This window comes from Streptomyces sp. NPDC057136 (assembly GCF_042670885.1).
In the GTDB taxonomy this organism is placed as follows: Bacteria; Actinomycetota; Actinomycetes; order Streptomycetales; family Streptomycetaceae; genus Streptomyces.
The window spans coordinates 1-57,671 of the sequence record NZ_JBHUUV010000037.1; the positions used below are offsets into that span (position 1 = coordinate 1).

Annotated in this window: 45 protein-coding genes and 2 tRNA genes; 13 read left to right on the forward strand and 34 right to left on the reverse strand. The window is 70.8% G+C overall.

Annotated elements, in window-relative coordinates:
- Positions 1 to 113: 113 nt before the first annotated feature.
- The 4 genes from ACFT7S_RS31635 to ACFT7S_RS31650 form a co-directional block, all read right to left on the reverse strand.
- Positions 114 to 187 (reverse strand) — tRNA-Met (locus ACFT7S_RS31635).
- Between the two features lie 90 nt (positions 188 to 277).
- The gene (locus ACFT7S_RS31640; protein ID WP_382737634.1) at positions 278 to 2,350 is read right to left on the reverse strand and encodes a tetratricopeptide repeat protein; all 2,073 of its coding nucleotides are present in this window, start codon (positions 2,348 to 2,350) and stop codon (positions 278 to 280) included.
- Between the two features lie 211 nt (positions 2,351 to 2,561).
- Positions 2,562 to 2,635: transfer RNA gene (locus ACFT7S_RS31645), tRNA-Met, on the reverse strand.
- A 42-nt stretch (positions 2,636 to 2,677) separates the two neighbouring features.
- The gene (locus ACFT7S_RS31650) at positions 2,678 to 5,617 is read right to left on the reverse strand and encodes a UPF0182 family protein (protein ID WP_382737732.1); all 2,940 of its coding nucleotides are present in this window, start codon (positions 5,615 to 5,617) and stop codon (positions 2,678 to 2,680) included.
- Positions 5,618 to 5,753: 136 nt separating this feature from the next.
- Here ACFT7S_RS31650 and ACFT7S_RS31655 point away from each other — a divergent pair, with 136 nt between their 5' ends.
- Complete coding sequence (locus tag ACFT7S_RS31655; protein WP_382737636.1) at positions 5,754 to 6,314, forward strand: PPA1309 family protein; 561 nt, start codon at positions 5,754 to 5,756, stop codon at positions 6,312 to 6,314.
- A gap of 55 nt (positions 6,315 to 6,369) precedes the next feature.
- On the opposite strand, the gene ACFT7S_RS31660 is transcribed toward ACFT7S_RS31655, so the two are convergent.
- The 3 genes from ACFT7S_RS31660 to ACFT7S_RS31670 form a co-directional block, all read right to left on the reverse strand.
- Positions 6,370 to 7,458 (reverse strand): PDZ domain-containing protein, encoded by a 1,089-nt coding sequence (locus ACFT7S_RS31660; RefSeq protein WP_382737638.1) that lies wholly within the window; start codon positions 7,456 to 7,458, stop codon positions 6,370 to 6,372.
- Positions 7,459 to 8,045: 587 nt separating this feature from the next.
- Positions 8,046 to 8,507 (reverse strand): molybdenum cofactor biosynthesis protein MoaE, encoded by a 462-nt coding sequence (locus tag ACFT7S_RS31665; protein WP_185298602.1) that lies wholly within the window; start codon positions 8,505 to 8,507, stop codon positions 8,046 to 8,048.
- 145 nt (positions 8,508 to 8,652) lie between these two features.
- A complete protein-coding gene (locus tag ACFT7S_RS31670; RefSeq protein WP_382737640.1) occupies positions 8,653 to 9,795 on the reverse strand; it encodes an SDR family oxidoreductase in 1,143 nt (380 codons plus the stop codon).
- A gap of 190 nt (positions 9,796 to 9,985) precedes the next feature.
- Between ACFT7S_RS31670 and ACFT7S_RS31675 the strand changes: the two genes are divergently transcribed.
- Both ACFT7S_RS31675 and ACFT7S_RS31680 read left to right on the forward strand, forming a co-directional pair.
- Positions 9,986 to 11,455 carry a zinc-dependent metalloprotease gene (locus tag ACFT7S_RS31675; RefSeq protein WP_382737642.1) on the forward strand — a complete coding sequence of 490 codons (1,470 nt, stop codon included), beginning with the start codon at positions 9,986 to 9,988 and terminating at the stop codon, positions 11,453 to 11,455.
- Entirely contained in the window at positions 11,452 to 12,000 is a 549-nt protein-coding gene (locus ACFT7S_RS31680) for an NUDIX hydrolase (protein ID WP_382737644.1), read from the forward strand. The genes ACFT7S_RS31675 and ACFT7S_RS31680 overlap by 4 nt, the downstream gene beginning before the upstream one ends.
- Before the next feature lie 77 nt (positions 12,001 to 12,077).
- Here the strand turns inward: ACFT7S_RS31680 and ACFT7S_RS31685 are convergent, their stop codons facing one another.
- The 4 genes from ACFT7S_RS31685 to ACFT7S_RS31700 form a co-directional block, all read right to left on the reverse strand.
- Positions 12,078 to 12,833, reverse strand: coding sequence for an AIM24 family protein (locus ACFT7S_RS31685; protein ID WP_382737646.1), 756 nt, complete (start codon positions 12,831 to 12,833; stop codon positions 12,078 to 12,080).
- Between the two features lie 18 nt (positions 12,834 to 12,851).
- The gene (locus tag ACFT7S_RS31690; protein WP_382737648.1) at positions 12,852 to 13,532 is read right to left on the reverse strand and encodes an AIM24 family protein; all 681 of its coding nucleotides are present in this window, start codon (positions 13,530 to 13,532) and stop codon (positions 12,852 to 12,854) included.
- Positions 13,533 to 13,543: 11 nt separating this feature from the next.
- Complete coding sequence (locus ACFT7S_RS31695; RefSeq protein WP_382737650.1) at positions 13,544 to 15,118, reverse strand: TerD family protein; 1,575 nt, start codon at positions 15,116 to 15,118, stop codon at positions 13,544 to 13,546.
- A gap of 107 nt (positions 15,119 to 15,225) precedes the next feature.
- A complete protein-coding gene (locus ACFT7S_RS31700) occupies positions 15,226 to 15,849 on the reverse strand; it encodes a M48 family metallopeptidase (RefSeq protein WP_382737652.1) in 624 nt (207 codons plus the stop codon).
- A 180-nt stretch (positions 15,850 to 16,029) separates the two neighbouring features.
- Here ACFT7S_RS31700 and ACFT7S_RS31705 point away from each other — a divergent pair, with 180 nt between their 5' ends.
- On the forward strand, positions 16,030 to 17,175 hold the full coding sequence (locus ACFT7S_RS31705; RefSeq protein ID WP_382737655.1) for a ThiF family adenylyltransferase: 1,146 nt from the start codon (positions 16,030 to 16,032) through the stop codon (positions 17,173 to 17,175).
- A 59-nt stretch (positions 17,176 to 17,234) separates the two neighbouring features.
- Positions 17,235 to 18,695, forward strand: coding sequence for an ABC1 kinase family protein (locus tag ACFT7S_RS31710; RefSeq protein ID WP_382737734.1), 1,461 nt, complete (start codon positions 17,235 to 17,237; stop codon positions 18,693 to 18,695).
- 28 nt (positions 18,696 to 18,723) lie between these two features.
- On the opposite strand, the gene ACFT7S_RS31715 is transcribed toward ACFT7S_RS31710, so the two are convergent.
- The 5 genes from ACFT7S_RS31715 to ACFT7S_RS31735 form a co-directional block, all read right to left on the reverse strand.
- The gene (locus ACFT7S_RS31715; RefSeq protein WP_382737656.1) at positions 18,724 to 18,924 is read right to left on the reverse strand and encodes a hypothetical protein; all 201 of its coding nucleotides are present in this window, start codon (positions 18,922 to 18,924) and stop codon (positions 18,724 to 18,726) included.
- A 165-nt stretch (positions 18,925 to 19,089) separates the two neighbouring features.
- The gene (locus ACFT7S_RS31720) at positions 19,090 to 19,413 is read right to left on the reverse strand and encodes a hypothetical protein (protein ID WP_382737657.1); all 324 of its coding nucleotides are present in this window, start codon (positions 19,411 to 19,413) and stop codon (positions 19,090 to 19,092) included.
- A 35-nt stretch (positions 19,414 to 19,448) separates the two neighbouring features.
- Positions 19,449 to 19,817: a WhiB family transcriptional regulator gene (locus tag ACFT7S_RS31725; protein WP_033298139.1), complete on the reverse strand. Its 369-nt coding sequence runs from the start codon at positions 19,815 to 19,817 to the stop codon at positions 19,449 to 19,451.
- Positions 19,818 to 19,990: 173 nt separating this feature from the next.
- Positions 19,991 to 20,320: a hypothetical protein gene (locus tag ACFT7S_RS31730; protein ID WP_382737659.1), complete on the reverse strand. Its 330-nt coding sequence runs from the start codon at positions 20,318 to 20,320 to the stop codon at positions 19,991 to 19,993.
- Between the two features lie 166 nt (positions 20,321 to 20,486).
- Positions 20,487 to 22,715 carry an ATP-dependent DNA helicase UvrD2 gene (locus tag ACFT7S_RS31735; protein WP_382737661.1) on the reverse strand — a complete coding sequence of 743 codons (2,229 nt, stop codon included), beginning with the start codon at positions 22,713 to 22,715 and terminating at the stop codon, positions 20,487 to 20,489.
- Positions 22,716 to 22,961: 246 nt separating this feature from the next.
- On the opposite strand from ACFT7S_RS31735, the gene ACFT7S_RS31740 reads away from it, so the two are divergent.
- Positions 22,962 to 23,204: a mycoredoxin gene (locus ACFT7S_RS31740; RefSeq protein WP_382737663.1), complete on the forward strand. Its 243-nt coding sequence runs from the start codon at positions 22,962 to 22,964 to the stop codon at positions 23,202 to 23,204.
- A 98-nt stretch (positions 23,205 to 23,302) separates the two neighbouring features.
- Here ACFT7S_RS31740 and nudC read toward each other — a convergent pair whose 3' ends face one another.
- The 5 genes from nudC to ACFT7S_RS31765 all read right to left on the reverse strand — a co-directional run bounded on the left by nudC (position 23,303) and on the right by ACFT7S_RS31765 (position 33,279).
- Positions 23,303 to 24,250 (reverse strand): NAD(+) diphosphatase, encoded by a 948-nt coding sequence (gene nudC, locus ACFT7S_RS31745; RefSeq protein WP_382737665.1) that lies wholly within the window; start codon positions 24,248 to 24,250, stop codon positions 23,303 to 23,305.
- 44 nt (positions 24,251 to 24,294) lie between these two features.
- Complete coding sequence (locus tag ACFT7S_RS31750) at positions 24,295 to 25,689, reverse strand: dipeptidase (RefSeq protein WP_382737667.1); 1,395 nt, start codon at positions 25,687 to 25,689, stop codon at positions 24,295 to 24,297.
- Between the two features lie 10 nt (positions 25,690 to 25,699).
- Positions 25,700 to 29,182, reverse strand: coding sequence for a UvrD-helicase domain-containing protein (locus tag ACFT7S_RS31755; RefSeq protein ID WP_382737669.1), 3,483 nt, complete (start codon positions 29,180 to 29,182; stop codon positions 25,700 to 25,702).
- A gap of 83 nt (positions 29,183 to 29,265) precedes the next feature.
- Entirely contained in the window at positions 29,266 to 32,631 is a 3,366-nt protein-coding gene (locus ACFT7S_RS31760) for an ATP-dependent helicase (protein ID WP_382737671.1), read from the reverse strand.
- Between the two features lie 237 nt (positions 32,632 to 32,868).
- Positions 32,869 to 33,279: an MGMT family protein gene (locus ACFT7S_RS31765; RefSeq protein ID WP_382737672.1), complete on the reverse strand. Its 411-nt coding sequence runs from the start codon at positions 33,277 to 33,279 to the stop codon at positions 32,869 to 32,871.
- A 220-nt stretch (positions 33,280 to 33,499) separates the two neighbouring features.
- Between ACFT7S_RS31765 and ACFT7S_RS31770 the strand changes: the two genes are divergently transcribed.
- The 3 genes from ACFT7S_RS31770 to ACFT7S_RS31780 all read left to right on the forward strand — a co-directional run bounded on the left by ACFT7S_RS31770 (position 33,500) and on the right by ACFT7S_RS31780 (position 39,637).
- Positions 33,500 to 36,286: a lysylphosphatidylglycerol synthase domain-containing protein gene (locus ACFT7S_RS31770; protein ID WP_382737674.1), complete on the forward strand. Its 2,787-nt coding sequence runs from the start codon at positions 33,500 to 33,502 to the stop codon at positions 36,284 to 36,286.
- Between the two features lie 79 nt (positions 36,287 to 36,365).
- Positions 36,366 to 37,964: an alpha/beta hydrolase gene (locus tag ACFT7S_RS31775; protein ID WP_382737676.1), complete on the forward strand. Its 1,599-nt coding sequence runs from the start codon at positions 36,366 to 36,368 to the stop codon at positions 37,962 to 37,964.
- 101 nt (positions 37,965 to 38,065) lie between these two features.
- Positions 38,066 to 39,637: an alpha/beta hydrolase gene (locus ACFT7S_RS31780; RefSeq protein WP_382737678.1), complete on the forward strand. Its 1,572-nt coding sequence runs from the start codon at positions 38,066 to 38,068 to the stop codon at positions 39,635 to 39,637.
- A gap of 66 nt (positions 39,638 to 39,703) precedes the next feature.
- Here ACFT7S_RS31780 and moeZ read toward each other — a convergent pair whose 3' ends face one another.
- The 12 genes from moeZ to ACFT7S_RS31840 all read right to left on the reverse strand — a co-directional run bounded on the left by moeZ (position 39,704) and on the right by ACFT7S_RS31840 (position 54,573).
- The gene (moeZ, locus tag ACFT7S_RS31785) at positions 39,704 to 40,882 is read right to left on the reverse strand and encodes an adenylyltransferase/sulfurtransferase MoeZ (RefSeq protein WP_382737680.1); all 1,179 of its coding nucleotides are present in this window, start codon (positions 40,880 to 40,882) and stop codon (positions 39,704 to 39,706) included.
- Positions 40,883 to 40,967: 85 nt separating this feature from the next.
- Complete coding sequence (locus ACFT7S_RS31790; protein ID WP_382737682.1) at positions 40,968 to 41,801, reverse strand: spherulation-specific family 4 protein; 834 nt, start codon at positions 41,799 to 41,801, stop codon at positions 40,968 to 40,970.
- Positions 41,789 to 42,754 (reverse strand): NAD-dependent epimerase/dehydratase family protein, encoded by a 966-nt coding sequence (locus tag ACFT7S_RS31795; RefSeq protein WP_382737684.1) that lies wholly within the window; start codon positions 42,752 to 42,754, stop codon positions 41,789 to 41,791. The genes ACFT7S_RS31790 and ACFT7S_RS31795 overlap by 13 nt, the downstream gene beginning before the upstream one ends.
- A gap of 147 nt (positions 42,755 to 42,901) precedes the next feature.
- Positions 42,902 to 44,341: a hypothetical protein gene (locus ACFT7S_RS31800; RefSeq protein WP_382737686.1), complete on the reverse strand. Its 1,440-nt coding sequence runs from the start codon at positions 44,339 to 44,341 to the stop codon at positions 42,902 to 42,904.
- A 34-nt stretch (positions 44,342 to 44,375) separates the two neighbouring features.
- The gene (locus ACFT7S_RS31805; protein ID WP_382737688.1) at positions 44,376 to 46,169 is read right to left on the reverse strand and encodes a DUF3492 domain-containing protein; all 1,794 of its coding nucleotides are present in this window, start codon (positions 46,167 to 46,169) and stop codon (positions 44,376 to 44,378) included.
- 190 nt (positions 46,170 to 46,359) lie between these two features.
- Entirely contained in the window at positions 46,360 to 48,000 is a 1,641-nt protein-coding gene (locus ACFT7S_RS31810; RefSeq protein WP_382737689.1) for an ABC transporter ATP-binding protein, read from the reverse strand.
- A complete protein-coding gene (locus ACFT7S_RS31815) occupies positions 47,997 to 48,986 on the reverse strand; it encodes an ABC transporter permease (RefSeq protein WP_382737691.1) in 990 nt (329 codons plus the stop codon). The genes ACFT7S_RS31810 and ACFT7S_RS31815 overlap by 4 nt, the downstream gene beginning before the upstream one ends.
- A complete protein-coding gene (locus tag ACFT7S_RS31820) occupies positions 48,983 to 49,972 on the reverse strand; it encodes an ABC transporter permease (RefSeq protein ID WP_382737693.1) in 990 nt (329 codons plus the stop codon). The genes ACFT7S_RS31815 and ACFT7S_RS31820 overlap by 4 nt, the downstream gene beginning before the upstream one ends.
- Positions 49,973 to 49,974: 2 nt before the next feature.
- Positions 49,975 to 51,702, reverse strand: coding sequence for an ABC transporter substrate-binding protein (locus ACFT7S_RS31825; RefSeq protein WP_382737695.1), 1,728 nt, complete (start codon positions 51,700 to 51,702; stop codon positions 49,975 to 49,977).
- Between the two features lie 214 nt (positions 51,703 to 51,916).
- Entirely contained in the window at positions 51,917 to 52,012 is a 96-nt protein-coding gene (locus ACFT7S_RS31830) for an Ms4533A family Cys-rich leader peptide (RefSeq protein ID WP_382737697.1), read from the reverse strand.
- A gap of 123 nt (positions 52,013 to 52,135) precedes the next feature.
- Entirely contained in the window at positions 52,136 to 53,623 is a 1,488-nt protein-coding gene (locus ACFT7S_RS31835; protein WP_382737699.1) for a DUF3152 domain-containing protein, read from the reverse strand.
- Positions 53,608 to 54,573, reverse strand: coding sequence for an alpha/beta fold hydrolase (locus ACFT7S_RS31840; RefSeq protein ID WP_382737701.1), 966 nt, complete (start codon positions 54,571 to 54,573; stop codon positions 53,608 to 53,610). The genes ACFT7S_RS31835 and ACFT7S_RS31840 overlap by 16 nt, the downstream gene beginning before the upstream one ends.
- A gap of 111 nt (positions 54,574 to 54,684) precedes the next feature.
- Between ACFT7S_RS31840 and ACFT7S_RS31845 the strand changes: the two genes are divergently transcribed.
- The 4 genes from ACFT7S_RS31845 to ACFT7S_RS31860 all read left to right on the forward strand — a co-directional run bounded on the left by ACFT7S_RS31845 (position 54,685) and on the right by ACFT7S_RS31860 (position 56,581).
- The gene (locus tag ACFT7S_RS31845) at positions 54,685 to 54,900 is read left to right on the forward strand and encodes a hypothetical protein (RefSeq protein ID WP_382737703.1); all 216 of its coding nucleotides are present in this window, start codon (positions 54,685 to 54,687) and stop codon (positions 54,898 to 54,900) included.
- Between the two features lie 168 nt (positions 54,901 to 55,068).
- Positions 55,069 to 55,710, forward strand: coding sequence for a TetR/AcrR family transcriptional regulator (locus ACFT7S_RS31850; RefSeq protein WP_329946214.1), 642 nt, complete (start codon positions 55,069 to 55,071; stop codon positions 55,708 to 55,710).
- 153 nt (positions 55,711 to 55,863) lie between these two features.
- Positions 55,864 to 56,091: a DUF3107 domain-containing protein gene (locus ACFT7S_RS31855; protein WP_173315718.1), complete on the forward strand. Its 228-nt coding sequence runs from the start codon at positions 55,864 to 55,866 to the stop codon at positions 56,089 to 56,091.
- 217 nt (positions 56,092 to 56,308) lie between these two features.
- Positions 56,309 to 56,581 carry a hypothetical protein gene (locus tag ACFT7S_RS31860; RefSeq protein WP_382737705.1) on the forward strand — a complete coding sequence of 91 codons (273 nt, stop codon included), beginning with the start codon at positions 56,309 to 56,311 and terminating at the stop codon, positions 56,579 to 56,581.
- 25 nt (positions 56,582 to 56,606) lie between these two features.
- Here ACFT7S_RS31860 and ACFT7S_RS31865 read toward each other — a convergent pair whose 3' ends face one another.
- Positions 56,607 to 57,341 carry a ferritin-like fold-containing protein gene (locus ACFT7S_RS31865; protein ID WP_328905702.1) on the reverse strand — a complete coding sequence of 245 codons (735 nt, stop codon included), beginning with the start codon at positions 57,339 to 57,341 and terminating at the stop codon, positions 56,607 to 56,609.
- Positions 57,342 to 57,671 lie beyond the last annotated feature (330 nt).

Below are 57,671 nucleotides of genomic sequence, written 5' to 3' on the forward strand. Positions count from 1 at the left end.
AGATGTGGTGTATAAGAGACAGGTGCGTGTCGCACCGCGGCCCCTCACTCGATCATGCTCATGCAAACGACCGAGGCCCGGATCCTTTTCAGGATCGGGGCCTCGGTCTTCAGTAGCGGGGACAGGATTTGAACCTGCGACCTCTGGGTTATGAGCCCAGCGAGCTACCGAGCTGCTCCACCCCGCGTCGATGAATGCAACACTACGTGGCCCCGCCGACCAGCGCAAATTCATTCGGACGGCGGCACAGGGCCGCCCGTCAGGCGGCCCCGCCCCGCTATGCGGTCAGTTCCTGGTGCAGCGCTTCCAGCAGCCGCGCGGCCCGCTCGGCCACCTCGACCGGCCCCAGCTCGACCGCCCGCGCGCACCAGCGCTGCCCCTCCGTGAGCTCACCGCGGCGGGCGGCGAGCAGGGCGAGGCGCAGGGCGGCCCGGCCGTGCCCCTCGTTCGCCGCGCGGCTCCACCAGAGGGCCGCCTCGCGCTCGCTGCCCTCGCGCGCGAGCAGCAGCCCCAGGTTGAACGCGCCGTTGCGGCTCCCCGACTCGGCGGCCTCCCGGTACCAGTGCGCGGCGCTCTCCATGTCACCACGCGCCGCCGCGAGCATCCCGACCCGCACCTGCGCACGGCGGTGCCCCTGCTGGGCGGCCCGCTCGTACCACTCCTCGCACTCCGTCTTCTCCGGCATCGGCTCCCCGAGCGCGGGCGGTCCGGGCAGCGGCTGCCGCGCGTCCAGCACACCGGCCAGCCGGAAAGCGGCCTCGGCACTGCCGCCGCCCGCTGCGCACCGCAGATGACGCTCGGCCTCCTGGCCCTTCCCGTCGCGCAGCAGCGCCATGCCGACCTGAAGGGACGCGTCGGTGTGCCCTGCCGCCGCGGCCCGCTCGTACCAGGCCAGCGCCGTACGGTCCTCGTCGCGCCCCGCGTGCAGGATGCCGAGGTTGAAGGCCGCGTCGACGCTGCCGGCCTCGGCCGCCTTGGAGAACCAGGGCTCCGCTCCGGTGTGGTCCCCGGCCTGGAGCAGGAGCACAGCCAGCGCATTGGCCGCCTCGCGGTGCCCCGCGTACGCCGCACGGCGGTACCACTGCTCGGCCTGCGGCGTACGGTCCTGGGCGGCGCAGAGCAGCCCGAGGTTGTACGCGCCGTTGACGTCACCCGCGTCCATGGCAGCGCGGTACCAGCGCTCGGCGGTCTGCTGCTCACCGCGGGCCGCGTGGAGGGCTCCCAGGGCGTTGGCGGCGTTGCCGTCGCCGTCCTGGGCGGCACGCAGCCACCACACGGCCGCGCTCTCCTCGTCGCCCGCGTCGCGCAGCAGGAAGCCGAGCGCGCAGGCGGCACGCGGCTCGCCCTCCTTGGCGGCGGTGAGGTACCACCGGCCCGCCTCCTTCAGCTCTCCGCGCTGCTCCAGGATGGCGCCGAGGTGCAGCGCCGCACGCCGGTGACCGCGCGCGGCAGCCTGGCGGTACCACTGCTCGGCCTCGCCCATGCGCCCGGCGGCCGGACCCGCCACGGGCCCGTCGCCACCCCGCTTGCGCTCGCCACCGGCCTTGCCGTCGCCGGCCCTTGGCTGCTTGACGATGCCCGTACGGGGACCGCTCGCGGCTCCCTCGGTCTCCGGTGCCTCGATGGTTTCGGGCGCGCCGAGCACACGGTCGGCGGCGTGGGAGCCCGTACCGCGCCCGAGGCCGAAGGCGTCGTGCGGATCGTCGAGAGCCTTGCGCTCCAGGGTGCGCGCCAGGCGGTACGCGGCCTCGCGGTGCCCCTGCTCGGCGGCAGCCCGCAGCCAGCGCTCGGCACCGACGTCGCTGCGGTGCTCCAGCAGATCGGCCAGGGCGTAGGCGCCCAGCGCGTGGCCCTGCTCGGCGGACTGGCGCAGCCAGTATTCGGCGCCCGGCTCGTCGCCGCGCTCCCGGAAGTGCCGGCCGAGGGCGTGGGCGGCGGCCGCGGAACCCGCGACGGCCGCGATCCGCCACCACCCGGCCGCCTCGTCCGCGTACCCGCGCTGGTGGAGCAGAACGCCCAGGTTGTTGGCCGCGGCCCGGTCGCCTTCCCCGGTGGCCGCGCGCAGATACCGCTCGGCGGCGTCCAGGTCGCCGCGGCGCAGCAGCAGTGCGCCGAGGACGCTCATCGAGGCGGTGTCACCGGCGTCTGCGGCACGGCGGTGCCGCGCTTCGCTCTCGACGCCGTCCGCGGTCTCGGCGGCGTAGGCGGTGTCGGCTGTGCAGGTGGCGTCAGTGGTCTCGGCGATGGCAGCGGCAAATGCCGCATCCGACATGCTTTCCGTCTTCTGGACGTGCCGCTGCACAAACCGCCCTGTCTCCAACAGAGTTGCCCTGTCCCCCATAAATACCATCGTCGCACCACCTGTAACCCGCGTACACCTGGTATGTCGCGGCCAGTGAGGTCACTTCAGCGTTTTGTCGACATGCCCACAGAGAGATAAGTCAAACACGCCGGGGTCCAACTCATGCCCCGCAAACCGCACTTCACGCGGATGGCGCCGGAAAGACCGACAACATGACAAAGGCCCGAATCCTGTTGGATTCGGGCCTTTGTCTTTTCAGTAGCGGGGACAGGATTTGAACCTGCGACCTCTGGGTTATGAGCCCAGCGAGCTACCGAGCTGCTCCACCCCGCGTCGTTGTGTTCAAACAGTACCACGACGCGGGGGTGGAATTTCTCAGCTTCCCTGGTCAGTGCCCTTGTCGTCGGCCTTGTCTGCCGCGTCGGCCTTGTCGGCCGCCTCCGCACCGTCCGCACCACTGCCCGGCTTGGGCTGAGCCGCGGCCGCCCTCTTCAGGGCGTCCTCCAGATCCGCCTGTGCCTTGCCGTAGGCGGTCCAGTCCTGTTTCTGCAGAGCCGTCTCGCCCTCCGTGTACGCCTTCTGGGCGTCAGCGATGGCCTTCTTCAGTGCGGCGTCCCCGGTTGCCGGGGGCTCCGTGGTGTCGCTCGGTGGCTCCGTGGGTTCCGCGGGACCGGTGTCCTCGACCCCGAAGACCGCGTTGAGCGCCTCACCGAGACTGTTCTCGAAGACGATCTTCGACCCGTACGAAGCGGCCACCTTGCGCAGCAGCGGGTAGTTCTGCGTGCCACCGCGCGTGTACACCGGCTCGATGTAGAGGAACCCGCCGTCGAGCGGCACGGTCAGCAGATTGCCGTACTCGATGTCGGAGTCGGTGCCCTTGAGGTTTCTCACGAACTCGGCGACGTCGTCGTTGCCGTTGAGCTCACTCTGTACCTGGCCCGGGCCCTTCACCGTGGTGGTGACTCTCAACAGCCGCATGGTGCCGTAGTCCTTGCTGGCCGCGTCCGCGTCCACCGCCATGAACGCCCCTAGGTCGGGCCGCCCCTTCGGTGTGAACGTCGTGGTCAGCGAGAACTTCTGCGCGTCCTGGCCCGGCATCTTCATGCTCAGGTAGTAAGGCGGAACGGCCCCCGGCTCCTTGTTGGTGGGGTCGTCCGGCACCTGCCAGGCGTCACTCCCGCTGTAGAACTGGGCGGGGTCCTGGACGTGATAGCGCGTGAGCAGTTCCCGCTGGACCTTGAACAGGTCCTGCGGGTACCGCAGATGGTCCATCAGCTCGGCGGGGATGTCGGCCCGGGACTTCACGGTCCCCGGGAACGCCTTGCGCCAGGTCTTGAGGACCGGGTCCTTGGTGTCCCACTCGTAGAGCTTGACCTTGCCGTCGTAGGCGTCGACGGTGGCCTTCACCGAGTTGCGGATGTAGTTGACCTGGTTCTGCTGGGCGACGACCGCACGCTGGTTGGTGGTCAGCGAGTCGGCCGTGGTGTCGCCCAGCGTCGTACGCGAGGCGTACGGGTAGCCGTTGGTCGTGGTGTAGGCGTCGACGACCCACTGGATACGGCCGTCGACGACCGCCGGGTAGGCGTCTCCGTCGATGGTCAGCCACGGGGCCACCGCTTCGACGCGCTCCTTGGGCGTGCGGTTGTACAGAATCCGCGAACCCTCGCCGATGGCTCCCGAGTACAGGATCTGCGGCTCACTGAAGGACACGGCGTAGGCGGCGCGGTTGAACGCATTGGCGAGACTGACGCCGCTGTCGCCCTTGTAGCTGGTGGTCTTCTCGCCGTCCTCCTCGTAGTCGAGCTCCTTCTGGGGCCCACCGACGATGGAGTACTGCGCGGTCTTCTCGCCGTAGTAGATCCGCTGCTCGTACTTGCCCAGCTGGCCGCTGGCCGGCAGCCCCGACTCGGTGAAGTCCGGGGAGCCCGCCGGGTTCGTGCCGGTCGTGGTCCCCCGGGCCGCGATCGCGCCGTAGCCGTGGGTGTACGTGAAGTGGTCGTTGATCCAGTTCCGCTTGGGCAGACCTTCGAGGTTGAGCTCCCGAAGACCGATGACGGTGTCCTGCTCCTTGCCGTCCGGGCCCTTGTAGCGGTCGACGTCCAGCGTCCTGGGGAACTGGTAGTAGTTCCTCTTCTGCTGGAGCTGCTGGAAGGCCGGGGACACGACGTTGGGGTCCATCACCCGGTAACTGGCGGCCGCGTCCGCGTCGGTGCGCAGCTTGGCGTCGTCGGTCTCCGTGCTCTTGCCCGTGTAGTCGTCGACCTGTGCGTCATCGATGTCGTACGCGTCGCGTGTGGCATCGATATTCTTCGCGATGAACGGCGCTTCCTTGGCCTGCTCGTTCGGCTGGACCTGGAACTTCTGCACGATCGCCGGGTAGAGCCCGCCGATCAGGATCGCCGAGAGCACCATCAGCCCGAAGCCGATCACCGGCAGCTGCCAGGTGCGGCGCCACAGTGTCGCGAAGAAGAGCACGGCACAGATCGCGGCGATGCAGAAGAGAATGGTCTTCGCCGGGAGGTAGGCGTTCGCGTCGACGTACCGCAGGCCCGTCCAGTTGTCCGTGGCCTTGAAGTCGCTCGACTTCACCGCCAGGCCGTACCGGTCGAGCCAGTACGCCACGGCCTTCAGCGAGACGAAGATACCGAGCAGCACCGAAAGATGGCCGGTGGCCGCGGCGGTCGCCCGCGCGCCCGGGCTGGTGATCCGCAGTCCGCCGTACAGATAGTGCGTCAGCGCGGCGGCGATCAGCGACAGCACGGCCGCCGCGAAACCGAAGCCGAGCAGGAAGCGGTACCACGGAAGGTCGAAGGCGTAGAAGGACACGTCCAGTTTGAACTGGGGGTCCTTCTGGCCGAAGGCCACGCTGTTGACGTACATCAGCCAGGTACGCCACTGGCCCGAGGCGGACGCTCCGGCGATCAGCCCGACGAGCGCGGTGATCGCGAGCAGCACCCACTTCTTGTACGGGGCGACGCTCATCCGGTAGCGGTCCAGGCTCTGCTGCTCAAGCGACATCGCGCTCAGCGGCGGCCGGAGCCGGTGCGCGAGCCAGATGTTCACACCGACGGCGATCGCCATCAGCAGTCCGAAGACGAGGAACAGTCCGATCTTGGTCCACAGAGTGGTGGTGAAGACGGACGAATACTCGACCGACCTGTACCAGAGCCAGTCCGTCCAGAACCCCGCGAACATGACGAAGGCCATGGCGAGAACCGCCAGGACACCCAAAGTCATGAGCAGGGTACGGACGCGCCGGGACGGGCGGCCGACTCTGATCCGTGGCCCGGTCGGGCCTCCGCCGCGGTCCGGCATCTGGAAAGCCAACGTGCGCACCTCGAAGTTCGCGGTCGTGTGGAGCAGGCCCAGCGATCGTAGAGCCCACCTATGCAACTTACTGAGGCTTTACCTAGTTCCCGTTACCGGGGCGGAAGGAGGCAGGATATTGACCATGCCCAACGTTTCCCCCTCCGGCCCTCCGATGGCCGCGAGCCCCCTGACTGTCGCCGTACTCGAAATCGACGCCTATGCCGGCAACCTCGGCTGGGACCAGCCGGCCCGGCTCTTCGCCCTGGTCGACACCGCCCGGCTGCGCGTCCAGGAGCCGGGCCTCGCCGCCCAGCTCGGTCTGGACGACACCGGTTCCACGACCGCGACCCTCACACCGATCGAGCAGGACGAACTCCCCGCCGGCACCGCACTGGACGAGTTCCTCGCCACCATCGCCTGGCCCGACGCGGTGGTCGGGTGTGCGATGACCGTGGAGCGGCTGATGCTGCCGCCGTCCGCCGAGGCTTCCGTGCCGGAGGGGCTGAGCGATGCTCAGCTGACCAAGTGGGTCGCCAAGCACCCGGACCGCCAGGAGGTCCGGATGACGGTGGCCGTCCTGCGCGACGGATCGCGGGACTCGGCCGTACGGCTGCGGGAGAAGGACTCCCCCACCGAGGTGCTGACCGGCGCGGGGCTCGTTCCCGGGCTGGCCGAGGCGCTCGCGGCGACCTTCGAGTCCTGACCTTCGCGTCCCGGTCCCTCCGGTCCCGGTACTGCCGGACCGGAGGGGCCGGCCGTCAGCTCGCCGAGCAGCTCGGCAGGCCGGCGGTGTCCCCCGCCCGGATCTTCTCCAGTGACTTCTTGGCGTCGTCGAGGGTCTTCACCCGCACCAGCGTGAGACCGCCGGGGATGTCGGACGCGGCGGCCGCGCAGTTGTCGTCGGGAGTGAAGAAGTACCGGGCTCCCGCGTCGCGCGCGCCGACCAGCTTCATGTTGATGCCGCCGATCGGGCCGACCTTGCCCTCGTCGTCGATCGTGCCGGTGCCCGCGATGAACTTGCCGCCCGTCAGATTCCCGGGCGTCAGCTTGTCGATGATGCCCAGGGAGAACATCAGGCCGGCACTGGGGCCGCCCACGTCGGCGAGCTTGATGTCGATCTCGAACGGGAACGTGTGGTCGGTCCCGGCCTGGATGCCGACGATCGCCCGGTTCTCCTTCGGTGCCTTCTTCGTCGTGATGACGATCTTCTCGGTGGAACGGGGCTGCTTGCCCGCCTTCTCGGCGGCAGCCGCCTCCTTGGCCGGGACGATCGTGAAGGTGACGTCCGCGCCCGGCTTGTGCTTGGTGACCAGCTTGGCGACGTCCTCGGGCTGCTCGACGGGCGCGCCGTCGACGGCCATGATCACGTCACCCGCGTGCAGCCGCCCCTGGGCGGGGCTGTCCTTGATGACTGTGGACACCACGACGCGGGACGAGACGGGGATGTCCAGCTCCTCCAGGGCCGCGACCTTGGCGCTCTCCTGGGACTGGCTGAACTCCTCGGCGTTCTCCTGCGTCGACTGCTCTTCCGTCTTGCCGTCCGGGTAGAGGGTGTCGTGCGGAACGACCACGCTGTCGTGAGCCAGCCAGCCGTAGACCGCTTCGACGATGTTCATCTCGTAGTCCGCACCGGTGACGCGGACCGTCGTCATGTTCAGGTTCCCCGTGGTGGGGTACGTCTTGCGGCCGCTGATCTGGAGGACGGGCTCCCCCCGTGCTTCGCCCAGCGTGTTCACGGTCGGCCCCGGGGACATCTCGGAATACCCCACGGGAATCAGCACGCCTGCGCAGAGCAGCGCGATGAGGATCAGGGTGGAGGCGAGCATCGTCGCGGTGCGGCGTGGCATGGAACGACAGTACGGGAATGGCCTGTCAGTGCACCGTCGGGGCCGGTCCGTACGAGGCCGGCGGTGGGGCGACGGGCTGCGTCATGCGGCGAGATGCGGGGTCATGCGGCGAGATCCGGCGTCATACGGCATCGGAACCGGAGTCCGTTTTCTCCATCGCGTCACGGAACCTGGCGTAACCGGCGAGTTCGGAGACATCGCCGGTCGTGCGGCTACGCGCGGCCCAGCTTCCCCATATCGCAGCACCAACAGCAGCGAAAAGTGGAATCAGCAACCAAGCAAGTGCCGCCATTACGACCTCCCTACCCCATGAGTGACCGCAAGTGACCGATCAGCAGATTAACGATCCGCAAGCCCAACGCTCACGGCAGGGGGGCGGATACGCAAATCGGGGCTGATACTCCCCGGTGCAGTCTGGGCCTGTCCGGCGGATCAGGGCCGGACAGGACGCGGCGTCCGGTGCGATGCATCGCAAGGCGCCGCAGCGTCCTCAGGTGGGATCTCCCCTGCTCGAACGAAGCCGAGAGCTCGGGGAAGTGCCAGGCGTCGCGGCCCCGGCCATGATCCGCCGGACGGGCCCTAACCGCTCAGCAGGCTCCCACCCACTCCTCCGTGCCGTCCGAGAAGCGCTGGTGCTTCCAGATCGGAACCTCGTGTTTGAGGTCGTCGATCAGCTTCCGGCAGGCGTCGAACGCCTCTCCCCGGTGTGCGCAGGAGACGGCGACGACGACCGCCAGATCGCCCACCGCCAGTTCACCCACACGGTGGACGGCGGCCAGTGCGCGGACCGGGAACTCGGCGACGACCTTCTCGGCCACCTTCCGCATCTCGTCCTGCGCCGAGGGATGACAGGAATAGCCGAGCGCTCCGACGTCCTGCCCGTCGTCGTGATTGCGCACCGTGCCGACGAAGAGGGCGATGCCGCCAGCCGCGTCGTCCCCCACGGCTCGGAAGATCTCGTCGACGGAGAGCGGAGTGTCGCGGATCTCCAGCAGCCGGATGGGGTCGTGAGCCGCCTGCTCGCCGGGGTGGTCGTGGGTGCGTGCCATGGGGTCCATCGTGCCGCACGGCACTGACATCGCGGAATAGCGTTTTCGACCGGCGGGCCACCGGCCGCCTTGGAGCCTCCTACAGGCACGCCTGAGCAGCCCTCGTGGCGGGCCCTGCCGCGGGCGGATACCGACGGATCCGGGGCTAGATACGCCGGCGCGCCTTGCGGGCGCGCCGGACCAGGGCGGCGGTGCCGAGCAGGGCGACGGTGGCACCGGCCGCACCGGCCGCAGTGGCGTCCTTGCGGCCGAGTCGGCGTCCGGCGACCGTGTGGCGGCCCTCCACCTCTTCCAGGAGCGCTCCGAGGACCTCCTCGTTGGTCCACTTGGGCCGCCATCCGACGTCGTGCAGCCGGCTCACGCTGACCACCCAGGGATGCATGGTGTACGCGAGGTCGCCCGCCGGGGAGGGGGTGAGACCGATCCGGTGGAGCCGCGCCGCCGCGCCGAGGGCGACGGCCGAGGGTAGCTCCATGCGACGTACGCCACTGAGCTCCTCGACCTCCGGCTGTTCCAGCCACCCGTCGCAGCCGACTGCGAACTCTCCGTCGATCTTTTCCAGTGCGGCGTACTCCAGGGCGGTCACCAGGTCGTCGACGTGGCAGAACTGCCAGGTGGGACGTGATCCCGCGACGACCAGGAGCCGCGGCGACTCGAAGTAGCGGGTCAGCGCCGTGTCCGTGCCGCCGACCAGGACCGTGGGCCGCACGACGGTGACGTTGAGCCCGGGGTGGGCGCGCGGGGCGCGCCGGCCCAGCCGTTCGATCTCCAGCAGGTCCCCGACACCTGTGGCCTCCGCCGTGGCGCGCAGCTCGGCGTCCTCGGAGAGCGGGATGTCGTTGTCCGGCAGGGCCCCGTAGACCATCGCCGAGGTGCACAGCACCACCCGGTGGACGCCTACCGCGGCAGCGGCCGTCAGCACGGTCTGGGTGCCGCGGACGTTGTACGCCGTACGGGCGGCGGGGTCGGTCTCCAGGTCGAGATCGAGCGCCAGGTGCACCACGACGTCCGCGCCGCGCAGCTTCTCCGCGATGGCGGGGTCGCGTACGTCCAGGATGTGCCAGGTCGCCTCCGAGACGTCTCCCCGGCGTTCGTCGATGGCGATGACCTGCTTGATCTCGTCGGATGCGACGAGATGTGCGGTGAGAAGTTCACCGACGCCGCTCGCGGCACCGGTGACCGCGACGACGGGGCCCCGGCTCCTGGAGCGCTTCTTTTCGGGCTTGCTCTCGGACGAGGGGTCGGCCAGGTTTCGCGCTGCGCGAACCTGCGGATCTGGGGAACTCACCGGGCGTCTCCAGCGGTTGTCTTCAGTACGTACCCGAATGACGCGTACGTACCAGGTGGCGTCCATCCTGCCGCAGGCCGGGAGCCGGCGGAGCACTGAGGCCCTAAGCGGGCTCGGTGTCTACGCTGGATGGTGATGTCGGGCAGTCGCCGTCGGTTCGAGCCGGCGGCCCTACGAGCCGAGGAAACCCGTGAGTGACACCCCATTCGGATTCGGCCTTCCGCCGGAGGAGCCGGAGAACGGCGACGAAGGCAAGAAGAAGGACCCCACCGGAGGTGGCCAGGGTCCGGGCGGTCCGGGCAACCCGTTCGGCTTCGGTCCCGGCGCGGGCGGTGACAATCCGTTCGCGGCCATGTTCGGTTCGATGAACCCGAACGACCTGGGTGCGGCCTTCCAGCAGCTCGGCCAGATGCTCAGCTACGAGGGCGGTCCCGTGAACTGGGACATGGCCAAGCAGATCGCCCGCCAGACGGTCTCGCAGGGCACCCCGGACGGCACCAAGGACGCGAGCGTGGGTCCCGCGGAGCGGACGGCGGTCGATGAGGCGCTGCGGCTGGCGGACCTGTGGCTGGACGGCGTGACCTCGCTTCCGTCCGGAACGGTCTCGACCGTCGCCTGGAGCCGCGCGGAGTGGGTCGAGGCGTCCCTCCCCGCCTGGCAGCAGCTCGTCGACCCGGTGGCCGAGCGTGTCGGCCTGGCCATGGGCGATGTCCTGCCCGAGGAGATGCAGGCCATGGCGGGCCCGCTGATCGGCATGATGCGGTCGATGGGCGGCGCCATGTTCGGCCAGCAGATCGGGCAGGCCGTGGGCGTGCTCGCCGGCGAAGTGGTCGGTTCCACGGACATCGGGCTGCCATTGGGCCCGGCCGGCAAGGCCGCGCTCCTTCCGCTGAACGTCGAGCAGTTCGGCAAGGACCTGGGCGTGGCCCAGGACGAGGTGCGGCTCTACCTCGCGCTGCGCGAGGCCGCCCACCAGCGGCTTTTCGCCCATGTGCCGTGGCTGCGCTCGCACCTCTTCGGTGCGGTCGAGGCGTACGCACGGGGCATCAAGGTCGACACCAGCAAGCTGGAGGACGTGGTCGGCCAGTTCGACCCGACCCAGCCCGAGCAGTTGCAGGACGCCCTCCAGCAGGGAATGTTCCAGCCGGAGGACACCCCGGAGCAGAAGGCGTCGCTGGCCCGCCTGGAGACGGCGCTCGCGCTGGTCGAGGGCTGGGTGGACGCGGTGGTCCATGAGGCCGCCAAGTCGCGGCTGACCTCGGCTGACGCGCTGCGTGAGACCCTGCGCAGGCGCCGGGCGTCCGGTGGTCCCGCGGAGCAGACCTTCGCCACACTGATCGGGCTCCAGCTGCGTCCGCGCCGGCTCAGGGACGCCTCGCGTCTGTGGGCCTCGCTCACGGACGCACGGGGTGTCGACGGCCGTGACGCTCTGTGGGAGCACCCGGACATGCTGCCGACGGCCCGTGACCTGGACGACCCGGACGGCTTCGTCCATCACGAGCAGCTGGACTTCTCCGAGCTGGACAAGATGCTCGGCGAGGCCGCCAAGGGACCGCGGAAGCCCGCATCCGACGCGGACGGCGCCGACGGGCCGGGCGCCGATGACAAGGGCGCCGACGACCAGGGCGGCAAGGACAGCAAGGACGACACCGACCAGTGAGCCTGCACGACGACGCCGTCCTCGTACTGAAGAGCTACGCCCCCGAGGACGACTCGGCGCAGGACGAACTGCGCCAGGTCTACCTCGACCACCTGGCACAGCACCCGGACGGCATGTGGAAGGCGTGTGGGGCCGGGCATCTGACCGCCAGTGCTCTGGTGATCGACGCCGACCGCGGCCGGGTCCTGCTGACCCTGCACAGGAAGCTGCGGATGTGGCTCCAGATGGGCGGACACTGCGAGCCGCAGGACTCCGCCCTGGCCGCCGCGGCCCTGCGCGAGGCGACGGAGGAATCCGGGATCGAGGGCCTGACGCTGCTCGCCGGCGGGCCGGTGCGGCTGGACCGGCACCCGATTCCGGCGCCCTGCCACTGGCACCTCGACGTGCAGTACGCGGCGCTCGCCCCGGCCGGGGCCACCGAGCAGATCAGCGACGAATCGCTGGACCTGCGGTGGTACGCGTACGACGAGGTCGCGGCCGTGGCCGACGCCTCGGTCGCACGGCTGCTGGAGGGGACGCTCGCGGCGCTGGAACAGCGCGCGTAGCCGTACACCGGACCGGTACGGCGTAAGGGGCGGTCTCCTGGGAGAACCGCCCCTTACGCGATGCCTCTGTGTACGGATCAGTTCCAGGCGTTGTTCTGGTTCTGAGCGTGCGAGCCCTGCTGACCGACGCCGAACTGGGCGCGGGCGCCCTGTCCGATCTCGGCGTGCTGCGGGGGCATGACCTCACTCGGCTGGACGAGGGCGAAGCCCTGTCCGAGGAAGCTGAGCTCCCAGCCCTCGCCGGTGTTGCCGCGCCGCCGCCTGACCCCGGAGGAGTGCGTCTGGGCCTGCATCTGCACGCGCAGCGAGCTGGACCAGGCCACGATCGCGTCGGCATCGACGTTCACGTACTTGTCCGGCGTCACCTGCATCATCAGCGGCTGGCCGGAGGTCATCAGCGCGACCTTGCCGGTGCCGGTGATGTTGAGCTGGTACTTCCCGGTGCCCGAGAGGCCGTACTGACTGTCCACCGCGATGACCTCGGTGTGCAGCGTGGAGTCGAGGGCGAGGACATAGGCACTGTCCACCGTCATGCCCTCGTGGTCGACGTCCACGACGTGGATGTACTGGGCGAGGTTTGCCAGGTAGACGGTGCCCTGCCCCGAGCAGCGCATCAGGTCGAGGCCCTCACCCGTGTTCGCACGGGCGCGACGCTGCCCCTGCGAGCGGTACTCGCCGTCGAACTCCATCAGCCCCTGGTACGCGACCATGGCCCCCTTACGGGCGAGGACGTCGTCGTGACCGGCCAGCGCGACCCGCAGGAGCTGCGGGTTCTGGATGGTGTACCGGTCCTGGGACTGCTGCTCGGTGTGAGCGAAAAGCGGACTCTGCATGGTGTGTTCTCCTCCCCCTCAGTTCCGGATCCGCAGGCGGTCGGTACTGTCCTCGCTCGGCTGGACGACGACGATGCCCTGTCCTGAGAACGCCATCTGATAGGCCTCTCCGCTGCCCCGCCCGATGAGCGAGGAAGCCTTGAAGCTGCGCTTGCCCTTCACCTTGAGGTTCGGGGACCACGCGACAAGGGCGTCCGGGTCGACGTACGTCTCGTCCTCGCCCCGGCCGCAGTCGACGACGATCGGAGTGCCGCGGGAGGTGATGGCCACCCACCCTGTGCCCTGGATGCCGACGTTCCACAGGCCCTGGCCGGTGAACTTGGCGAGACCCTTGACCCGCTCGACGCCCCAGGTGAGATGGGCGTCGAAGGCCAGGAGATTGGTGCCGTTGACCGACAGGGAGTCGTTGTTGAGGTTGATGACGACCACATCGGCGCCGTAGTCGGCGAGGTAGAGCAGCCCGTCGCCCGAGCACTTCATGACGGGTGCGCCCTCGCCGGTGACCCACTGGGAGGCGGCCTGCCGGACGGCGGGCGGATTGGGTTCGTACTGGATGAAGCCCTCGTACGCCACCATCGAGCCGGTGCGTGCGTACAGGTCCTGGCCCGAGGCCATGGCGACCTTGAGCATCGTGCGGCCGTGATTCTCCATCCGGGCCGTTACGGGGGTCGGGGCGAAGCCCGCGAGTTGCTGGTTCATGACGGGCTCCCTCACACCTCGTAGGGCTGGACGACGATGAAGTTCCCGGGCGCTCCCCGGAACTGGAGGTTCACGGTCTCTCCGCTGTGTCCCGGGTACGCGTTGCGGCGCAGCCTGACCTGGCTGGAGAGGATCACCTGGGACGCCGACGACCAGGCGACGACGGCGTTGCAGTCGGCGAACGTGGTCGGGGTGACCGGCAGGACGACGGGGACACCATGGGTCTTCACGACCACGGTGCCGGTTCCCTGGAACAGCATGGTGAACAGGGCGCCGCCGGGGATGCCGTGGCCCTCGATCCTGCGCACCTCGTACTGGAGCGACTCGTCGAAGGCGAGCACGCTCTCGGCGGAGACACAGATGCCGTCGCCCTGCAGCTCGATCGGATGCAGATGCGAACCTTCCTCGGCGAGGAAGACCTGGCCCCGGCCCGTACAGCGCATCAGCTGCATTTCCTGACCGGTGGCGTTACCGACCACTCGGCCGGCGAAACCCGCGCTCTTGTAGCCGAAGTCGACCTTGCCCTGGTACATCACCATGCTGCCCTGACGGGCCAGCACAGGGGTGCCGCCCATGGTCAGATCGACCCGCATGAGCTGCTGGTTCTGAGGGGTCCAGCGCTGGCCGGTCGGCGTCTCCTTGTAGAGCTGGAGAGCCGCCTGCAGACCGGCACCGCCCTGCGGGACGCCCTGGGGCACACCCTGCGGCATGCCGGGAGGCTGCTGCCCGAACGGGGCCGGAGGCTGCTGCCCGTAGGGGGCGGCGGGCGGTGCGCCCTGTCCCGGAACCTGCCCGAACTGCGGCTGCTGCGGCGGCTGTGGCTGCCCGTACGGGGATGGCGCCTGCGGTGCCATCGGGGCTGCCATGGTCGGCGCCGAATGCATCGGCTGCTGTGGCGGCGCGGGCGCCGCTGCGGCAGGGGCTCCGAATACCGGTGCGGGCTGAGGAGCCTGAGGGGCCTGCGGAGCCGGGGCTCCGAAGGCCGGAGGCGCGGTCGCCTGTGCGGGCGGGGCGAACGACGGGGCGGCCGCCTGCGGCTGCGGAGCGGCCGGGGCTTCCTCCGCGACCTCGCCGCCGAAGTTCTTCAGCAGCGCGTCCAGGCCGCCGTCGAAGCCCTGTCCGACTGCGGCGAAACGCCAGACGTCCTTGAGGTAGAAGTCGCCCAGCATCACGGCGCGCTCGGTGGTGAACTCCGAGCCGGTGAAGGCGTACTTCACCACCTCTTCGCCGCCTGCCACGATCCGGATGTATCCGGGTCCGACCTGCGACATCTGTCCCGCACCGTCGAGAGTCGCAGTGAACGACAGCTTGTGGATATTCGCCGGAATGCGGTCGAGCGTGACGCGGAACGACTCGGTGTCGCCGGACTGTGCGCCGAGCAGCTGAATGGACTCCTCGGGCGACTTCGGCTGGTTGAAGAAGATGAAATACCGGTCGTCCGAGAGCTGCTCATTGGCGTCGAGGCCGAAGCAGCTGATGTCGAAGGTCAGTCCGGGTCCGGCAATCTGCACACCTACGTACAGATCCGTCCCTGGCGTGAGGTCACTGATCTTGGCCTTGTGGCCGCGTTGGAATTCCCTGCCCATGCGTAACGACCGTCCCCCATCCCGAACGTGAATGCGTCGCGTCAGGCTAACCGCAAACGACGACATCCAGCTAAGTCGGTACACACCCGGTACAGAATCACCGAACGTCACTCCTCGCGTGCGGCGGGCAGGTGCGGAAGCCGGTCCGCCGCCACGACACCTTCGAGATAGCCCCGGGCCCGCTCAGTGCGCGGGTACGCCTCCAGCAGCCGCCAGAAGCGCGGACCGTGACCGGGGACGAGCAGGTGGGCCAGTTCGTGGACGAGTACGTAGTCGACGACGTACTCCGGCATGCCCTGCAGCCGGTGCGACAAGCGGATGGAGCCCTCGGCCGGGGTGCAGGAGCCCCATCGGGTGTTCTGGTTGGTCACCCACCGCACGGAAGCGGGCCTCGCCCGGCCCTCGAAGTACTGGGCGGACAACCGCTCGGCACGCTCGGCCAGCTGGCTGTCGCCGATGACGCGCTTGCTCTCCTGGGCGGCGAGCTTGTCGAGCATCACACTCACCCAGCGCTGCTCCTCCGCCTCCGACATCCGGGCGGGGATCAGCACGATGGTGCGGTCGCCCTCACGGTACGCGGACACCGTTCTGTTGCGACGGGCACTCCTGCGGACCTCGACCGCGCTCGTCGCTGAAGCGCGGGGCTGACGGGCGGCCGCGCTGCGCTGAATACTTCCGGCGCTGCGCACAGGGATCCCCCCGGCGAAGCCAGGAGACGGTTCGGCGGGCACGCCCCGACGTTACCCGCTGTCAGGGGTGGAAGTCCCGGCTCCGGAACGGGTCGGCGTTGATCCGGTCCACAGCGTGCACCATTTGAACGACTAATACCCCTGCCTGTGGACAACTTTTCGCAGACTTCGCCCCGCCGCCGCATTCTGGCAAAGGATCTTCACAACGACCGGGGAGAAGTCATGCATCCGATGCTCAAGCCCGCACTGCGCCGCGCATGGCGCGGACGGAGCACCGTCCAATTCGGAGTGACGCCTGCGCATGCGGTGACGCTCGGCCCCATGGATATCGCCACAGGGAGCTTTCTGGAACTGCTCGACGGCACGCGCGGCCTGCAACTCCTTCGCGAAGAAGCCCGCTCGCTGGACCTGTCGGACCGTCATGTGGATGTGCTGGTCGCGCGCCTGACGGAGGCCGGGCTGCTGGACGATCCCCGGGCAGGCGGCCCCGAGGCCGATGCGTTACGCGATCGGGCCGATGCCCTGGAGCGGCAGCGCCCCGATCTCGCGTCACTCTCCGTCGTGCACCCGGAGCCCGGGAGCGCGCTGCGGCGGCTCGCGGCCCGGCGGGCCATACGCGTGCAGGTACGGGGTGCGGGCCGAGTGGGAGCCGTGATCGCCGGGGTGCTGTCCGGGGCCGGAGTGGGTCGGGTCGAGGTGCTGGACGGCGGCCGTGCCGAGCCGTGGGACGTCGCTCCCGGAGGGCTTCCGGCGTCCGCCGTCGGGGAGCGGAGGGACTCGGCGGCCCGTCAACTCGTCCGCCGGTCCTCCGTGGGCGGGACTCCGCGGGCCACCGAGACGGCCGGGACACCGGCCGGTGGCGAACCGGGGCTGTCCCTGATCGTGGTCGCCCCGCGGGACGGCCTCTCGGTGTACGCCCCCGAGCCCGCCACCGCCGCGCCATGGATCGGTTCGGGAACTCCCCATCTCTACGCGGGTGTGATCGAGGCCACTGGCGTAGTCGGACCGCTGGTGCTGCCCGGGGGCACGGGCTGCGCGGGCTGCCTGGCCCTGCACCGCGCCGATCGTGACCCGCAGTGGCCGCGGATGCTGGCACAGTGGCGCTCGGGGCGTCGCAGCACCGTTCCGGCCTGCGACGTGGGCTTGGCGGCAGCGGTGGCGGGGCTTGCGGCGGCTCACGCGCTGTCCTTCCTCGACGGGGAGTTGCCGGCCAGTACGGGCGCCCGATGGGAGGCCGCGATGCCGCTGTTGGACTGGCGGTCGGAGCAGCTGGGGCCGCATCGCGACTGTTCCTGCGGTGCGGCTGGGCACACTGAGGGGGAGCTCACCTCCGAGACAGGTGCCGCACACGACACAATGGCCGGGTGACCGCTGTCGACGGCAACGCCGAAGACTCACGCGGCACGGTCTGGGAACTGGAGGGGCACATGTCTGATCTTCCCCGGAAGGCGGTCACCCGTACCGCCAAGCTGGCCGCGCTGCCGCTCGGCTTCGCGGGCCGTGCCACGTGGGGCCTGGGTAAGCGGATCGGCGGCAAGTCCGCCGAGCTGGTGGCCCGCGAGGTGCAACAGCGCACCGCCGATCAACTCTTCCGAGTCCTCGGAGAATTGAAGGGCGGCGCGATGAAGCTCGGGCAGGCGCTGTCCGTCTTCGAGTCGGCACTGCCCGAAGAGGTGGCAGGGCCCTACCGGGCGGCGCTCACCAAATTGCAGGAAGCCGCGCCACCCATGCCCGCGCGCACGGTGCACGCGGTACTGGAGGAGCGACTGGGCGAGGACTGGCGGGATCTCTTCCTCTCCTTCGAGGACAAACCGTCGGCCGCCGCGTCGATCGGGCAGGTGCACCGGGCGGTGTGGCACGACGGGCGGGACGTCGCGGTGAAGGTGCAGTACCCGGGCGCGGGTGAGGCACTGCTCTCGGATCTGACCCAGTTGAGCCGTTTCGCCCGGCTGTTCGGCCCGCTGGTCCCGGGGATGGATGTGAAGCCGCTCATCAAGGAGCTGCGCGCACGGGTGGCGGAAGAGCTGGACTACGGACTTGAGGCCGAGTCCCAGCGGCAGCACGCGACGGAGTTCGAGGACGATCCCGACGTGGTCGTCCCAGGTGTGGTCCACCAGTCGGAACAGGTCCTGGTGTCGGAGTGGATCGACGGCATCCCGCTCGCCGACGTGATTACCGAGGGCACGGTGGAACAGCGGGACCGGGCCGGCCAGTTGCTGGCGCGCTTCCTCTTCTCGGGTCCGGCGCGTACGGGCCTGCTGCACGCCGATCCGCATCCGGGCAACTTCCGGCTGCTGCCGGCCGCCGGGAGCGACGACGGGGACGGACTGGAAGGGGCCGGTCTGGAAGGAGACCCCGGGCAGTGGCGGCTCGGGGTGCTGGACTTCGGCACGGTGGACCGGCTGCCGGGCGGGCTGCCGCAGACCATCGGTGACTCGCTGCGGATGACGCTGGAGGGCAACGCCGAAGCGGTGTACGAGCTGCTGAGTGAAGCCGGTTTCGTCAAGGAGTCGATCGAACTCGCTCCGGACGCGGTGCTCGACTATCTGCTGCCGATCATCGAGCCGGCTGAGGTGGACGAGTTCACCTTCACCCGGGGCTGGTTGCGCACCCAGGCGGCCCGCATTGCGGACCCGCGCTCCCCCGCCCATCAACTGGGCAAGCAGCTGAACCTTCCGCCGTCCTACCTGCTGATACACCGCGTAACGCTGAGCACCATCGGGGTGCTGTGCCAGCTGGGTGCGACCGTGCGCCTCCGGGACGAACTCGAGTCCTGGCTCCCGGGTTTCGTGGCCGAGGACGAGCCGGCGGATCACGAACAGGAAGAGATCGAGCAGGAAGAGGACGAGCGGCCGGTCGAGCAGGAGGGTGCGGCCGTCGAGGCATAGGACCAACGGCTGAGCGGGGAAGGCGCCGTCACCACCAGGCGGAGTCGAGGCGGCTCTCGATCGCCCTGATGTGGGCGCGGGCGCAGTCGTCGCACAGGTACTGGCGCCTGCCGTTCTCCACGGAACAGCTCCAGGTCGGCGGTGCGGTCCCGCCATGGGCGGCGGTTCCGCACCGGGCGCACACCACACGCTCGGCACCCGGCTGTACGGGCTGAGTCTCCTCGTCCACCTGGTGACGATAACGCCGTACGGGCTGTGCGGCGCGGCACAACGCACCGCGGGGCCGGCCTGTTCGGACCGGCCCCGCGGAGGGGTGGCTGCTCACCGGGCAGAGCGGTTGCCCGGGCAGCCTGTCGTTTTCGGGGCTCGGCCCCAAGGGTCTCCTGCGGAGTCCCTAGTGCATGACCGCCATGGCCAGCGCACGGCGGGCACGCATCGAGGCGCGCTCCGCACGGCGGTGCATCCGCCGGGCGGCGACGAGGCGCACGGCCTGTCGGTCCGCCTCGGCCTCCCTCAGGCGGTCGTGCATATGCGCACGAGCCATGGCTTCTGGGATGAGTTGCATCTCGCGGGTCCTGTTCTGACGTGAGTCGTTCGCGCCGGTGATGGTGACGTTCGGGGTTGCGGAGCCGATGGGCTCGTTCGTGGGGGAGGTCATTGGTGCCTGATTCCGGGGGTCATGGGTGTGGGGACGGTCGATGGTTCCGATGCGCTTCATTCGTGCGGGGGCGGGGACCCCCACCAGGCCGGCGGTCACGCCGCGACCGGGTTCTTGCGCGGGCGGCCACGCGGCCGCTTGCGGGCGACGACGACGCCCTGGACGAAGAGCTCGCCGCCCCAGACGCCCCACGGCTCGCGCCGCTCCTTGGCGCCGGCGAGGCAGGCCTCGACGAGCGGGCAGGTGCGACAGAGGGACTTGGCGTACTCGACGTCGGCAGGCGACTCGGCGAAGAAGACCTCGGGGTCGTACGAACGGCAGGGGACGGGCACACCGAGGTTCTCGATGGCGTCGTCGAGCGCGGTGAGCGCGGTGAGGGGGATCAAGGTGGAGTCCTCCGTGAGGCCGGGCGGGGAGATCGTGTCGGAAGGCGGTACGGACGGGGCGTGCGTTTCGAGTTGCACGGTGGTGGTGTCCTCGTCTGGTCGTGCCGGCCTGTTGGCCGGTTGGCGGCTGGTACCAGGTGCTGCTTGTCCCGAGGCTCCTTCGTCACGTCTCATCCCGTTCGGACAAAACAAAAGGGCCGCGGATCCCGAGTGGGGTTCCGCGGCCCTGAAGGCGCCGGCCTGATTCTGGATCAGGCTGGATCGCTCCAGGGTTCAGGCCCACGGAAGGCCCACATCGTGTGGTGCTGTGTCGTCTGCTTCTTGACTCCGGCACCGACGGCCGCAAAGGCATAGGCCGGGGCCTGTCCCTTCGCTACTGCTGCTGCCGGTGCCTCGATCGGTCGCTCATTGCGCTCCCGCATCACGGGGAGGAGAGCTGCCGGAGACAGCGGACGGGCGACGGAAATGCCGGACAGACCGGTGCCACGAAGCGCGGATTCCGAAGAGCATGCGAGGCCGAGCGAGTGCGCGGAGACGACCGAGAGATCGGTCATTTTGTTGATGCTGATGATGCTGATCACAGGAATCGCCTCCTCTCGGCGTCTAGGGGGACCGGCCGGGGCCGGTCCTGCGTATTCGGATAAGTACAGCACGGAATCAGGGCTTCAGAGAAGTCGCTGTTCCCGTGGTTAAGAACCTATGGTGATGACTGGGGCAGGCGCAAACTATTTTTTCGACGAGTTTTTCTTACACCTCGCCGTCGCCCTCCCCGGCCTCCTCACCCGCGGCCTCACCTGCGCAGATGGCCAGCACGTCAGCGCCGAACCTGGTCAGCTTCCGGTTGCCGACGCCGGCGATGGTGACGAGCTCGCCATCGGTGGCCGGCACGGCCTCGGCGATCGCCATCAGGGTCTTGTCCGTGAACACGCAGAAGGCGGGCTGGCCGATCTCCTTGGCCTGTCCGGCCCGCCAGTCGCGCAGCCGCCCGTACAGCGCCTCGTCCATGTCGGAGGGGCAGTCCTCGCAACGCATCAGCTTCATCGCACCGGCCTCGGTGAGCGTCCTGCCGCAGACCCGGCACCGCACGGGGCCGCGGCGCTTGCGCCTTGCCGCCGCGTCCGGGCCACTGCCGCCCGCTCCCGTGCCCGTACCGGAACCGCGGTCGATACCTCCGCCGCCGCCCGTGCCGCCACGGGTACCGAGCGCCACCGACCCGGGCCGCAGGCCGTTCAGGAAGCGTGTGGGCCGTCGGCCGCCCCGGCCGCCGGGCGAACGCGAGAGTGCCCACGACAGCGTGAGGTGGAGGCGGGCGCGGGTGACGCCGACGTAGAGCAGGCGCCGCTCCTCCTCGACCTGTTCGTCGGTCTTGGCGTACGTGATCGGCATCATGCCCTCGGTCAGTCCGACGAGGAACACGGCGTCCCACTCCAGGCCCTTCGCCGAGTGCAGCGAGGCCAGCGTGACGCCCTGAACGGTGGGGGCGTGCTGTGCGGCGGCGCGCTCGTCGAGTTCGGCCACGAGATCGGAGAGGGTCGCCCCCGGTTTGGCCTGTTCGAAGTCCTCGGCGAGCCGCACCAGGGCCGCCAGTGACTCCCAGCGGTCCCGGACCGCACCGGAGCCGGCCGGCGGCCTGCTGGTCCAGCCCTTGGTGGAGAGCACCGCCCGCACCTCGGAGGGCAGACCTTCGGCCTGGTCGAGCAGGGAGTCGTTGCCTCCGGCGCGGGCGGCGCCGCGCAGCGCCATGCCCGCCTCCCTCACCTCCGCGCGCTCGAAGAAGCGCTCCGCGCCGCGCAGCTGGTAGGGGACGCCCGCGTCGGCCAGCGCCTGTTCGTAGACCTCGGACTGGGAGTTGACGCGGTAGAGCACGGCGATCTCGCCGGCCGGGACGCCCGCGGCGATCAGATCGCGGATGCGGCGTGCGGTGCCTTCGGCCTCCGCGGGTTCGTCCGCGTATTCCGTATAGGCCGGGGCGGGTCCCTTGTCGCGCTGCGAGACCAGTTCGAGCCGGTGCTCGGCGGCCTTGCCCCGGGCCTGGCTCAGCAGGCCGTTGGCCAGGTGGACGACCTGGGGGGTGGAGCGGTAGTCCCGGACCAGCTTGACCATGGTGGCGTTCGGATGACGGGTGCGGAAATTCAGCAGATGGTCGGGGGTGGCTCCGGTGAAGGAGTAGATCGTCTGGCTGGCGTCACCGACGACGCACAGGGAATCCCGGTCGCCGAGCCAGAGGTCGAGCAGCCGCTGCTGGAGCGGGCTGACGTCCTGGTACTCGTCGACCACGAAGTGCTGGTACTGGCTGCGGACGTGGTCCGCGATGTCGTGCCGGTCCTGGAGGATGCCGACGGTGAGGAGCAGCACGTCCTCGAAGTCGATCACGGAGCGGTCGCGCTTGAGCTGCTCGTACATCCCGTAGATCTGGGAGAGCTCGGCCGGGTCACGCGGCGCGTCCCGCTGGGTCTTGGCGACCGCGGCCGGATAGTCGGCGGGCACCGTCTGCGTGACCTTGGCCCACTCGATCTCGCTCGTGGCGTCCCGCAGCTCGTTGCGGTCGAGTTTGATCCCACAGCGGGCCGCCGCCTCGGCTACCAGCTGGACCTTGCGTTCGACCAGTCGCGGGAGCTCGCCACCGACTGCTTTCGGCCAGAAGTACTGGAGCTGGCGCAGGGCCGCGGAGTGGAAGGTCCGCGCCTGCACACCGGTGGCGCCGAGCTGGCGGAGGCGGCCCCGCATCTCGCCGGCCGCACGGTTGGTGAAGGTGACAGCCAGCACCGTCGTCGGCTGGAGTATCCCCGCGCGCACCCCGTACGCGATGCGGTGGGTGATCGCGCGCGTCTTGCCCGTACCGGCTCCGGCCAGCACGCACACAGGGCCGTTCAGAGCGGTCGCGACCTCGCGCTGCTCGGGGTCGAGCCCGTCGAGCACGGCGTCCGGGGACTCGGGGACCTGTGGGAAGAGGGTGGAGTGCGTTGCTGCTGTCACCCCGCCATGCTGCCAGGTCGCAGGAGGCCGGCGCGGAAGTTGTCCACAGGGGTGAACGATCCGTCGTACTAATCGCCGCGGATCCGCCCGCCGTCGTCGGCGGCCGGCAGCCCCCGATCCCGCTGCGGGCCCCGATTTCCTGGGGTGCGGCGGGAATGGGCGACGGGGTCCCGTACGTTCCCATGCGTGCGGGAACGCACAATCTCAGCTTCACAGCGAGACGAACGAGACAAAGGAGCGCGAGACATGCAGGGCACTGTGACGATGTACAGCACCGAGTGGTGCGGCTACTGCCGTCGGCTCAAGGGTCAGATGGACCGCGAGGGCATCGCCTACACCGAGATCAACATCGAGCAGGACCCTGAGTCCGCGGCCTTCGTCGAGAAGGCGAATGGTGGAAACCAGACGGTTCCGACCGTGCTGTTCCCGGACGGTTCGACCCTGACGAACCCCTCGCTGGCCCAGGTCAAGCAGAAGGTCGGCGTCTGACCCGCTGCAACGTCCGCGCCGAAAAGCCCCCGCCGAGGCGGGGGCTTTTCGCTGCACCCATGAACCGTGGAGCGCATGAGCCGTAGAGCGCGAGTGCGTCAGACCGTGCTGCGCGGCCTCGGGAGCGGCTTCCCGTACCAGAGCTCGATGAGCCGGGCCGCGATCGAGATGCCGAACGGCGGCATGACCTCGCCCGACTCGAAGGCCGCCGTCAGGTCCTCGCGCGAGAACCAGCGGGCCTCCTCGATCTCCTCGCCGTCCACGTCGATCTCCGACGTGGTCGCCCGCGCCATGAAGCCGAGCATCAGGCTGGACGGGAAGGGCCAGGGCTGGCTGGCGATGTACTCGACCTCGCCGACCGTGATGCCCGCCTCCTCGAAGACCTCGCGCGCCACAGACTGCTCGATCGACTCCCCCGGTTCGACGAAGCCCGCGAGCGTCGAGAAGCGGCCTTCCGGCCAGTGGACCTGGCGGCCCAGCAGGGCCCGGTCCTGGTCGTCCGTGACCAGCATGATCACCGCGGGGTCGGTGCGCGGGTAGTGCTCGGCGCCGCAGGCCTGGCAACGGCGGATGTGGCCGGCCGCCGCGATGACGGTGCGCTCGCCGCAGCGCGAGCAGAAGCGGTGCAGGCGCTGCCAGTTCTCCAGGGCGACCGCGTGGACCATCAGCCCGGCGTCGCGGGCCCCGAGGAGGAGACCCGCCTCGCGCAGACCCGCCGGGCGGGCAGACTGGTCCATGCGGCCGGGCAGGGAGTCCTTCTGGAGTGCGAAGTAACTGACGCCCTCCTCGTCGGTACCGAGGAAGTAGCGGTGGGTCTCGGTGACCGGTGCCTCGAAGGCCGGGGTCATCACGATCTCGGTGCCGCCATCGGCCGTGTCGTCGATCAGCACCTGGCCGCCGGAGACGACGAAGACCCTGGTCGTCGGGTGACTCCAGGCTGCGGCCAGCCATGCCTCGTCGAGGCGGTGGTGGGCGGCGCGGTCGATGCCGCTCGGTGCGGTGAGACCGATGGGTCGGTCTGCGGTCGCGTTGTCGAAGGTGCTCACAGGTGCTTCCTACTCCCCCGGGATGGATCGGGTGCCATGAGGTCTCAGCGGAGTGCCGCGGCCAGCTCGCCCCACAGATGAGCGGCGGTCTCCACACCCTTGAGAAGGAGGTCGAGCTCGACCTTCTCGTCGGGGGCGTGCCAGCCGTCGGACGGTACGGAAATGCCCAGGAAGAGGACGGGGGCACCGAGCACGTCCTGGAGGTCGGCCGCGGGTCCCGAGCCCCCTTCACGGGTGAAGAGGATCTTCTTCCCGAAGGCCCGGCCCATGGCACGCGTCACCGCTTGCAGGGCGGGGTGGTCCAGCGGCGTCAGACAGGGCCGGGTGGCGGGCGAGAAGGTGATGCGGTGGCGGATGCCCGGCGGGATCTGCGCCTCGGCCCATTTCCGTACGCACTGCTCGATGTGGTCCGGGTGCTGGCCCGCGACCAGCCGGAAGCTCAGCTTCACCAGGGCGGACGACGGAATGATCGTCTTGCTGCCCGCGCCCTGGTAGCCGCCGCCGATGCCGTTGACCTCGGCGGTGGGGCGGGCCCAGATCCGCTCCAGAGTGGAGTAGCCCGCCTCGCCCGACGCTGCCTGCGACTTGGCGGTGCGCAGCCAGGTGGCCTCGTCGAAGGGCAGCTCGGCGAAGAGTGCCCGCTCGGTGTCGGTGAGTTCGGCCACGCCGTCGTAGAAGCCGGGGACCGTGACGCGGCCGTCCGCGTCGTGCAGTGCCGCCACGAGGCGGGCCACGGCGGTCGCGGGGTTGGGGACCGCGCCGCCGAACGATCCGGAGTGGATGTCCTGCCCGGGGCCGTACAGCTGGATCTCGCACTCGGCGAGGCCGCGCATTCCGGTGCAGACGGTCGGGGTCGTCTCGTCCCACATGCCGGTGTCGGAGACGATCACCGCGTCGGCTGCGAGGCGGGCGGCGTGCTGCTCGGCCAGGGCACGGAAGTTCGGGGAGCCGGACTCCTCCTCGCCCTCGATGAGGAGCTTGAGGTGGACGGCGGGGGTGGAGCGGCCGGTGGCGGCGAGGTGGGCCCGGACGCCGAGGGTGTGGAAGAAGACCTGGCCCTTGTCGTCGGCCGCGCCGCGTCCGTACATCCTGCCGTCGCGGATCACCGGTTCGAACGGGTCGGTGTGCCAGCCGTCGTCGCGGGCCGCGGGCTGCACGTCGTGGTGGCCGTAGACGAGGACGGTCGGGGCGTCCGGGTCGTCGCTCGGCCACTGGGCGAAGACGGCGGGGGCGCCGGGCGTCTCCCAGATCTCGGCGACGGGGAAGCCGGTCTCCTTGAGCTTGGCGGACAGCCACTCGGCGCTGGTCCGTACGTCCCCGTCGTGCTCCGGCTGGGCGGAGACGGACGGGATGCGCAGCCAGGAGGCGAGGTCCTCGAGGAAGGCCGCGCGGTGCGTGTCTATGTACGTACGGACAGCGCTGTCCGGGGTGTCGCTCATGGCCTTGAGCCTATCGGCCCGTCGGGGGTGGCTCGTCCAGCAGGATGCGTTCCAGTTCCGCACGGCCCGGCAGGTTCGTCGGGTGGACCGTCTCTCCGCTGCGTACGTAGAGGAAGGTGGCCGTGACCGAGTCGAGCGGCAGCTCGTGGAGCTCCGCCCAGGCGAGGCGGTAGACGGCGAGCTGGAGCGGGTCGGCGGTCCTGTTGCGGCTGGTCTTCCAGTCGACGATCTCGTACGTGTCACCTGTGCGGTAGACCGCGTCGATCCGGCCCCGGATCACCCGGCCCGCGAGGCTTATCTGGAAGGGCGTCTCGACGCGGTACGGGGTGCGGCGGGCGTACTCCGTGCGCTCGAAGGCCTCCTTGAGCTCCGCGAGATCCTGCTCGTCGGCGATCTCGGCGTCGCTCCCTTCGCCGCCGGGGAGTTCGTCGGGGCCGAGCATGGGCAGCGGCAGCTCCTCGTAGCGGGACTCCACCCAGGCGTGGAAGCGCGTGCCCCTGCGGGCGGCCGGCTGGGGCGGCCTCGGCATGGGGCGGGCCAGCTCCTGGGCGAAGCCGTCGGGGTCCTCGGCGAGGCGCAGCAGCTGCGTGGCGGAGAGGGAGGCGGGGACGACCACATCGCGCACGGTGGCGCGGGCACGGCGCAGCTCCCCGGCGAGCGCTTCGAGATCGCGGTCCCAGGAGGCGAGGGTGCGGGACTCCTCCGGAGTAGGGGTGGGGACGGTAGCGGGGGTCGGGACGGAGGCGGGGTCCACGGGAGTGCGGGCCGTCGGGACGTGCGGGGCTTCCGGTGCCGGGGTCGCCGGTGCGAGGGTCGTGGGCGGTTCGGTGGCGAGGCTGTCCCAGTCGGCGGTCTCGTCCGGGTACGGCTCGCCGTCCGGGAACGGGTCGTCGTACGGGGCGTCGTAGGGGACGTCCGGCTCGTCGTGCCCGGCGGCCGCCAGCTGCCGGGCGTCGTACACGTCCGGTACGGGGCCGACGGCGGCCAGTGCTTCCAGGTGGGCCAGCACCGTGTCCCTGGCCGCGCGGCGGCGGGCCATGGCCGCCTCGTCCAGCGGCAGCGGCCACGCCTGGTCGGCGTCCTTCTCCTGGAGGGCGGGATTCTCCTCGTCCTCGGCCGGTTCGTCGGCCCAGACCTCGATGTCGCCGTACCCGGCGGCGCAGTGCTCGTACAGCGCGTCCAGGAAGTCGGACGGACCGCGCGTCTTCTTCTGGGACGGCCCCCACCAGTGGCCGGAGCCGAGCAGCAGCGAGCGTGGGCGCGTGAAGGTGACGTAACCGAGGCGGAGCTCCTCGGTCCGCTGATGCTCCTTCATCTCCTCCTTGAACGCCTTGAGTCCCTTGGCGTCCCAGGAGTGGACCACCGGGAGCGTGGCCGTGTCACCGCGCAGGGCGTGCGGCAGGACCTGGGACTGGGAGGTCCAGGAGTCCCGGGTCTGGCCGCTCGGGAACTGGCCGGTGACCAGTCCGGGCACCGCGACCACGTCCCATTCGAGGCCCTTGGACTTGTGCGCGGTGAGGACCTTGACGGTGTTCTCGCCGCCCGGCAGGGCGTTGTCCAGCCCCTTCTCGTACTGCGCGGCGGTGCGCAGGTATCCGAGGAAGGCCAGGAGTGTGGCTTCGCCGTCGACCGAGGCAAAACCTGCCGCTATGTCCAGGAAGTTGCTCAGGGTCTCCCGGCGGCGGGCGGCCAGGGCCTGCGGTGACGCCGAGAGTTCGACCTCCAGGCCGGTGGTGGCGAGGACGCGGTGCAGCACGTCCATGAGGGGGTCGGCCAGGGAGCGGCGGAGGTCGCGCAGTTCGGCGGCGAGCCGGGCGAAGCGGATGCGGGCCTCGGCGGAGAACGGCAGGCCGTCGTCCTCGGCGCCGCCCGATTCCAGGAAGGTATCGAGCGCGTCGGCGAGGGAGATCACCTCGGCGGGGTCGACGCCTTCGACGGCCTCGGCGAGCCGGCGGTCGGGGTCGGCGTCCTCGTCGTCGTGGGAGGCACGGTGCACGAGGAGGCGGGCCCGGCGGCCCAGGAGTGCCAGGTCGCGGGGGCCGATCCGCCAGCGCGGTCCGGTGAGCAGCCGGACCAGCGAGGCGTTGGCCCCCGGGTCCTGGAGGACTTCGCAGACGGCGACGAGGTCGGCGACCTCCGGGAGGTGCAGCAGCCCTGACAGGCCGACGACCTCGACGGGGATGCCGCGGTCGACCAGCGCGGCCTGGATCTCGGCGAAGTCACCTGCGGTGCGGCACAGGACGGCGATCTCGCCGGGTGCCCTTCCCGTCGCCACGAGATGGGCGATCGAGTCGGCGAGCCACGCGATCTCCTCCGCGTGGGTGCGGAGCAGGGCGCAGCGGACGGTGCCGTCGTGCTCGGCGCCGGGGGCGGGGCGCAGGGCCTCGACGCCTTCGTGCATGGCGCGCAGCGGGTCGGCGAGGCCGTTGGCCAGGTGGAGGAGGCGGCCGCCGCTGCGCCGGTTCTCGCTGAGCGAGTAGCGGGTGGCGGGGGTGCCGTCGGCATGCGGGAAGTGCACCGGGAAGTCGTCGAGGTTGGCGACGGAGGCGCCGCGCCAGCCGTAGATCGCCTGGCACGGGTCGCCGACGGCGGTCACGGCGTGCCCCGCCGCGCCCTCCTCGTGCCCGCCGAACAGGGCGGAGAGGAGGAGCCGCTGGGCGACGGACGTGTCCTGGTACTCGTCGAGCAGGACGACCCGGAACTCGTCGCGCAGGATGGCGCCGACCTCGGGCCGGGTCAGGGCCAGCTCGGCGGAGAGCGCGATCTGGTCACCGAAGTCGAGGAGATCACGGCTGCGCTTGGCGGACCGGTAGCGCAGGGTCAGACCGAGCAGCTCCCGGCGGGCCTCGGCGGTTTCCGGGAGCTTGCGCAGCTCGGCGTTGCTGAGCTTGGCCGTTTCGAGGGCCCGGAGCAGCTCGGTGTCGTACTCCGCGAGCTGCTCGGGGCGTACGAGATGTTCGGCGAGCTCGGCGTCGAGCGCCAGCAGATCGCTCACCAGGGTGGGGAACGACCTGGTCAGCGCGGGATAGAGGCCGGGTGCCCCGCGCAGTACGCGGGCGGCGAGCTGGTAGCGGGTGGCGTCGGCGAGGAGGCGTGTGGTGGGTTCGAGGCCGATGCGCAGCCCGTGCTCGGTCAGCAGCCGGCCGGCGAACGCGTGGTACGTCGAGATGCTCGGTTCGCCCGGGGGGTTGTCCGGGTCGATGACGTCCGGGTCGGTGACTCCGGCGGCCACCAGGGCCTTGCGCACCCGCTCGGCGAGCTCGCCCGCGGCCTTGTTCGTGAAGGTGAGCCCGAGGACCTGCTCGGGAGCGACCTGTCCGGTGCCGACCAGCCAGACCACGCGCGCCGCCATCACCGTGGTCTTCCCCGACCCGGCTCCGGCCACGATCACCTGCGGGGCGGGCGGCGCTGTGATGCAGGCCGTCTGCTCCGGGGTGAACGGAATCCCGAGAAGCTCCTTGAGCTCCTCGGGATCGCTGATACGTGAGGACACTCCAGAGAGGCTAACCGGACCCACTGACAACGTGCGGCGAGCGCCCTCGGCCCCTCGGTCCGGGACCGGACAGTCCCCGCCCCTCAGTCCACGACCTGGCGGCCCTCCGGCTGCGCACTGCACGAGGCACGGAACGTGCAGTGCGTGCAGTGCTGCCCGGTCGCGGGGGTGAACCGTTCGTCCAGGACCCGTCCCGCCGCCGTCGCCAGCAGATCGGAGACCCACTCGCCGGACAGGGGTTCCTGGGCCTGTACGCGGGGAAGGGCGTCGCCGCCCTCCTTCTTGGGCGCGGGCTGGCGCAGCTGTACGAGTTCGGCGCCGCCGGATTCCGGCCGGTGCCCGTCGAAGACCTCGTCGACCGCGCCTTCCCCGACAGCCAGCTGGTACACGGCGAGCTGGGGGTGGGCGGCCACCTCGTCCCTGGTCGGCGACGCCTTCCCGGTCTTGAAGTCGACGACGTACGCCCGGCCGTCGGCGTCCTGTTCGACGCGGTCCATGGAGCCCCGGATGCGTACCGCGTACTCCCCCGCTTCGAGCGTCACATCGAAATCGTGCTCGCTCGCGACAGGGGTGCGGCCGGTGCGGTCCATGACGTGCCAGCGCAGGAAGCGTTCGAGTGCGGCGCGTGCGTGGTCCTTCTCCTGCTGGGACTTCCAGGGCGCGTCGAAGGCCAGCCCGTTCCAGACGGAGTCCAGGCGCTCCATCAGGACGGCCAGGTCGGCAGGGGTGCGGCCGGAGGCGACTTCGTCCGCCAGGACGTGGACGACGTTGCCGAAGCCCTGTGCGGCGGTCGCCGGGGCGTCGGCCTTCACCTCGCGGCCCAGGAACCACTGGAGCGCGCAGGTGTTGGCCAGCTGGTCGAGTGCGCTGCCGGACAGGGCGACGGGGTGGTCCCGGTCGCGCAGCGGGACGGCCGAGCGGGTCGGTTCGTCCAGGCCCCACCAGCGGTACGGGTGGGCCGCGGGGACGAGCGGCTGGCCCTCCTCGTCGGTCAGCGCGGCCAGGCGGGCGAGTCGGTGGGCGGCGGCCTCGCGCAGGATGTCGGAGGCGTCCGGGTCGACGGTGGTGGCCCGGAGCTCGGCGACGAGGGCGGCGACGGCCAGGGGGCGGCGGGGGCGGCCGGTGACGTCCCGGGGCTCGACACCGAGCTCGGTGAGGAAGCGGGACGGCTGGTCACCGTCGTCGGCCGGGGCCTTGACCGCCGTGACGACGAGACGGTCCCGGGCGCGGGTCGCGGCGACGTAGAAGAGCCTGCGTTCCTCGGCGAGGAGCGCACCCGGGGTGAGGGGTTCGGCGAGACCGTCGCGGCCGATCCGGTCCGCTTCCAGGAGTGATCCACGGCGCCGCAGGTCGGGCCAGAGGCCCTCCTGCACACCGGCGACGACGACGAGGCGCCACTCCAGTCCCTTGGAGCGGTGCGCCGTCAGCAGGCGTACGGCGTCGGGGCGCACCACGCGCTTGGAGAGGGTGTCGGCCGCGATGTCCTGGGCGTCGATCTCTTCCAGGAAGTTGAGTGCGCCGCGCCCTCCGGTGCGCTCCTCGGCGCGGGCCGCGGTGTCGAAGAGGGCACAGACGGCGTCGAGGTCCCGGTCGGCGTTGCGGCCGGCGGCGCCGCCGCGCAGGGCGGACCGTTCGAGCCGGCCGGGCCACGGGGTGCCGTCCCAGAGCACCCAGAGGGCTTCCTCGGCGGTGCCGCCGCCTTCGAGGAGTTCACGCGCCTTGCGCAGGAGAGCGCCCAGGCGCTGGGCGCCTCGGGCGTACGCGGGGTCGTGCGCGACGAGGCGTTCGGGTTCGGCGAGTGCCCGGGCCAGCAGTTCGCCGGAGGGCGGCGGTACGCGATTCCCGGCGGCACGCTCCTCGTCCCGCAGGGCGCGGCCGAGGCGGCGGAGGTCGGCGGCGTCCATGGAGCCGAGGGGGGAGGTGAGGAGGGTGAGGGCGGTCTCGGTGTCCAGCCAGGGCGGCACGTCGGTGGTCTCGGCAGCGGTGTCCGTGGTGTCTGTGCCCTCCGAAGCGGGCGCCGTCCGGTTCAGGGCGGCCGTGGCGATCGTGCGGAGCGCGGTCAGGAGCGGCGCGACCGCGGGTTCGTGGCGCAGGGGGAGGTCGTCGCCGTCCACCTCCAGGGGCACGCCCGCGGAGGTGAGGGCACGGCGTACGGAGGGGATGGAGCGGCCTCCGGCCCGTACCAGCACCGCCATCTCGTTCCACGGCACCCCGTCCTCCAGGTGCGCCCGGCGCAGCAGGTCCGCGATGTTGTCGAGCTCCGCCGACGCGGTCGGGTAGGTGTACGTCTCCACCCGGCCGCCCTCCCGGACCGCGGTGAGCTCCCGGTGGGCGCGCACCTTGTCCGAAGGCAGCCGGGTGAGCGGCATCCGGCGGGTGAGCAGCCGGGTCGCGGCGAGCAGCCCGGCCCCTGAGCGGCGCGAGGTGGTGAGGACGGCGACGGGCGCGGGCGCTCCGTCGGCACGCGGAAAGGCGTCCGGGAAGTCGAGAATGCCGTTCACATCCGCACCGCGGAAGGTGTAGATCGACTGGTCCGGGTCGCCGAACGCGACCAGCGTCCGTCCCCCGCCGGCCCCCGGAAGACTCCCCCGGTTCCCGGCCAGCGCGCGCAGCAGCCGTACCTGGGACGGGTCCGTGTCCTGGTACTCGTCGACGAACACCGCGTCGTACCGCTCCGCCAGCAGGGCCGACACTTCGGGGCGCTCCGCGAGCAGCACGGCCCGGTGGACCAGCTCCGCGTAGTCGAGGACTCCCTGCGCGTCCAGGACGTCCAGGTACTCGGCGAGGAACTGCGCGGCGGCGCTCCAGTCCGGACGGCCGGTGCGCCGGGCGAAGGCGCCGAGGGCGTCCGGGCCGAGGCCCAGCTCCCGGCTGCGCGCCAGCACCGCCCGGACCTCGTCGGCGAAGCCGCGCGTGGTCAGACAGGCCCGCAGTTCGTCGGGCCAGCGGACATGGGCGTGACCCTGCCGCTCCAGGTCGACCTGCCCGGCGAGCAGTTCACGGACGGTCACGTCCTGTTCCGGGCCCGAGAGCAGACGCAGCGGGTCGGCGAACAGATCGGCGTCCTGGTGGGCGCGGACCAGGGCGTAACAGTAGGAGTGGAAGGTGGTGGCCTGCGGTCCCCGGGCGGCTCCGAGGCGGGCCGCCATCCGGTCGCGGAGCTCCACCGCGGCCTTGCGGCTGAAGGTGAGGACGAGGATGCGCGCCGGATCGGTCCCGCCCGACACCTTCGCCGCGACGGCCTCGACGAGGGTCGTCGTCTTGCCCGTACCGGGTCCAGCGAGCACCAGAAGCGGACCGCCCCGGTGGTCAACCACGGCGCGCTGCCCTGCGTCCAGGAGAGGGGGGCTCACCGAACCCGGCGGGGTACGCACCAGTCGGTACGCGCCCGGGGCCCGCCGCCTGGCCTGGCGGTGCGGACTGTGCCGGGTGGAAGAGGAGGAGCTCACGTGGGTCGCCGGTCCTGGTGGGTGTACTCGGTGTACGGGTGCTTCGTGTACGGACGATGAGGGCGGAGCGTGCCGAGCGTGAACGACGCTACGCCAGCCGCGGCCCGGGACGCAGCGAGTCCGTTGCGTCCCTCGTCACGTGTCCGGCCGGTCAGGACCGTGCGGAACGCCATGGACCCGACGCGCGCCTGTTGCGGGCCCGGCGCCGCCCGTGGGACGGGCGGATGGCCGAAGCTGTCAGATGTGAGCTTCCTCGCCCCCGTCGCCGCCACCGGTCGCGCCCGTGCCGCCGTCCCACCTCGCACGCTTCATGTCGAGGCGCGGAAGGTGCCCTTCCGCGCTGCGCGGCGCCTCGCGCAGCGGGGTGCTCTCCTCGCGGTAGTGGTCCAGGGCCCGCAGTTCGTGGCCGGGCAGCAGGGCCCCGTCGGCCCGCACCACCCGCCACCAGGGCACCGCGGAGCCGTACAGCGCCATCACCCGGCCGACCTGACGCGGCCCGCCCTCACCGAGCCACTCCGCGACGTCCCCGTACGTCATGACGCGGCCGGGCGGGATCAGGTCGGCGACGTCGAGGACCCGCTCCGCGTACTCCGGCAGGGCCGGGCTCACCGGCCCGTCGCCGCCACCACTCGTCCGGTTCTCGCTCATCCGGCACATCCTGCCGTACGCCACCGACACTGTGTCCTCGCTCGTTCCCTTCGGTCACAGCGCGTGCGGGTGCGGGCAAAGGGGCGTATGTTGCGCTTCGCGCGCCCATGCGATGCACCCTGATGCCCCCCTCTGTCCGCAGGCCGTGCCACCATCATGCGGGCGGTGACCGGTGATACGAGAACACGAAGACCAATCAGAGGCGACAAAGGAGCAGGGCGTGCAGCCACCGAAGGCGGCAGGCGCCTCTGATGCCGAGTCCCGCCCGGACGCGTCGGACACCCAGGGAAACGCATCGGCCACCCCGGGGCACGCGTCGGACCCGTCGGACTCTCCGGGACCCGCATCGGACGCTCCGGAACACGAACCGGGTGAACTCGCCGGGTCGACGCTCTCGACCGCGAGCGACGAGCTGACCGACCGCGTCTCGGGCGACGAACCACTGCTGCCGGCCCGGGTGCACCGTCCCGCCGACCTCATGCGGCTCCTCATCGGAGTCCTCGCGATCGTCGTGCTGTTCTCCATCGCCGCGTTCGCCCAGGGCACCACCACGGGGCTCGAGGACGACATCACCAAGGGCACGGACCAGGCCCCCGACCTGCTGATCAAAATCGCCGGACTGGTCTCCAGCATCGCCGTGCTGCTCGTGCCGGTCGCCTTCGCCATCGAGCGCCTCGTCAAACGTGACGGGCTGCGCATCGCGGACGGCGTGCTCGCCGCCGTGCTGGCCCACGGCGTCACCCTCGCCACCGACCTCTGGGTGGCCCGGTCCGCCCCCGGCACCATCCAGGACGCCCTGACCCAGCCCCAGCCCGGGGACGCGCTCACCGATCCGGTGCACGGCTACCTCGCCCCCGTCATCGCCTATATGACGGCCGTCGGGATGGCACGCAGACCACGCTGGCGGGTCGTGCTGTGGGTGGTGCTGCTCCTCGACGCGTTCGCGATGCTGGTGGGCGGCTACACCACGCCGTTCTCCATCATCCTCACCGTGCTGATCGGCTGGACCGTGGCGTACGGAACGGTGTACGCGGTCGGCTCGCCCAATGTCCGCCCGACCGGCCAGCACCTGATGGCCGGCCTGCGTCACGTCGGTTTCCGCCCGGTCGCGGCGATGCGCGCCGACGACGCCCCCGACAACCCCGACCACAACGACCGGGGCCGCCGGTATCTGGTCACTCTGGAGGACGGGCCACCTCTCGATGTGACGGTCGTCGACCGCGAACAGCAGGCCCAGGGGTTCTTCTACCGGGTGTGGCGCAGGCTCACCCTGCGCGGCATCACCCAGCGCCGCTCCATCCAGTCGCTGCGGCAGGCCCTGGAGCAGGAGGCGCTGCTCGCGTACGCGGCGATCGCCGCCGGGGCCAACGCACCCAAACTGATCGCCACGTCCGAGCTCGGCCCCGACGCGGTGATGCTCGTGTACGAGCACATCGGCGGACGCTCGCTGGACGCGATGGCGGACGAGGAGATCACCGACGACCTCGTACGCGGCGCCTGGCGGCAGGTGAAGGCCCTCCAGTCGCGGCGGATCGCCCACCGCAGGCTCACCGGCGACGCGATTCTGGTGGATCGTTCCGGCAAGGCGTTCGTCACCGATCTGCGCGGCGGGGAGATCGCGGCCGGTGACCTCATTCTGCGGATGGACGTCGCCCAGCTGCTCACCACCACCGGCCTGCGGGTGGGCGCGGAGCGGGCCGTGGCCGGTGCGCTCGCCGTACTCGGCCCGGACGCCGTCGCCGACTCGCTGCCGCTTCTCCAGCCGATCGCGCTCAGCCGCTCCACCCGGGCGACGCTGCGCAGGATCGCCCGGGAGCGCTCACAGCGTGAGCGCGAGGCCGTGCTGGAGGCTTCGCAGGCGGCCAAGCACGCCAAGGAGCCCGAGGCCGAAGCGGCGGGCACCGGCGACCGCAAGTCCGCGCGGAAGTCCCTGCGTACCGAGAAACAGGCGGAGAAGCGGGCGATCGACGACGCGCTCGACGAGGCCCGCGAGGAGGATCTGCTCGCGCAGATCCGCCGTCAGGTGCTGCTGATCCGGCCGCAGGCGCCGGTCGAACCGGTCCGGCTGGAACGCATCAAGCCGCGTACCCTGCTCAGCTTCATCGCCGGTTCGATCGCCGCGTACTTCCTGATCTCGCAGGTCACCGAGGCCGACTTCGGCACGGTCGTCGAACAGGCCGAATGGGGCTGGGTCGCCGCCGCACTGGGCTTCTCGGCGCTCAGTTACATCGCCGCCGCGATGAGCCTGCTGGGCTTCGTGCCGGAGCGGGTGCCCTTCGGCAAGACCCTTCTGGCGCAGGTGGCGGGGTCGTTCGTGAAGATCGTCGCCCCGGCCGCGGTCGGCGGTGTCGCCCTGAACACCCGCTTCCTGCAGCGCGCCGGAGTGCGCCCCGGGCTCGCCGTCGCGAGTGTCGGCGCCTCGCAGCTGTTCGGTCTCGGCTGCCACATCCTTCTGCTGGCCCTGTTCGGCTATCTGACCGGTACGGAGAAGACGCCGGACTCGCTCACCCCGTCGAGAACGGTCATCGCGGGGCTGCTCACCGTCGCGGTGCTCGTGCTGGTGGTGACCGCGATCCCCTTCCTGCGGAAGTTCGTCGTGACGCGGGTGCGGTCGCTGTTCGCCGGGGTCGTACCACGCATGCTCGACGTCGTGCAGCGACCGCAGAAGCTGGTCACCGGCATCGGCGGCATGCTGCTGCTGACCGGCCTGTTCGTGCTCTGCCTGGACGCGTCGATCCGCGCGTTCAGCGGTCCCGACGTCCCGCAGCTCAGCTACGCCAGCATCGCGGTGGTCTTCCTCGCCGGCAACGCCCTGGGGTCCGCGGCACCCACCCCGGGCGGTATGGGGGCGGTCGAGGGTGCGCTGACCCTGGGGCTCATCGCGGTGGGCCTGCCGAAGGAGGTCGCGGCGCCCGCAGTGCTGCTGTACCGCGTGATGACGCTGTGGCTGCCGGTGCTTCCCGGCTGGATCTGCTTCAACCAGCTGACCCGGAAGGGCGAGCTCTAGATCGAACGGTACGGGGCACGGGCCACTCGCATGGACCGCGCCCCGCGCGCTCCCCCGCGCGCCGCAGCACGATGGGTTCATGAGGACTTCCCCTGCCCTTCGTGCCGCCGCCCTCGCCGCCACCGCCACCGTGCTGCTGCCCCTGGCCGCCTGTTCGGACGATGGGGACGGCGACAGTCCGGAGCGTTCGAAGCCCTCACCGGCCTCGACCGCCTCCCCCGCGTCGACGGCGGACGAGCTGTCCTCCCAGAAGCTCGACTGGAAGCCCTGTCCGGCCCCGAACGAGGCCCAGGGCGGCGGCGACTCGCCCTCCCCGCTGCCCGGCGGATCGGTCTGGGAGTGCACCTTCATGGACGTCCCGCTCGACTACGCGAAGCCGGACGGCAAGACGATCGAGCTGGCGCTCGTACGGGGCAGGGCCCGGAACCAGGACAAGCGGATCGGCTCCCTCATCTTCAACTTCGGCGGTCCGGGAGCCTCCGGTATCGCCACTCTGCCCTCCTTCGGCACGGACTACGACCAACTCCGGAGCCGCTACGACCTGGTGAGCTTCGACCCGCGCGGCGTCGGCCGCAGCGACGGCGTCGAGTGCTCGGACGACGCCCGGCTCGACGAGATGTACGCGCAGGACGCCACCCCGGACGACGAGGCCGAGGAGAAGACGTTCGTCGACGGCTTGGAGTCGTACGTCGCGAACTGCGAGAAGAACTCGGGCTCCGAACTTCCCTACCTCGGTACGACGAACGCCGCCCGCGACATGGATCTGATGCGCGAGGTGCTCGGCGACGACAAGCTGTACTACTTCGGCATCTCGTACGGCACCGAGCTGGGCGGCGTCTACGCCCACCTGTTCCCCAAGAAGGTCGGCAGGGCGGTCCTGGACGCGGTGGTCGATCCGACCGAGAACGCCGAGCAGTCCTCACTCGGCCAGGCCAAGGGCTTCCAGCTCGCCCTGGACAACTTCACCGCGGACTGCGCGGAGCGCGACGACTGCACGCTCCCCGGCGCCACCGGGAAGGAGGTCGAGGCGTGGATCTCCGAACTCCTCGACCAGTTGGACAAGGAGCCCATCGAAGGGCTCGGCGACCGGCAGCTGACGCAGACACAGGCCACCACCGGCATCGCGTCCTCGCTCTACTCCCAGGAGACCTGGCCGCTCCTCGAACAGGGCCTCGACGAGGCGGACGGCGGCAACGGCGGGCTGCTCCTGGCCCTGGCCGACTCGCTGAACGGGCGCTCCGAGGACGGCCGTTACGACAACTCCAACGCGGCCAACGCCGCGATCAACTGCGCCGACTCCAAGGAGCGCTTCACGGTCGCGCAGACCAAGGCGGCGCTCCCCGACTTCCGTAAGGCATCGCCCGTCTTCGGTGACTATCTGGGCTGGGGGCTGATGGGTTGCACCGGCTGGCCGGTCGCGGGCGCCTGGGACACCCCGGACGTCAGCGCCCCGGGCTCGGCCCCGATCCTCGTCATCGGCAACACCGGTGACCCGGCGACCCCGTACGAGGGGGCGAAGGCGATGGCCGAGGAGCTGGGCAAGGGCGTGGGGATCGAGCTCACCTACAAGGGCGAGGGGCACGGCGCGTACAACAGCGGCGACGCCTGCGTGCAGAAGGCCGTGGACGGCTACCTGCTGAACGGCAAGGTCCCGGCGGCGGGCACCGTCTGCGGCTGAGCGACCGGTCGGGCTGTCAGTGGCGGCGATTAACATGGCCGCACATCTGTACCGCCCGGCGTGCGTTCCCACGCCTTCGGGCATCGGGGAGGGAACGCACCATGCGCGTACACGGACGGATTCGGCGGGCCGTCGCCCTGGCCGGGGCGGCTCTGCTGGTGACGGGGGTGCTCGCGGGATGCGATGCCGGCGCGGAACCGGAGGCTTCGGAGTCATCCGCCAACCGCCCCGCGCCGTCGGCCACCGCCACGGGTGAGGGCTCACCCGGTCTGCCCGCAGCTCTCACCTCCCAGCGCCCCGACTGGAAACGCTGCAAGGCTCCCGAGGGCGGCACCGACCCCGGCTCCGGATGGCGGTGTGCCACCGTCGACGTGCCGCTGGACTACGCGAAACCGGCCGGGAAGACGATAGGCATCGCCCTGATCCGCAAGGAGGCCCGGGACCAGGGCCGGCGGCTCGGTTCGATGCTCTTCAACTTCGGCGGGCCCGGCGGTTCGGGCGTCGAGATCCTGCCGCGCGCCGCCTCCTCGTACGAGAAGCTCAACTCCCGTTACGACCTGGTCGGTTTCGACCCGCGCGGGGTCGTCTCGAGCTCCGGGGTCAGGTGCCGCACCGACAAGGAGCAGGACACCACCAACCGCACGGTCGACATGACGCCGGACACCCCGGCGGAGGAGGCCGCCTTCGTCAACGACGGCGCGGCCTTCGGAGCGGGCTGCGAGCGCCGCTCCGGCGCACTCCTGCCGCACGTCGGCACATCGAACGCGGCCCGCGACATGGACCTGATCCGCCAAGTCCTCGGCGACGCCAAGCTCTCCTACTTCGGCATCTCGTACGGTACGGAACTGGGCGCGACGTACGCCCACCTGTTCCCTACGAGCGTGGGGCGGACCGTCCTGGACGCGGTCGTCGACCCGACGGCGGACGCGGTGGGGCACGCCAGGAATCAGGCGACGGGCTTCCAGCGGGCGCTGGAGAACTATCTGAAGGACCGCGGCCAGGACCCGAAGGCGGGCACGCAGCGGATAGCGCGGCTGCTCCAGCGGATCGACGGCAGTCCGCTGCCGACCGATTCGGGGCGCGGTCTCAACGAGTCCCTGGCGATCACCGGCATCGTGACACCGCTCTACTCCGAGAGCAGCTGGCCCTCGCTGACGGCCGCGCTGGACGAGGCCGAGAAGAGCCGCACGGGCAATGGGCTGCTCCAGCTCGCCGACGCGTACAACGGCCGTGACCAGGAGGGGCGTTACGACACCCAGAGCCACTCGCAGCGCGCCATCTCCTGTGCCGACACCAAGGCCCGGCCGACGGTCGACGAGGCCAGGGCGCTGCTGCCTGAATTCCGGAAGCTGTCCCCGGTCTTCGGACCGTTCCTTGCCTGGGACACGGCCGGCTGGTGTGCGCAGTGGCCGGTCGACGGTGAGCACGAAACGCCGGAGGCGAGTGCTCCGGGCGCGGGACCGATCCTCGTCATAGGCACGACCGGTGACCCGGCCACGCCGTACGAGGGCGCGCAGAAGATGGCGGACGAGCTGGGCGAGGGCGTCGGCATCATGGTCACCAACAAGGGTGAGGGGCACGGCGCGTACGGCGAGAGCGTGTGCGTGACCTCGACGGTCGACGACTACTTCCTGGACGGCAAGGTCCCGGCGGACGGCAAGACCTGCTCGTAGCGGCGACGCATACGAGAAGGGGCCGGTCCGCAGAGACGCGGACCGGCCCCTTCTCGTGCTGCAGGTCTAGTAGACCGGCTTCTCGGGCTCGATCTGGTGGACCCAGCCGATCACGCCGCCGCCCACGTGCACCGCGTCGGCGAAGCCCGCCGACTTGAGGACCGCGAGGACCTCGGCGCTGCGGACACCGGTCTTGCAGTGCAGGACGATGCGCTTGTCCTGCGGAAGGTCCTGGAGGGCGTCGCCCATCAGGAACTTGTCCTTCGGGATCAGCTTGGCGCCCGGGATCGAGACGATCTCGTACTCGTTCGGCTCGCGAACGTCGATGATCTCGATCTTCTCGTCTCCGTCGATCCACTCCTTGAGCTGCTTGGGAGTGATCGTGGAGCCGAGCGCCGCCTCCTGGGCCTCTTCGGACACGACGCCGCAGAAGGCTTCGTAGTCGATGAGCTCGGTGACGGTCGGGTTCTCGCCGCAGACCGCGCAGTTGGGGTCCTTGCGGACCTTCACCTGGCGGTACTGCATCTCCAGCGCGTCATAGATCATCAGCCGGCCGACGAGCGGGTCACCGATACCGGCGAGCAGCTTGATGGCCTCGTTGACCTGGATGGAGCCGATGGACGCGCAGAGCACGCCCAGGACACCGCCCTCGGCGCAGGAGGGGACCATGCCGGGGGGCGGCGGCTCCGGGTAGAGGCAGCGGTAGCAGGGACCGTGCTCGGACCAGAAGACGGACGCCTGGCCGTCGAATCGGTAGATCGAGCCCCATACGTACGGCTTGTTCAGCAGAACGGCCGCGTCGTTGACGAGATAGCGGGTGGCGAAGTTGTCCGTGCCGTCCACGATCAGGTCGTACTGGGCGAAGATGTCCATCACGTTGTCGGCTTCGAGCCGCTCTTCGTGGAGGACCACGTTCACGTACGGGTTGATGCCCAGCACCGAGTCCTTGGCGGACTGGGCCTTGGACCGGCCGATGTCGGCCTGGCTGTGGATGATCTGGCGCTGGAGGTTCGACTCGTCGACCTCGTCGAACTCCACGATGCCGAGCGTGCCGACACCGGCTGCGGCCAGGTACATCAGGGCCGGCGAGCCGAGGCCGCCGGCGCCGACACACAGCACCTTCGCGTTCTTCAGCCGCTTCTGTCCGTCCATCCCGACATCCGGGATGATCAGGTGGCGGGAGTACCTGCGGACCTCATCGACGGTGAGCTCAGCAGCTGGCTCGACCAAGGGTGGCAGCGACACAGGAACCTCAACAATGCAGGTGGTCGGTTTCTACGTACTTCGGCTACGTACGGTTGTTCTTGCGGTAACACTGCCACGCCCCCTCTCATTCCGAGATACCAGGTCCGATCCGCGAGACGATTTCGTCCCAGTAACTGGGCAGCGCCGTGAATGGATCGGTTTGTCCGCCTTCATGGACGTGGGCGGCCCGGTCCGTGAAGAAGATCGTCCCCGCCCCCTGCCAGCGGGCGATGCGCATGGCCTCGTCGAGGTGGGTGCGCGGGACGCCGTGCACGAAGTGCGCGAAGCGGCCGGGCGGGTAGGCGGCGGTCCACTCCGCCACCTGCGACCAGCGGTAGTCGGTCCACGGCCCCCGGAAGGTGACGAGCTGGTCGGCCGTCTCGGCGTACCCCGGATACGGGTGGGTGTCGTGCCCCAGGACGAGCCTGCCGCCCCCGTCCGCGCTGTCGCTGTCCGCCAGGAGGGCGGACAGCGTGCTGGTGAGCCTCCTGACGGCCGGGAGGTCGGCGCGCTCGGCGGGGCACCGGTCGAGGTAGAAGCCCCCGACCCGGTACCAGCTGACGAAGGACCGGGCGTCGGCGACGAGCTCGTCGAAGGGCCGGTCCCCCTGGGCGAGATCGAGGTGCCCGAGCAGCCTGCCCCCGGCGGCCCGGACGGTGTCGTCAGGTGCCTCGCCGCGCAGCGCCCGTTCCCTGGCGTTACGGAGCCGGCCCGCGGCCTCCAGGCAGTGCGGGTCGGGCCGGGCACCGGGCCCGTTGCCGATATTGAGGACCGCCCAGTGCAGCGGGGTGCCGGGCCGGGTCAGCTCGGCCCATTCGGTGGGGGCGAGCAGCGGGTGCGCATAGCCGGGAACGCCGAATCCGAGCCGGTCGCCGCCGCTGGTCCGCCGGGCCGTACCTGTGGTGGTCAGATGCGGCATGCCGCCTCCATCCAGATGTCCGCGAGGGACTCCTCCAGGTTGATCCGGGGACGCCAGCCGAGCCGGTCGCGAGCGGTGCGGACATCGGCCTGCTGCCAGGCGCCGCAGCCGTCCGGGTACGGGGACGGGGTCGCCGAGAGATGTTCGACGACGGTCTCGACGGAGGCGCGGGGGGCGCCGATCGGGAGCCGGGACGGCGGGGTGTCCAGTTCGTGGAGCGCGCCCGCGTAGCCGGCGACCCGGGCGAGGACGGCGGCGGCATCGCGGAGCCGGACGGCCCTGCCCGTACCGATGTTGACGACGCCCTGGGCGGCGGAGAGCGAGGCGGCGTGGACGGCGCGCGCCACGTCGCGCACATCGACGAAGTCGCGCTGCACGCCGAGTCCGCTGAGCTTGAGTTCGCCGTCGCCCGACTGCATGGCCCGGCGCATCGCCTCGGCGAGGCGGCCGAGCGGGGAGCCGGCGGGGGTGCCGGGGCCGACGGGCGAGAAGACCCGCAGCACGACCGCGTCGAGGTCGGAGCCGAGGACGAGTTCGGTGGCGGCAAGTTTGCTGACCCCGTACGGGCCGCCGGGGCGGGGGACGGCGTCCTCGGCCGTCGACGAGCCGGGCTGCGAGGGCCCGTACTCGGCGGAGCAGCCGACCTGGACGAGCCGGGCACCGCAGCCGCTCCGGCGCAGGGCCTCGCAGACGGTGGCGACGGCGATGGTGTTGTGGCGGGTCAGGTCGCGGGCTCCGCCGCGGGTGGCGCCCGCGCAGTTGACGACGACTCCGGGGTGGACGGCGTCCAGGAAGCGGGTGAGCGCCCCCGGGCTGCCGCCCGCGAGGTCGAACCGCACGTCGGCGTCGTCACCCCGGCCGAGCGCCGTGAGGTGGACGGCCGGGTCGGCGAGCAGGCGGTCGGCGACGAAACGGCCGAGGAATCCGTTGGCTCCTAGCAGCAGCACCCTCATCGTGCGCCCCCTGGGTGCCGACGGCGGGCTGCCGGTGCGGGGGATTGGCGGGTCATGTCCGGTTTCTCCTTGAGGCTGTTGTCGATATATACGGTCTGCGAGGGGCCCGTGGCGTCGGCTCCACGGGAGTGAGGCGGTGGATCGGTGTCACTTCGTGTCCGCTCGCGCCGTGGCATGAGCGGATGCCCTGGAGAGGGCGACCGCGGCGTGGATCAGCAGCCCGAGGGCCGCCGCGCCGCAGGCGAGGGTCGGTACGGCTCCGGTGCCGGCCGCCGCGACGACGGCGTCGACGGGCCGGGCGAGGGGGTCGAGACCGGGCAGGCGCCCGGCCAGGATCAGGGTGGGCGCCGCCACCTCGACGGCGCAGGCGGCGGCGAGGCCGGTGGTGGCCGGCTCGGGGAAGCCATGGACGGTGAGCAGGCGGGCCAGGAAGAGCAGGACCCCGAGCGCGGGAGCCGCGACGGGCACGCCGCCCCCGTACGTGAGACCGGCGAGGGACAGCAGGATGAGGAGCGCGCACAGGAAGAGCGCGACGACTCCGAGGAGTACGGGGCGCACGCCCGCGCCGAACTCCTCCAGTGCGCGGCTGCCGGCGAGTTTGCGGTGTGCGTGTACGGAGAAGAGGTGCGCGCACCAGGCGGCGGGGGCGACGGCGAGCCCGAGGCCGAGCAGCGGGGCGGGGTCACCGGCCCAGCCGCCGTCCGGGCCACCGCTCATGACCTGGGCGAGCAGGCCCTCGCCGTACATGGCGTAGCCGAGGAGCCAGCAGCCGTACACCGTGGCCGCCCCGATGGGACGGCTCTCGGCGCGCAGGGGTCCGCGGCGCAGACAGGCCCGCAGTCCGAGGAGGACGAGAAGGACTCCGGCGCCCGTCACCGCGGACCGCGCGCTCCCACCGATTACCCCTTCGGTGACCCGGAGCACGCCCACGGTGGCGAGGCAGGCGGCGCCCGGCAGCAGCGCGAGCAGCGTCCATCCCGCCCGGGCCTCCGTGTCGCGCCCGGCGCGCGGGGACAGCGGTGCATCGGGTTCGCGCACGATGCCGGGGGCCCTGGCGTACAGCTCCTCGGCGAGCGAGAAGACGTCACGGTGCCGATAGCGGGCGGCGGTGCGGTCGGTGAGCCCGTGGGCCTCCAGTCCGGCAGCGATCTCCAGCGGATCGACGGCCCGCTCGCAGAGTTCGCGGTGCCGGTGCATGAGCGACTTCACGGGGTCGGCGGGCCCGCGCCGCGCCGTGGGTTTGCGGGCAGTGACGCCGGGGGCGACCTCGGAGGCCCGGTGGAGCGGGACCGGGGCGGGGGCGGAGTCGGGCGCCGAGTCAGGAGTGGGGTCCTCGGCGCCGGGGCTCCCAACGGGCGCGTCAGCACCGTCGAGTTCGGCGGCTTCGGGCTGACCAGCGGGCTGTACGGCGGCTTCCGGGTCCTCGTCGTCCGCAGCCCCCTCCGGCAAACCCCAAGGGGGCGCGGACATCTCGGTCAGGTCCGAGACCGAGGTCGCGTAGACCAGGGCCTCCGAGCGCGGGTCCCAGCCCCCGTCGGCGCGGGGGGCGGCAGGCGCGTCCAGGGCTTCGGTCGTTGGTCGGCCCATCGGGGGTCCTCCATGGTCATGGCCGGTCTCGTGGTCACCCATCGCCGTCCCCCGCCCCGGTGGCGGCCGAGCACATGCCCTCGGGCTCGGCGGCCCGGCTCGGCCGCCGGGCGGCGCCCGAGCCGGCCGGAACCGCTGCGGGAGTCTGCGAGGCCGTCCAGTGGCCGAGCACATGGGCCTCGGGCGGGGTGGCGAAGGGGCGCGGTTCGCCGTCGGCGTCGGCTTCCCTCCACGCGGGGGAGCGCGAGATCAGCTCCAGGTAAATGCCGCGAAATGCCGCGAGGTTCTGTTCGACGGTGAAGAGTTCGAGCGCCCTGGCGCGCGCCGCCGCGCCGAGGCGTGCACGGCGCTCGGGGTCGCGCAGCAGTGCGATGCAGGCATCGGCGAGCGCCCGCGGATTACGCGGGGGCACCACGAGCCCCGTGCCCCCGATGACCTCGACGACCGCGCCCACGTCCGTGGAGACGGTCGCCCGGCCGCAGAACATCGCCTCGACAAGACTGATGGGGAAACCTTCGACGACGCTGGACAGGACGATCACGCCGCCTGCCGCATACGCCTCCGCGAGGTCGGGCACGTCGGGGCCGCCGATCTCCTCGAACGAGACCGGGTTGTCGCCCACGGCGTGCGCGCCCGTGGCCTCGTCGGGGAAGAGCTGGGCGGCCAGGGCCCGGCAGGTCGCAAGGTAGGCATCGCCCTCGGTCCCCTGCGCCGGTGCGCCGAAGATCCGAAGTCGGGCATCCGGTTCGGCTCTGCGCACCTCGGCGAAGGCGTGCAGCAGGGCGATCAGGTCCTTGGCGGGCTCGATCCGGCCGACCCACACCAGCGTGTCGGGGCCGCCGCCGTCGTCGCTCTCCCCCACGCCCCGGAAGCGGTCCGCCGCCATGCCCGGGTAGACCGTGCGCAGTCTGGCGCGGTCGGCGCCGCACCGCTCCTGCCAGCGGCGTACATGGGTGTTGCCGGGGGTGATGATCGCGGCCTGGCGGTAGACCTCGGCGGCGAGCTGTCCGTGGAAGTTGGCGAGGAGCGCGCGCACCGGCGCCGTGAACGGGTCGCCGGGTGTGGCGAGGTAGTGCGCCCGCAGATGCACGCCGTGCTCCGTGACCAGCAGCGGCACTCCGAAGAAGCGTTTGGCCAGAAGCCCGGGCAGGGCTGCCGCGCCTCCCGAAGCCGCATGGCAGAGGTCGACGGCGCCGAGGCTCTCCTCGTCGTACCAGTCGAGGGAGAGGGGGCGCAGCACCCGCTCCAGTTCGGCGGCGAAGGTGAGGAGATCGGGCACGGTGGCGGTCTGCACGGTCCGCCCGGTGCCCCGTGCGCGGCACGCCGATTCCAGGATGCGCAAGGTGGTCTCGGAGCGGAGCGCGGTGTGCAGTCCGCCGCGTTCCCTGGCGAGTTCGGCGAGCCCGTACAGGGCTTCCGTGAAGCGTGTGCCGGCCGCGCTGCCCGCTCCCGGGTCCGCCGCGGCGCCCGTAGCGCGGTCGTCGGCGGCGCAGACGGTGGTGGCGAGCGCCGTCAGGTGCGCCGTGAAGCGTCGGCGTTCGCGGCGCCCGAAGGACCGTCCGTCACCGGTCAGAACCCTGGCCAGCAGGCCCTTCGGGCTGCTGCCGCGCAACGCGTCGTCGTCGGAGGTCCACAGGGGGGCCGTGCGCACCCGGCTGATCTGGGGCGGGAGCCTGACCCAGCCCTGTTCCTCCTGGTGGGCGGAGCGGCTGAGCGCGTAGAGGTCGAACTCGTGCTGGGGAAGACCGCGCACCAGCCGGTCGCACCAGAGTCTGGACTCACCGGTCGCATACGGATAACCACCGTCGGTGAGCAGTCCGATCCGCACGAGTACACCCCCGATCTCCCTTGTGGACGGCCGCCGTTGGAATGGCGACTCGCAGGGGGACGACCGTAAGCGGATACGCCGGTGGCGCGACGGACGGTTGTCCGTCGCGCCACCGAAAGGGGTGAACCGTCGTAACTTTCCTGCCCCGGTAGCGTTCTGTCGCGGTAAGGAGCCGTCGGGTTACGCAGGGTCAGGCTGCGGCCAGCTCCTTGCGGGCATTTCGGCGCACCGCCGCGCGCGTCGGATCGAGCGCGGGCACGGCGGCCAGGAGCTGCTTGGTGTACGGGTCGCTGGGATTGCCGTACACCTCGTCGGCCGGTCCCTGCTCCACGATCCGGCCCTGCCGCATGACCGCGACCCGGTCGCTGACCTGCCGTACGACGGCGAGGTCGTGGGCGATGAAGACGAGTCCGATGCCCAGCTCCCGCTGGAGTTCGGCGAGGAGCGCGACGACCTGCGCCTGGGTCGTGACGTCGAGTGCCGAGACAGGCTCGTCGCAGACGATCAGCTTCGGCCGGGCGGCGAGCGCGCGGGCGATTCCGACGCGCTGGCGCTGTCCGCCGCTGAACTCGTGCGGATAGCGTTCGTACCGGTCGGGGTCGAGTCCGACCCGTTCCAGCAGTTCGCCCACCCGGGCCCGGATGCGGGCCTCGTCGCTCTCCCCCGCCGCCCGGAGCGGGTCGGCCACGGATTCGCCGATCGAGCGCCGCGGGTTGAGCGAGGACACCGGGTCCTGGAAGACCATCTGGAGGTCCCGCCGGTACGGGCGCATCGCCTTCTCCGACAGCGAGCCGATCTCCGTCCCCCCGTAACGGAGCCGCCCCGAGCTCGGATCGAGCAGCCGGACGAGCATCCGCCCGAGCGTCGTCTTACCGCTGCCGCTCTCGCCGACGATGCCGAGGGTCTCGCCCGCGTGGACGGTGAGCGAGACCCCGTCCACGGCGGCTACCCGGTCGCGTCCCCGGCCGAACTCGCGCCGCAGGTCCACGGCTTCGAGCAGGGGCGTCACATCGGCAGCAGTACGGGGCGCCGGAACCGGCGCCACCCGTATCGCGTCCACCCGGGGCACCGCCGAGAGCAGTGCCCGGGTGTACGGCTGCCGGGGCGCGCTCAGCACCTCGGCGACAGGGCCGCGTTCGATCTCCCGGCCCGCCCGCATGACCAGCACCTCGTCGACGCTCTCCGCGGCGACGCCCACGTCGTGGGTGACCAGCAGCAGTCCCATGCCCGTCTCGTGGCGCAGGGTGTGCAGGAGGTCCAGGATCTGGGCCTGCACGGTGACGTCCAGGGCGGTGGTCGGTTCGTCGGCGATCAGCAGCCGCGGTTCGCAGGCCAGGGCCATCGCGATCAGGGCGCGCTGCCGCATCCCGCCGGAGAACTCGTGCGGCCGGGAGTTCGCGCGCCGGGCCGCGTCGGGGATGCCGACCCGGTCCAGGACCTCCACGGCCCGGGCCCGGGCCGCCCGCCTCGAAGCGGCGGTGTGCACCCGGTACACCTCGGCGATCTGGTCGCCGACCGCGTAGTACGGGTCGAGCGAGGACAGCGGGTCCTGGAAGACCATGGCGGCCTGCGCACCCCGCAGGGCCCGCAGTTCGCGGTCGTCCGCGGCGCCCACGTCCGTACCAGCGACGCGGACCGTTCCGGAGACCCGGGCTCCCGTACCGCGGTGCAGGCCGAGCAGGGCGTACGCGGAGGCGCTCTTGCCGGAGCCGGATTCGCCCACGACGCCGAGTGCGCCGCCGGCTTCCAGGGTGAACGAGAGGCCGTCCACGGCCCGGACGTCACCGAAGTCGATGGTGAGGTCCTGTACCTCTACCAGGGGCTGTGTCATGACAGGACCACCCGTCGGTCGGCCGCCGCGTACAGCAGATCCGCGACGGCATTGGCGAGCACCACGAAGAAGCCGGTCACCAGCACCATGCCGACGACCACCGGCAGGTCGACGACCTTGACGGCGTGGACCAGTTCGCGCCCGATGCCCGGAATCCCGAACAGCGACTCGGTGAGCACCGCGCCACCGAACATGGTGCCGACATCGAGGGCGCCGAGCGCGATCACGGGCGCGAGCGCCCCGCGCAGCGCGTGCCGGCCGATGATGGCCCGCTCGCTGACGCCGTAGGCGCGGAAGGTGCGCACATGGTCGTCGGCGAGCGTCTCCAGCATGGAACTCCTGGTCAGCCGCGCGTACTTGGCGGACTCGATGAGCGCCAGCGACACCCAGGGCAGCAGCAGCCCCCAGGCCCACTGTTCGGGGTTCTCGGTGAAGGGCACGTACGTCGGCGACGGCAGCCACTGAAGGGTGGAGCAGAAGACGATGATGAGCAGCAGCCCGATGACGAAGACGGGGGTGGCGGTGCCCGCGAGGGTCAGCCAGGTGAGCACCCGTTCGGTGATCCGGCCGCGCCGCCACACGGACAGCAGTCCCGTTCCGACGCCGAGCAGGACGTAGCCGACGAAGGCGCCGACGACGAGCGAGCCGGTGACGGGCAGCTTGGCCAGGATCAGTTCGGTGACCTGCTGGTTGCTCTGGTACGAGACGCCGAGGCACGGCGCGGAGCAGTGCTCGACGCCGGTGCCGGTGGAGAAGTCGCGTCCGGCGACGATGCCCTGGAGGAAGTGCCCGTACTGCACGTACACCGGGTCGTTCAGCCGCAGTTGCTCGGTGACCTGGGCGACCTGGGCGGGTGAGCAGCGCGGGCCGCAGGCGATCTGGGCGACGTCACCCGGGGCGACGTAGAAGACCGCGTACAGGATGACGGTGAGCGCGAGGAGCACGAAGAGGGCTCCACCGAGTCTGCGTAGTGCGAAGCCGGTCATGAGGACTGTTCCTTCTTCCGTCCGGTGCCGATCCGCAGCCGCGACGCGGCACGCGGGTCGAGTGCCGTGCGGACGCCCTCGCCGAGGACGGTCAGCGCGAGCACGGTGACGAAGAGCAGCCCGGTGGGGAGCAGCAGATAGGTGGGGGCCGCCTGGTACCAGGTGTCGGCCTCGGTGAGCATCTGGCCCCAGGACGGGGTGGGCGGTTTGATGCCGACGCCGAGGAAGGACAGCGCCGCCTCGACGACGATGTTGGTGGGGAACATCAGCGCCGCGTAGGTGATGACGGGCGCGGCCAGCGAGGGCAGCAGCTCCCGTCTGGCGATGCTCCACTTGCCGCGTCCGCCGAGCCGTGCCGCCGAGACGAAGTCGAGGGATTTCAGTGCGAGTGCCTGGGCCCGCACGATTTTCGAGGTGCCGGCCCAGTTGATCCCGCCGATGACGAGGGCGATCAGGACGGGCCGGGGGAAGGACTGCGGGACGATCGCGAGGAGCGCCAGCGCGGTCACCATGATCGGCAGGGCGACGTAGATGTCGGTGATCCGGCTGAGGACCTGGTCGACCCAGCGGCTGCCGAGGGCGGCCGCGAGCCCGATGACGAGCCCGATCGCGACCTGGAGGACGGTCGCGACGACGGCGACGCCGAGCGAGACGCGTGCCCCGTAGACGACGCGGGCGAACAGATCGCGGCCGGTCTGGGGTTCGACGCCGAGCCAGTGCTCCGCGCTGATGCCTCCGAAGGAGCCGATCGGCACGCCTCCGGCCGCCGAGTCGACGAGGTCGGGGTGGTACGTGGTGGGGTCCTGGCCCGCCAGCGCGGTGAGGAGCGGCGCGGCGAGTGCGACCAGGACGAGCAGGAGGACCACGGCCGCCGCGGCGGTGGCCGCGCGCTGTGCGCGCAGCCGCCGCCAGAACAGCCGGGCCCCCGAGGCGGGGGCGGCGACCGGCGCCGCTCCCGCCTCCTGGACCAGAAGTGCCTGAGACATGGTTACTTGACCGAGGCCTGGGAGATGTCGAGGACGCCGGTCCAGTCGCTGATGACGACGTTCTTGACGTCCTGGCCGTAGAGCCGCTTGTACACCGGGTGGAAGAGCGGCACGGTCAGCGCCTGCTCACCGATCTTCTTGTCGAGCGCGCCCCAGCGCTTCGCGGCGGCGCTCAGGTCGGTCAGCTTGTTGATCTCGTCGATCTCCTTGTTGACCGAGGCGTCGTTCAGGAAGCCGGTGTTGAAGTTGGCGCCGTCCTTCACGATCTGCCGGCCGTCGAAGATCGGCGCGAGGAACGGACCTCCGGAGGGCCAGTCGGCACCCCAGTGGGCGAGGAAGAAGCCCGGCTCCGTGTCGGCGCTGTGGATGGTGTCGGAGTAGTCGTTGCTCTCCAGGCCCTGGAGTTCGACAGTGATCCCTGCCTTCTTGAGCGCGGCCTGGAGCGCCGTGGCGATCTCCGGGCTGGTCTCGAAGTCCTTGTCGTTGGAGTGGGTGAGGGTGACGGTCAGCCCCTTGGGGTGGCCTGCCTCCTTCAGCAGTTCCCTGGCCTTCGCGGCGTTACCGGTCTTCCCTGCCGGGAAGTGGTCGTACGGCGTGTAGCCGAAGGACTTCTGGTTGGGCAGATAGGTGGTGGCGGGCTCGGCGAGCGAGGAACCGCCGGCCGCGTTGACCACCGAGGAGCGGTCGACGGCGTACGCGATCGCCTGCCGCACCTTCGGGTCGTCGAACGGCTTCACCTTCGGGTTGAACGCGAGGTAGTTCGTGTAGCCGAAGCGACCGGTGCCGACGCGGGACGCGAGCGTCTTGTCGCCGGTGACCTTGGCGAGTTCGGCGGGACCCAGGTTGGTGTCGGTGGTGACGGCCGCGGCGTCGGCGCCCTGGGACGCGGAGAGCCGCTGGTTGAGGACCGCGGAGTCGAGCCCGGAGCGTACGTCGATCCGGTCGGGGTACGCCTTGCGCTCCTCGTCCGTCGCCGCCGACCAGTGCGGGTTGCGCTCCAGGACGAGGCGCTCGCCGTCGTTCTCGTTCGTGACGACCTTGTACGGCCCCGACGAGACCGGGTGGTCCTCGTACTTGGTACCGGTGTCCTTGGCCTTCGGTACGGGGGTGGTCTGCGTCTGGGTCGCCAGATAGGGGAATTCGCCCTCGGGCTTGTTGAGACGGAAGACGATGGTCTTCGCGTCCGGCACCTCGATGGAGTCGAGGCCCTTCTTGTCCTTGTACGGACCCTGGTAGTCGGCTCCGCCGATCAGCCAGTCGCGCAGATACGGGGCTCCGCCCGAGAGTTCGGCGGCGAACGAACGCTCGATGCCGTACTTGATGTCCGCGCTGGTGATCGCGGTGCCGTCCTCGTACTTCAGCCCGTCCTTGAGGGTGTACGTCCAGACGGTGGCGTTCTCGCTGGGCGTGCCCAGGTCGGTCGCGAGGTCGGGGACGACCTTCGCGCCGGCGGCGCCGTCCTCGCGGTTGCGGGTGGTGAGCGTACGGAAGACGAGCGAGGGGACGTTGCCGCCGCCGGAGGTGTAGAGCCGGGCGGGGTCGAAGTCCTCCTGCGGGTTGCTGTTGAGGACGGTGAGGGTGCCGCCCTTCTGCGGCGTGCCGCCGGCACCGGAGTCGCCGTCGCTCCCCTTGGTGTCCTGGGGCCCGGCGCAGGCCGCGGCGCCCACGGCCAGGACCAGACCAACGGCTGCCGCTGCCACGCGGCGCGATATGACGGACGTTTGACGCATCGGAAGATGACCTCTCGGTGTACTGCTGGCAGGAAATTCGGAAAGGGTCCGTGCGCAGGCGACAGCGAGAAGAACGGGGCGGAACACCGAAATGCCGCGCCTGCGGGCGGAATACGCCCAGGCGCGGCAGTCATGAAGGGCCGAGAAACCAGAAGTGGTCCGGGAAGAACCAGGAATGGTCCGGAAAAAGGGCCGACGCGCGCTCGGGCAGGCGTCAGCGACAGAGAACGTCGGCTACGCAGATTCCGGTCACGCCGAGGAGCGCCATCTCAATGGCGGCGCGCTCGGAGGTGACAGGACTGCGTGACATGCCGAGAAATATGGACGACCCGATCGTCGATGTCAACGCGGAATGAGACGCCCGTCTCACGATCCGGACAAGGGTGCAGGCAGGGGCCCCTGAGCGGACGTCACCGACAACGGACACAGCGGCTCAATTGCCGGGATGCACCCAGGCGTTGGGGCGGCACTCGATCCCTCCGATGTCCAGCGACTTGGTCTGCTGTTGCATCACGGGGGCCAGTGAGCCGGGCGTCCGGCAGCTCACGTGCCCGTACCCCAGCCGGTGGCCGACCTCGTGATTGATGAGCATCTGACGGTAGGCCATGAGCTTCTCCGGACCGAAGGTCGACGAACCCTGCGCCCAGCGGTAGGCATTGATCATGACGCGTTCGGTCTGGGCCGAATCGCAGGAGACATTGTCCTCAGTCGTATCCAGACCCGATTTCGCGCACCAGACTCCGGTGGTCGCGGGACTGGCCAGGGTGATCACGAAATCGGCTTCGCCCGAGGAGATCCGCTCGAACGTCATGGCACCGTTGTGTGCCCAACTCCTGTCGTCGTTCAGCGTCTTCTGAACGGCGTCGGCGAATAGCCCGGCGTCGAGTGCGAGACCCTTTTCGACATCGATCCGATAGCGGTACTTCTGCCCCTTGCCCGGTGCTTTCGCCAGTCCCGGAATCGCCTCGAATTTCCCGGTGGCCTTCAGCCCGGGAGCGAGCGGATAGGGCTTCGCCATCTTCTGCTCGTACGAGAGCGGCTTGACCTGGACAACCTTCGGCTGCGGCGTGGCCCGGGCGTCGGAGCGGGAGGCGTCCTCGCTGCCCTCGCGGTCCACCCCGGCGGCCTGCGAGGCGACGTCCCGGTCGTCCGGGTCCTGGGCGACCTGCCCGGCCACCACGACGGCGAGCACGGTCGTGACGGCGGCGGCGGCGATCCCGGTGAACGTACGCCCCTTCCCGCCCTTGCCCGGTACGGAGTCCTCGGCCTCTTCCGTTCCCTCTTCGAACGACTGCCCGTCACCCCATGGGGTGACCTCGGACGGCGAGGAAGCGGGCGGGGCACCGTCGAACGCGTCGACGAACTCCCGACGGGGCCCGGGCAGCACCGGGCCCTCGGTCACCGTGGGCCGCGTTCCCGCGCGCCCGTCGGCAGCGCGCTGCGCCGCCTCCTGGGCCGACACCTGCCGGGCCACCGCCTGCTGGGCGGATACCTGCTGTGCGGGAGTCTGGCCGGTGCCGTACATCTGCGGCGGCATCCCTCGCGGTGCCCCGCCACGGCCCGCTCCGGCAAACCCCGCGGGCCCTGAGGGTCCTGCCTGGCCCTGGCGCCCGGCGCCCTGCCAGTCGCCGTAGCGCGGCTGCGGTCCGGTTCCCCAGCCACCGCCGGCCTCGCGCTGTTCGGGGTGGCCTCCGCGCACCTGCGGCCCACCGTGGAACGGGGTGTGTCCGTCGCCCCCGGGCGGCGTGGCGGCTCCGCGCCTGCGCCGTCCGCTGCCGGCCCCGGACGGGGCTGCCCCCGCCGGAGCGGCCCTTGACGGGCCCGTCCCGGGATCGCCTTCGGCGCTCGTGCTGCCCTGGCCCTTGGCCTCGGGGCCCTTTCGACTATGTCGTCCCACGCCCCGGATCAGCTCCCGCCGCATTCGTCGAGCAGATCCCGGAACGCCTGGGCGACCGTCTCCGGGTACTCCATCATCGCTACGTGCCCTGCCTCGGGCAGTGTCACCAGCCGGGTGTCGCGGAAGGCCGCGGACGCCCTGCGTGCCATCCGGTACGAGACCAGCTGGTCCCGTCCGCCGTACACCAGCAGGGTCGGTGCGAGCACCCGCTCGGCCTGGCGCCACAGTCCGTGCTGCCCGCCCAGTGTGTAGGCATCGACGATGCCACGGGCCGAGCGCGTCATGGCGTCCCAGAAGTACGGCAGCTCCAGTCGGCGCTCCATTTCCGCCACCGCGTGACGGAATCCTTCTTCGGAGACCCGTGCCGGATCGCCGTAACAGAGTGCCATGACCCCGCGCGTGCGTTGTTCGGCGGTCCAGTCCTTCGTGAGCCGGAAGAAGAGGGACGCGACGCCGGGGACGGCCAGCAGCCCGGTCGGAACGGCGGACCGCTGCACCCGGAGCTCCGGCAGCGCGGGCGAGATCAGGGTGAGGGTGCGCACCAGGTCGGGGCGGACGGCCGCGACCCGGGTGGCGACCGTGCCGCCCAGGGAATTACCGAAGAGGTGGACGGGCCCGCGCTCCCCCGCGTCGAGCAGCCGGATCACGGCGCGCGCGTGCCCGGTCACCGAGTAGTTGCCGTCGTCCGGCGGTGGCGAGTCCCCGAAACCGGGCAGGTCCAGCGCCTCGCTGTCGACCACGTCCCCCAGCAGCGGCATCAGCGCCGACCAGTTCTGGGACGAGCCGCCGAGCCCGTGGATGTAGAGGGCGGGGTCGAGCCCTGTGCGCAGCGGCGGCCGGGAGCGGACGGTCAGGGTGAGGCCCGCCAGCGTGACGGAGCGCAGCCTTTCCCCCTCCGCGACTCTGACGGCACTGACCGTGGGAGCGGCCGCGGCAGCGGCGGCCCTGGTACCCGGCAGCTCGGTCGAAGACATGCGGGCAATGTTACGAGACGATCACGCGCCGGTTCGTGTGTTCGCGGTCACAGACCGCGTAGCGGCTCGGCACGGTTGCTCCTAGGCTTCAAGGGAAGGAAGGAAGCCGCTATGACGGTCGACCCCAGCGACCCGGACACGTTCGAGGACGTCCAGCCCGACGAACCGGACCAGGAGACCCCCGAGGCCGACGCCGCCGAGCAGCAGGCGGATGTCCAGCAGCGGCGCGACGACCCGCTGACGAGCATCGACCGGGACAGGGTGAATGAGGCGGATGCCTCGGAGCAGGCCCGCGTTGTCTCTCAGGACGAAGACGATTACCGGTAATACAACCCGCTTTGTTCTCCAACTCCGTACATCTGTGGCTATCGCAGTCGTCCGGTCCATGAAATTCTGCGTCCGCGCCGCGCATACCCGGGTTACCCAAAAGTACGATGGCCGCACGGCGCAGCGTGCACGGAAGAGCTGTGCTTGAACACAATTTTGGGAGGCGGCGTGACAGCCATCGAGCAGACAGAGGCAGCGCGCCCGCGGGGCACTCGCCTGCCCCGCCGTGCCCGACGCAATCAGTTGCTGGGCGCCGCGCAGGAGGTCTTCGTCGCGCAGGGCTACCACTCCGCCGCGATGGACGACATCGCCGAGCGTGCGGGTGTCAGCAAGCCGGTGCTCTACCAGCACTTCCCGGGCAAGCTGGAGCTCTATCTGGCCCTGCTCGACCAGCACTGCGAGTCGCTGCTCCACGCGGTGCGTACCGCACTGGCCTCGACGACGGACAACAAGCTGCGCGTCGAGGCGACGATGGACGCCTACTTCGCGTACGTGGAGGACGAGGGCGGGGCCTTCCGGCTCGTCTTCGAGTCCGACCTGACCAACGAGCCCGCGGTACGCGAACGGGTCGACCGGGTATCGCTCCAGTGCGCGGAGGCCATCTCCGACGTCATCGCCGGTGACACGGGGCTGTCCAAGGACGAGTCCATGCTGCTCGCGGTCGGCCTGGGCGGTGTCTCCCAGGTGGTGGCCCGCTACTGGCTCTCCAGCGGCTCCAGCATCCCCCGCGACACGGCGGTGCAGCTGCTGACCTCGCTCGCCTGGCGGGGCATCGCGGGATTCCCGCTGCACGGCATCGATCAGCACTGACCCGCGCCGAGCCGGGCCGTACCCACGTCATCACCTCCGGTGTTCGCTGCGGGCGTTGCCGGTCGGGCCGTGCTCGGTCCCCTCACCGGGCTAATGTGTGCTGCGTACGGCGCGGTTCACCGCGCAGAGACTGACCGTCGGAGGGACATAGCCGTGGAGGTCAAGATCGGGGTGCAGCACACGCCCCGGGAGATCGTTCTGGAGAGCGGGCTTTCCGCCGAAAAGGTCGAGAGCGCGGTCGCCGAGGCGCTCGCCGGCAAGGCGCAGCTGCTCAGCCTCACGGACGACAAGGGCCGCAAGGTTCTGGTGCCGGCCGACCGGATCGCTTACGTGGAGATCGGCGAGCCCAGCACCCGACGGGTGGGGTTCGGCGCGCTCTAGGCGCGACTCAACGGACAGAAGGAGCGGCCCGGCGGATATCTGCCGGGCCGCTCCTTCGTGTGCCGACCCGTGGGCTGTCGCGTGTGCCGACCGGGTGCGTCGTCGGCCGTCCCCCGTAGGTGTTTCCGCAGACCGCGGGAGGGTTGCGTTCCGCGGGCCCCGGGTAAGACCGCCTACGACCGATTTGCCCTCCCCGCAACCCGCGAGGTGATCGTCTGTGATCTGGGAAACCTTCGGCTCCGTCGCGCTCGGACTCGCCCTCTCCTGGGTGGCGCTCCGCTCGCTGCCGGACCGGCTCCCGTCCGTCCGTGCGGTCTTCGTCACCGGCGCACTGGGTGCCCTGTTCGGCGCGTATCTGACGCATTCGGCGCTGGGGGCGGGGCATCTGCCGGCGACCTTGGCCGGCGCGGTGTTCGTCGGGACGGTGACGCTGTCCCTGCTGATCCGCCCGCGCAGCCGCCGCCTGGCCCGTTCGGCGGCGGTCCAGTAGGGCCGTGCCCCGGCCGCGCGGGTGACTACGCGGCGAGGCCGAGGGCCGCCATCCGCTTGGTGTGCGCCTCGGTGATCCTGGAGAACATCCGGCCGACCTCGGCCAGGTCGAATCCGTCGGCCACCCCGCCGACGAGCATCGTCGACAGTGCGTCACGGTCGGCGACCACCCGCTGGGCCTGCGAGAGCGCCTCGCCCATCAGCCGGCGGGCCCACAGCGCGAGACGTCCGCCGACCCTCGGCTCGGCCTCGATGGCGGCACGCACCTTCTCGACCGCGAAGTTCCCGTGTCCTGTGTCGTCGAGCACAGCCAGGACGAGGGAGCGGGTGTCCGTGTCGAGCCGGGCCGCGACCTCCCGGTAGAAGTCGCTGGCGATCGAATCGCCCACGTACGCCTTGACGAGGCCTTCCAGCCAGTCCGACGGCGCGGTCTGGCGGTGGAAGTCGTCGAGCGCCTTGGCGAACGGCTCCATGGCCGCCGTGGGCTCCTCGTCGATCGCGGTGAGGCGCTCCGTCAGCTGCTCGAAATGATGGAATTCGGCGGAGGCCATCTTTGCCAGCTCCGCCTTGTCACCGAGTGTCGGAGCGAGTTTGGCGTCTTCGGCGAGTCGCTCGAAGGCCGCCAGTTCGCCGTAGGCCAGTGCGCCGAGAAGATCGACGACAGCGGCGCGGTACTGCGGCGCGGCGGACGCGGTGGCCCAGTCCTGGGCGGCGATCCCGGTGAGTGCGGGGGCTTCATTGGCGTTGTCAGGCGTCTCCATGCAGCGCACAATAGCCGCCCCCGGGAGAGGTGTAAGGGCCCGGTCGACCATGGACGTCACACCGTTCCGATGAATTCGCCCAACACACATGCGCGAATCCGGGGTACAGTGGTATTGCGCTTACTGAGCATTTGACTGTGCTCGGAGCGCTTTTGAATGAGGATGCCCGGTCGGTGGCCCGATCGGCTCCGACCCGACAGCCCTCCACGCGGTGCGTACGACACGTACGACCGCAGCTGAGGGGCCCCCTCAGCGGCACGAGCGCTCGAGCGACGGCAGTGGTCCCGCGCCACCCGGCCCATCCACGGCCGGATGACCAACCCCGGCACG

Coding starts and splice junctions, on each gene's coding strand:
- ACFT7S_RS31640 (WP_382737634.1), bottom strand. CDS start 2,350: ATGGTATTTATGGGGGACAGGGCAACTCTGTTGGAGACAGGGCGGTTT.
- ACFT7S_RS31650 (WP_382737732.1), bottom strand. CDS start 5,617: ATGCCGGACCGCGGCGGAGGCCCGACCGGGCCACGGATCAGAGTCGGC.
- ACFT7S_RS31655 (WP_382737636.1), top strand. CDS start 5,754: ATGCCCAACGTTTCCCCCTCCGGCCCTCCGATGGCCGCGAGCCCCCTG.
- ACFT7S_RS31660 (WP_382737638.1), bottom strand. CDS start 7,458: ATGCCACGCCGCACCGCGACGATGCTCGCCTCCACCCTGATCCTCATC.
- ACFT7S_RS31665 (WP_185298602.1), bottom strand. CDS start 8,507: ATGGCACGCACCCACGACCACCCCGGCGAGCAGGCGGCTCACGACCCC.
- ACFT7S_RS31685 (WP_382737646.1), bottom strand. CDS start 12,833: ATGCAGAGTCCGCTTTTCGCTCACACCGAGCAGCAGTCCCAGGACCGG.
- ACFT7S_RS31690 (WP_382737648.1), bottom strand. CDS start 13,532: ATGAACCAGCAACTCGCGGGCTTCGCCCCGACCCCCGTAACGGCCCGG.
- ACFT7S_RS31695 (WP_382737650.1), bottom strand. CDS start 15,118: ATGGGCAGGGAATTCCAACGCGGCCACAAGGCCAAGATCAGTGACCTC.
- ACFT7S_RS31705 (WP_382737655.1), top strand. CDS start 16,030: ATGCATCCGATGCTCAAGCCCGCACTGCGCCGCGCATGGCGCGGACGG.
- ACFT7S_RS31710 (WP_382737734.1), top strand. CDS start 17,235: ATGTCTGATCTTCCCCGGAAGGCGGTCACCCGTACCGCCAAGCTGGCC.
- ACFT7S_RS31720 (WP_382737657.1), bottom strand. CDS start 19,413: ATGAAGCGCATCGGAACCATCGACCGTCCCCACACCCATGACCCCCGG.
- ACFT7S_RS31740 (WP_382737663.1), top strand. CDS start 22,962: ATGCAGGGCACTGTGACGATGTACAGCACCGAGTGGTGCGGCTACTGC.
- ACFT7S_RS31750 (WP_382737667.1), bottom strand. CDS start 25,689: ATGAGCGACACCCCGGACAGCGCTGTCCGTACGTACATAGACACGCAC.
- ACFT7S_RS31765 (WP_382737672.1), bottom strand. CDS start 33,279: ATGAGCGAGAACCGGACGAGTGGTGGCGGCGACGGGCCGGTGAGCCCG.
- ACFT7S_RS31775 (WP_382737676.1), top strand. CDS start 36,366: ATGAGGACTTCCCCTGCCCTTCGTGCCGCCGCCCTCGCCGCCACCGCC.
- ACFT7S_RS31780 (WP_382737678.1), top strand. CDS start 38,066: ATGCGCGTACACGGACGGATTCGGCGGGCCGTCGCCCTGGCCGGGGCG.
- ACFT7S_RS31790 (WP_382737682.1), bottom strand. CDS start 41,801: ATGCCGCATCTGACCACCACAGGTACGGCCCGGCGGACCAGCGGCGGC.
- ACFT7S_RS31795 (WP_382737684.1), bottom strand. CDS start 42,754: ATGAGGGTGCTGCTGCTAGGAGCCAACGGATTCCTCGGCCGTTTCGTC.
- ACFT7S_RS31800 (WP_382737686.1), bottom strand. CDS start 44,341: ATGGGCCGACCAACGACCGAAGCCCTGGACGCGCCTGCCGCCCCCCGC.
- ACFT7S_RS31810 (WP_382737689.1), bottom strand. CDS start 48,000: ATGACACAGCCCCTGGTAGAGGTACAGGACCTCACCATCGACTTCGGT.
- ACFT7S_RS31815 (WP_382737691.1), bottom strand. CDS start 48,986: ATGACCGGCTTCGCACTACGCAGACTCGGTGGAGCCCTCTTCGTGCTC.
- ACFT7S_RS31820 (WP_382737693.1), bottom strand. CDS start 49,972: ATGTCTCAGGCACTTCTGGTCCAGGAGGCGGGAGCGGCGCCGGTCGCC.
- ACFT7S_RS31825 (WP_382737695.1), bottom strand. CDS start 51,702: ATGCGTCAAACGTCCGTCATATCGCGCCGCGTGGCAGCGGCAGCCGTT.
- ACFT7S_RS31830 (WP_382737697.1), bottom strand. CDS start 52,012: ATGTCACGCAGTCCTGTCACCTCCGAGCGCGCCGCCATTGAGATGGCG.
- ACFT7S_RS31835 (WP_382737699.1), bottom strand. CDS start 53,623: ATGCGGCGGGAGCTGATCCGGGGCGTGGGACGACATAGTCGAAAGGGC.
- ACFT7S_RS31840 (WP_382737701.1), bottom strand. CDS start 54,573: ATGTCTTCGACCGAGCTGCCGGGTACCAGGGCCGCCGCTGCCGCGGCC.
- ACFT7S_RS31845 (WP_382737703.1), top strand. CDS start 54,685: ATGACGGTCGACCCCAGCGACCCGGACACGTTCGAGGACGTCCAGCCC.
- ACFT7S_RS31865 (WP_328905702.1), bottom strand. CDS start 57,341: ATGGAGACGCCTGACAACGCCAATGAAGCCCCCGCACTCACCGGGATC.